Origin of the sequence: Agrobacterium sp. OT33 (assembly GCF_017313365.1) — a bacterium.
GTDB lineage: Bacteria > Pseudomonadota > Alphaproteobacteria > Rhizobiales > Rhizobiaceae > Agrobacterium > Agrobacterium rhizogenes_A.
In genome coordinates, this window is record NZ_JAFLMZ010000012.1 from 1 (window position 1) to 56715 (window position 56715).

Annotated in this window: 53 protein-coding genes (1 of these 53 only partly in view); 34 read left to right on the top strand and 19 right to left on the bottom strand. The window is 60.4% G+C overall.

Translation table 11 applies throughout. The annotated features are described in order from the left end of the window. Positions 1 to 198: 198 nt before the first annotated feature. On the bottom strand, positions 199 to 1476 hold the full coding sequence (locus tag JZX88_RS23825) for a D-tagatose-bisphosphate aldolase, class II, non-catalytic subunit (RefSeq protein ID WP_206914949.1): 1278 nt from the start codon (positions 1474 to 1476) through the stop codon (positions 199 to 201). Next, complete coding sequence (locus JZX88_RS23830; RefSeq protein ID WP_206914950.1) at positions 1473 to 2480, bottom strand: sugar kinase; 1008 nt, start codon at positions 2478 to 2480, stop codon at positions 1473 to 1475. The genes JZX88_RS23825 and JZX88_RS23830 overlap by 4 nt, the downstream gene beginning before the upstream one ends. Positions 2481 to 2782: 302 nt before the next feature. On the opposite strand from JZX88_RS23830, the gene JZX88_RS23835 reads away from it, so the two are divergent. The 10 genes from JZX88_RS23835 to JZX88_RS23880 all read left to right on the top strand — a co-directional run bounded on the left by JZX88_RS23835 (position 2783) and on the right by JZX88_RS23880 (position 13201). Continuing rightward, positions 2783 to 4096, top strand: a complete 1314-nt coding sequence (locus JZX88_RS23835; RefSeq protein ID WP_046800382.1) for a sugar ABC transporter substrate-binding protein — start codon at positions 2783 to 2785, stop codon at positions 4094 to 4096. Positions 4097 to 4418: 322 nt separating this feature from the next. Beyond that, a complete protein-coding gene (locus tag JZX88_RS23840; protein ID WP_065116549.1) occupies positions 4419 to 5189 on the top strand; it encodes a galactitol 2-dehydrogenase in 771 nt (256 codons plus the stop codon). A 16-nt stretch (positions 5190 to 5205) separates the two neighbouring features. Beyond that, a complete protein-coding gene (locus JZX88_RS23845; protein WP_206914951.1) occupies positions 5206 to 6216 on the top strand; it encodes a zinc-dependent alcohol dehydrogenase family protein in 1011 nt (336 codons plus the stop codon). A 114-nt stretch (positions 6217 to 6330) separates the two neighbouring features. Next, positions 6331 to 7344, top strand: a complete 1014-nt coding sequence (locus tag JZX88_RS23850) for a LacI family DNA-binding transcriptional regulator (protein ID WP_127757551.1) — start codon at positions 6331 to 6333, stop codon at positions 7342 to 7344. Between the two features lie 262 nt (positions 7345 to 7606). Beyond that, positions 7607 to 8965, top strand: a complete 1359-nt coding sequence (locus tag JZX88_RS23855) for an NAD(P)H-dependent oxidoreductase (RefSeq protein WP_065116564.1) — start codon at positions 7607 to 7609, stop codon at positions 8963 to 8965. A gap of 17 nt (positions 8966 to 8982) precedes the next feature. Continuing rightward, a complete protein-coding gene (locus JZX88_RS23860) occupies positions 8983 to 9285 on the top strand; it encodes a putative quinol monooxygenase (protein ID WP_065116547.1) in 303 nt (100 codons plus the stop codon). 12 nt (positions 9286 to 9297) lie between these two features. Then, positions 9298 to 10224, top strand: coding sequence for an NAD(P)-dependent oxidoreductase (locus tag JZX88_RS23865; protein WP_206914952.1), 927 nt, complete (start codon positions 9298 to 9300; stop codon positions 10222 to 10224). 100 nt (positions 10225 to 10324) lie between these two features. Then, the gene (locus JZX88_RS23870; RefSeq protein ID WP_065116546.1) at positions 10325 to 11320 is read left to right on the top strand and encodes a DctP family TRAP transporter solute-binding subunit; all 996 of its coding nucleotides are present in this window, start codon (positions 10325 to 10327) and stop codon (positions 11318 to 11320) included. Between the two features lie 55 nt (positions 11321 to 11375). Next, positions 11376 to 11924: a TRAP transporter small permease gene (locus JZX88_RS23875; protein WP_065116545.1), complete on the top strand. Its 549-nt coding sequence runs from the start codon at positions 11376 to 11378 to the stop codon at positions 11922 to 11924. Continuing rightward, positions 11921 to 13201, top strand: coding sequence for a TRAP transporter large permease (locus tag JZX88_RS23880; RefSeq protein WP_110760035.1), 1281 nt, complete (start codon positions 11921 to 11923; stop codon positions 13199 to 13201). Before JZX88_RS23875 ends, JZX88_RS23880 begins: the two co-directional genes overlap by 4 nt. A gap of 24 nt (positions 13202 to 13225) precedes the next feature. Here the strand turns inward: JZX88_RS23880 and JZX88_RS23885 are convergent, their stop codons facing one another. Both JZX88_RS23885 and JZX88_RS23890 read right to left on the bottom strand, forming a co-directional pair. After that, the gene (locus tag JZX88_RS23885; RefSeq protein ID WP_065116543.1) at positions 13226 to 14122 is read right to left on the bottom strand and encodes a LysR substrate-binding domain-containing protein; all 897 of its coding nucleotides are present in this window, start codon (positions 14120 to 14122) and stop codon (positions 13226 to 13228) included. Between the two features lie 85 nt (positions 14123 to 14207). Next, positions 14208 to 15410 carry an MFS transporter gene (locus tag JZX88_RS23890; protein WP_003522697.1) on the bottom strand — a complete coding sequence of 401 codons (1203 nt, stop codon included), beginning with the start codon at positions 15408 to 15410 and terminating at the stop codon, positions 14208 to 14210. Positions 15411 to 15533: 123 nt separating this feature from the next. Between JZX88_RS23890 and JZX88_RS23895 the strand changes: the two genes are divergently transcribed. Further along, on the top strand, positions 15534 to 16388 hold the full coding sequence (locus JZX88_RS23895; RefSeq protein WP_174031001.1) for a helix-turn-helix domain-containing protein: 855 nt from the start codon (positions 15534 to 15536) through the stop codon (positions 16386 to 16388). 208 nt (positions 16389 to 16596) lie between these two features. Here JZX88_RS23895 and JZX88_RS23900 read toward each other — a convergent pair whose 3' ends face one another. Beyond that, entirely contained in the window at positions 16597 to 17487 is an 891-nt protein-coding gene (locus JZX88_RS23900; protein WP_142859412.1) for a helix-turn-helix domain-containing protein, read from the bottom strand. Positions 17488 to 17579: 92 nt separating this feature from the next. Here JZX88_RS23900 and JZX88_RS23905 point away from each other — a divergent pair, with 92 nt between their 5' ends. The 6 genes from JZX88_RS23905 to JZX88_RS23930 all read left to right on the top strand — a co-directional run bounded on the left by JZX88_RS23905 (position 17580) and on the right by JZX88_RS23930 (position 25410). Further along, positions 17580 to 18851 (top strand): ABC transporter substrate-binding protein, encoded by a 1272-nt coding sequence (locus JZX88_RS23905; RefSeq protein ID WP_206914953.1) that lies wholly within the window; start codon positions 17580 to 17582, stop codon positions 18849 to 18851. A gap of 255 nt (positions 18852 to 19106) precedes the next feature. Next, entirely contained in the window at positions 19107 to 19967 is an 861-nt protein-coding gene (locus JZX88_RS23910; RefSeq protein WP_003523586.1) for a carbohydrate ABC transporter permease, read from the top strand. Continuing rightward, a complete protein-coding gene (locus JZX88_RS23915) occupies positions 19964 to 20800 on the top strand; it encodes a carbohydrate ABC transporter permease (protein WP_020812264.1) in 837 nt (278 codons plus the stop codon). The genes JZX88_RS23910 and JZX88_RS23915 overlap by 4 nt, the downstream gene beginning before the upstream one ends. Positions 20801 to 20809: 9 nt before the next feature. Continuing rightward, complete coding sequence (locus tag JZX88_RS23920) at positions 20810 to 21895, top strand: ABC transporter ATP-binding protein (protein WP_206914954.1); 1086 nt, start codon at positions 20810 to 20812, stop codon at positions 21893 to 21895. A gap of 45 nt (positions 21896 to 21940) precedes the next feature. Beyond that, positions 21941 to 23944 carry an aldo/keto reductase gene (locus tag JZX88_RS23925; RefSeq protein WP_065116562.1) on the top strand — a complete coding sequence of 668 codons (2004 nt, stop codon included), beginning with the start codon at positions 21941 to 21943 and terminating at the stop codon, positions 23942 to 23944. 233 nt (positions 23945 to 24177) lie between these two features. After that, complete coding sequence (locus tag JZX88_RS23930) at positions 24178 to 25410, top strand: Xaa-Pro peptidase family protein (protein WP_065116538.1); 1233 nt, start codon at positions 24178 to 24180, stop codon at positions 25408 to 25410. Positions 25411 to 25432: 22 nt separating this feature from the next. On the opposite strand, the gene JZX88_RS23935 is transcribed toward JZX88_RS23930, so the two are convergent. From JZX88_RS23935 to JZX88_RS23945, 3 genes are all read right to left on the bottom strand, one after another. Continuing rightward, positions 25433 to 25750: a cupin domain-containing protein gene (locus JZX88_RS23935; protein ID WP_065116537.1), complete on the bottom strand. Its 318-nt coding sequence runs from the start codon at positions 25748 to 25750 to the stop codon at positions 25433 to 25435. Between the two features lie 31 nt (positions 25751 to 25781). Continuing rightward, positions 25782 to 26519 (bottom strand): FadR/GntR family transcriptional regulator, encoded by a 738-nt coding sequence (locus tag JZX88_RS23940; protein WP_110760040.1) that lies wholly within the window; start codon positions 26517 to 26519, stop codon positions 25782 to 25784. 89 nt (positions 26520 to 26608) lie between these two features. After that, positions 26609 to 27406: an NAD(P)-dependent oxidoreductase gene (locus JZX88_RS23945; protein ID WP_206914955.1), complete on the bottom strand. Its 798-nt coding sequence runs from the start codon at positions 27404 to 27406 to the stop codon at positions 26609 to 26611. Positions 27407 to 27545: 139 nt separating this feature from the next. Here JZX88_RS23945 and kduI point away from each other — a divergent pair, with 139 nt between their 5' ends. From kduI to JZX88_RS23970, 5 genes are all read left to right on the top strand, one after another. Then, on the top strand, positions 27546 to 28370 hold the full coding sequence (gene kduI, locus JZX88_RS23950; RefSeq protein ID WP_065116534.1) for a 5-dehydro-4-deoxy-D-glucuronate isomerase: 825 nt from the start codon (positions 27546 to 27548) through the stop codon (positions 28368 to 28370). Then, positions 28367 to 29110, top strand: a complete 744-nt coding sequence (gene kduD / locus JZX88_RS23955) for a 2-dehydro-3-deoxy-D-gluconate 5-dehydrogenase KduD (RefSeq protein WP_206914956.1) — start codon at positions 28367 to 28369, stop codon at positions 29108 to 29110. Before kduI ends, kduD begins: the two co-directional genes overlap by 4 nt. A 114-nt stretch (positions 29111 to 29224) precedes the next feature. Then, a complete protein-coding gene (gene kdgD / locus JZX88_RS23960) occupies positions 29225 to 30136 on the top strand; it encodes a 5-dehydro-4-deoxyglucarate dehydratase (protein WP_046800501.1) in 912 nt (303 codons plus the stop codon). A gap of 24 nt (positions 30137 to 30160) precedes the next feature. Further along, a complete protein-coding gene (locus JZX88_RS23965; protein WP_206914957.1) occupies positions 30161 to 31297 on the top strand; it encodes a mandelate racemase/muconate lactonizing enzyme family protein in 1137 nt (378 codons plus the stop codon). Further along, entirely contained in the window at positions 31294 to 32172 is an 879-nt protein-coding gene (locus JZX88_RS23970; protein ID WP_206914958.1) for an amidohydrolase family protein, read from the top strand. Before JZX88_RS23965 ends, JZX88_RS23970 begins: the two co-directional genes overlap by 4 nt. 52 nt (positions 32173 to 32224) lie before the next feature. Here the strand turns inward: JZX88_RS23970 and JZX88_RS23975 are convergent, their stop codons facing one another. After that, the gene (locus JZX88_RS23975) at positions 32225 to 33151 is read right to left on the bottom strand and encodes an AraC family transcriptional regulator (RefSeq protein ID WP_206914959.1); all 927 of its coding nucleotides are present in this window, start codon (positions 33149 to 33151) and stop codon (positions 32225 to 32227) included. A 212-nt stretch (positions 33152 to 33363) separates the two neighbouring features. On the opposite strand from JZX88_RS23975, the gene JZX88_RS23980 reads away from it, so the two are divergent. The 6 genes from JZX88_RS23980 to JZX88_RS24005 all read left to right on the top strand — a co-directional run bounded on the left by JZX88_RS23980 (position 33364) and on the right by JZX88_RS24005 (position 40322). After that, on the top strand, positions 33364 to 34245 hold the full coding sequence (locus JZX88_RS23980) for a carbohydrate ABC transporter permease (RefSeq protein ID WP_206914960.1): 882 nt from the start codon (positions 33364 to 33366) through the stop codon (positions 34243 to 34245). 4 nt (positions 34246 to 34249) lie between these two features. Then, the gene (locus JZX88_RS23985) at positions 34250 to 35134 is read left to right on the top strand and encodes a carbohydrate ABC transporter permease (RefSeq protein WP_125146381.1); all 885 of its coding nucleotides are present in this window, start codon (positions 34250 to 34252) and stop codon (positions 35132 to 35134) included. A gap of 2 nt (positions 35135 to 35136) precedes the next feature. Then, positions 35137 to 36237: an ABC transporter ATP-binding protein gene (locus JZX88_RS23990; protein ID WP_206914961.1), complete on the top strand. Its 1101-nt coding sequence runs from the start codon at positions 35137 to 35139 to the stop codon at positions 36235 to 36237. 43 nt (positions 36238 to 36280) lie between these two features. Beyond that, positions 36281 to 37549: an ABC transporter substrate-binding protein gene (locus JZX88_RS23995; protein ID WP_142859433.1), complete on the top strand. Its 1269-nt coding sequence runs from the start codon at positions 36281 to 36283 to the stop codon at positions 37547 to 37549. Positions 37550 to 37665: 116 nt separating this feature from the next. Beyond that, entirely contained in the window at positions 37666 to 39219 is a 1554-nt protein-coding gene (locus JZX88_RS24000; protein WP_206914962.1) for a glycoside hydrolase family 28 protein, read from the top strand. Positions 39220 to 39227: 8 nt separating this feature from the next. Beyond that, positions 39228 to 40322 (top strand): glycoside hydrolase family 105 protein, encoded by a 1095-nt coding sequence (locus JZX88_RS24005; protein WP_206914963.1) that lies wholly within the window; start codon positions 39228 to 39230, stop codon positions 40320 to 40322. Positions 40323 to 40364: 42 nt separating this feature from the next. Here the strand turns inward: JZX88_RS24005 and JZX88_RS24010 are convergent, their stop codons facing one another. Both JZX88_RS24010 and JZX88_RS24015 read right to left on the bottom strand, forming a co-directional pair. Next, a complete protein-coding gene (locus JZX88_RS24010) occupies positions 40365 to 41627 on the bottom strand; it encodes an ATP-binding protein (protein WP_206914964.1) in 1263 nt (420 codons plus the stop codon). Further along, positions 41624 to 42355 (bottom strand): response regulator, encoded by a 732-nt coding sequence (locus JZX88_RS24015; protein ID WP_206914965.1) that lies wholly within the window; start codon positions 42353 to 42355, stop codon positions 41624 to 41626. The genes JZX88_RS24010 and JZX88_RS24015 overlap by 4 nt, the downstream gene beginning before the upstream one ends. Positions 42356 to 42557: 202 nt before the next feature. On the opposite strand from JZX88_RS24015, the gene JZX88_RS24020 reads away from it, so the two are divergent. From JZX88_RS24020 to JZX88_RS24040, 5 genes are all read left to right on the top strand, one after another. After that, a complete protein-coding gene (locus JZX88_RS24020; RefSeq protein WP_206914966.1) occupies positions 42558 to 43187 on the top strand; it encodes a hypothetical protein in 630 nt (209 codons plus the stop codon). 127 nt (positions 43188 to 43314) lie between these two features. Continuing rightward, positions 43315 to 43608 (top strand): hypothetical protein, encoded by a 294-nt coding sequence (locus tag JZX88_RS24025; RefSeq protein WP_206914967.1) that lies wholly within the window; start codon positions 43315 to 43317, stop codon positions 43606 to 43608. Between the two features lie 21 nt (positions 43609 to 43629). Then, positions 43630 to 44853 carry an efflux RND transporter periplasmic adaptor subunit gene (locus tag JZX88_RS24030; protein WP_206914968.1) on the top strand — a complete coding sequence of 408 codons (1224 nt, stop codon included), beginning with the start codon at positions 43630 to 43632 and terminating at the stop codon, positions 44851 to 44853. Positions 44854 to 44856: 3 nt separating this feature from the next. Continuing rightward, positions 44857 to 46815 carry a MacB family efflux pump subunit gene (locus JZX88_RS24035; RefSeq protein WP_206914969.1) on the top strand — a complete coding sequence of 653 codons (1959 nt, stop codon included), beginning with the start codon at positions 44857 to 44859 and terminating at the stop codon, positions 46813 to 46815. A 155-nt stretch (positions 46816 to 46970) separates the two neighbouring features. After that, positions 46971 to 48068: an acyltransferase gene (locus tag JZX88_RS24040; RefSeq protein WP_206914970.1), complete on the top strand. Its 1098-nt coding sequence runs from the start codon at positions 46971 to 46973 to the stop codon at positions 48066 to 48068. A 341-nt stretch (positions 48069 to 48409) separates the two neighbouring features. Here JZX88_RS24040 and JZX88_RS24045 read toward each other — a convergent pair whose 3' ends face one another. The 8 genes from JZX88_RS24045 to JZX88_RS24080 form a co-directional block, all read right to left on the bottom strand. After that, a complete protein-coding gene (locus JZX88_RS24045) occupies positions 48410 to 48697 on the bottom strand; it encodes a hypothetical protein (protein WP_110760133.1) in 288 nt (95 codons plus the stop codon). Positions 48698 to 49438: 741 nt separating this feature from the next. After that, on the bottom strand, positions 49439 to 49648 hold the full coding sequence (locus tag JZX88_RS24050) for a cold-shock protein (protein WP_003508146.1): 210 nt from the start codon (positions 49646 to 49648) through the stop codon (positions 49439 to 49441). Between the two features lie 262 nt (positions 49649 to 49910). Continuing rightward, complete coding sequence (locus JZX88_RS24055) at positions 49911 to 50081, bottom strand: hypothetical protein (protein ID WP_206914971.1); 171 nt, start codon at positions 50079 to 50081, stop codon at positions 49911 to 49913. 333 nt (positions 50082 to 50414) lie between these two features. Then, complete coding sequence (locus JZX88_RS24060) at positions 50415 to 51650, bottom strand: Gfo/Idh/MocA family protein (RefSeq protein WP_206914972.1); 1236 nt, start codon at positions 51648 to 51650, stop codon at positions 50415 to 50417. A gap of 19 nt (positions 51651 to 51669) precedes the next feature. Beyond that, positions 51670 to 52491: a sugar phosphate isomerase/epimerase gene (locus JZX88_RS24065; protein ID WP_206914973.1), complete on the bottom strand. Its 822-nt coding sequence runs from the start codon at positions 52489 to 52491 to the stop codon at positions 51670 to 51672. A gap of 27 nt (positions 52492 to 52518) precedes the next feature. Beyond that, positions 52519 to 53682: a DUF993 family protein gene (locus JZX88_RS24070; protein WP_206914974.1), complete on the bottom strand. Its 1164-nt coding sequence runs from the start codon at positions 53680 to 53682 to the stop codon at positions 52519 to 52521. A 10-nt stretch (positions 53683 to 53692) separates the two neighbouring features. Next, on the bottom strand, positions 53693 to 54835 hold the full coding sequence (locus JZX88_RS24075; RefSeq protein WP_206914975.1) for a Gfo/Idh/MocA family protein: 1143 nt from the start codon (positions 54833 to 54835) through the stop codon (positions 53693 to 53695). 244 nt (positions 54836 to 55079) lie between these two features. Further along, entirely contained in the window at positions 55080 to 55778 is a 699-nt protein-coding gene (locus JZX88_RS24080; RefSeq protein ID WP_110760058.1) for a TetR/AcrR family transcriptional regulator, read from the bottom strand. 117 nt (positions 55779 to 55895) lie between these two features. On the opposite strand from JZX88_RS24080, the gene JZX88_RS24085 reads away from it, so the two are divergent. After that, on the top strand, positions 55896 to 56715 hold the 5' portion of the coding sequence (locus JZX88_RS24085; protein ID WP_206914976.1) for an ABC transporter substrate-binding protein. The gene runs 470 nt beyond the window's last position; the window shows 820 of its 1290 coding nt (coding positions 1-820); its start codon is at positions 55896 to 55898; the stop codon falls past the right edge of the window.

Sequence of the window (56715 nt, forward strand, 5' to 3'; positions counted from 1 at the left end):
TCATCCACACCAGCAATAACAGCACCGATGGCGCAAGCATCACCCGCGCCAGACCGCTCGTGTTTCGAGTTGCCATTAGTCGTCCTCCCTCACGGATACAGTTATAAGTTTGAGCGGGACTTCAGATGAAACCGCTCACACTTCCCCATTTCGCTCCGGCGGCCTCTGCCGCAGGGGCATCCGGATTTATGATTGCCGTCAGTGGCGGCCTTCGCCCGTCGCCGCGTGATAGGTCGCCAGAACCTGATCCACAGCCGCGATCAAAATCTCTTCCGCGTCCTCGCCCGCAACTGTGGCGAGCGGTAATTCGCCGAGATACTGGCGCAGCAGGGTTTCGGGAATTGTCTTCCCATCCAGCGCCTTATGCAAGGCGGAAACGGCCTGCAACGCTTCCGGCCGCGTCCAGTAATAACGGATGCGGTCGCTGTAACTATAGTGGCGCTGCAATCGCAGCGTGATGTCGTCGCCATGGTAATGGCCCTGCCAGTCGCCCGGCGCGCTCAACATCAGTTTTTCCATGGTCCGCGCCAGCGGCCGGTCGCCATAGGTGCCGACCATTTCGGATGCGATCATATCAAGCGCATAAAGCGCTTCCCGGTAAGCGAAGGTGAGGCCCGGGCCGACTTTGAGGATCGGATACCCGTCGCGCACCAGTGCGGCAAGGGCAGGCTCGGTCTGGTAATCGGTGGAATGGGCCTCGAACACCAACTGCGGTTCGCCGTCCAGAACGGCGCTCAGCGCTTCTGCGGCCTGCGGATCATAAGCGACGACATTGTCGCTGCCGAATTCCACGCCCGGCTGCACAACGAAAGCGATGACCCGTTCGAAGGCTTGCGAAAGACCGTGCTGCGCGAATATCTCGCGGTGAAGGTCGATGGTGTTGCGCGCCGCCTGCGGCTGCGTCGGCGCAACCGTGTCGAGCACATGGTCGGCGCCGCCAGGCACCGGCACTTCGGTGCCGAGAATATAAAGCGGTTTGGGCAGGCCGGCATCGGTGGCCGCCTTTTCGGCAACGGCCGCAAGTTTGGCGGCGCGGTTGGCGATGGTGACGTCATCCAGCGCTGCCGGCTCACCGGCACAGCCCATCGAAGCATCGAGGTGAATCTTGCGAAAGCCCGATGCCACATAGGCTTCGACCATGGCGGCGGCTTTTGTCAGCGCCTCTTCGGCCTTCTCCTTGCGCCAGGGGTTGGGTCCGAGATGATCGCCGCCGAAAATCAGGAGTTCGCCGGGCAGTCCTTCTTCCGCCGCGATGCCGTTGACGAAGGCAACAAAATCACGGGGCGTCATGCCGGTATAACCGCCGAGATGGTTGACCTGATTGCAGGTCGCCTCGATCAGCACGGCTGTCTTGCTGGCGGCGGCGCGGCGGATCGCGGCGCGCAGGACGACGGGGTGGGCCGAACAGACGGACGTGATGCCCGCGGGTTTGCCGGCGCGGCGGGCGGCGGCGAGATTTTCCAGAATGGCGGTCATAGGACTTCCTCCGACAATTGCGCGGCCATGAAGGCATCGAGTTCGGCAAGGCTGGCAGCGCCCTCCATCGGCCCGCGCCTGATGACGTTGTGGGCACCCGATGCATTGGCGTAAGCGAGCGCTTTTGCCGGGTGCATGCCGAGGCGGCGGCAGGTGAGGTAGGTTGCGCCGAAACAGTCGCCGGCACCGGTCGGGTCGATTTCCGCCACCTTCAGGCCGGGGGCGTCGATGCGCCCATGGGTGCGGCTGAAATGGCTTGCGCCCTTCGCACCGCGTTTCAGCACGATTTCGCCGACACCGGAGGCAAGCAGCTTTTCTATCGCCGCTTCCTCATCGTCCAGACCGGAGGCGGCCTGAAGTTCTTCGCCTGATGGTAGCAGGAGATCGGTGACGGCAAGCAGATCGTTGATCAGCCTGCGGCCTTCGTCACCCTGCGCCAGTTCCTTGCGGATGTTCGGATCGAAAGACACCGAACCGCCACGTGCCCTGACATGTCTGATCGCCGCCAGAATGATGTCGCCAATGCCGGCAATCGCGAAGGCCGATCCCATGACGTGCACATGGCCGGCTTTTTCGATGAGCGCCTGCGCTTCATCGGTCATCTGCGTTTCGCTGGCCGCCGAATGGGCGATGTTGAAAACGAAGTCGCGCGCGCCGTTCTCACGGTAGCGCACGAAGGCGCTGCCGGTCGGGCGATCTGGAATGGTGGCGATGGCCGAGACATCGACGCCGTCGCGGCGCAGTCTTTCGACATTGAGGCGGCCGAAATCGTCGTCACCGACTGCGGCGATGATGCCGGCGGTTCCGCCGCACCGCGCCACCTGATCGATGAAGATGGCCGGTGCGCCGCTCGGGAAAGGGCCGATCAGCGTTTGCGGCTCGAGAAAGCCGTTTCCCACCGTCGTCGCCATGATCTCCACGAGGATTTCGCCGGCCGTGATGGTCGGGCCCTGGGTCTGCGGCGCCAGTGTAGATGCCTGCCTCATCGTCTCCTCCATAAGCATGTGCTGCCGTCCTGCGGGGCAGGTGCATTTCCGGTCTGTTATTTTCTCGGATATCAGTTAAAGTTTACGCGCGTCAAGATATTAATGGATGAAATATCTGCTGCAATGCAGCAAGAGAAATGTGCGAAATAATAAATTATGAAGTGAATATACTGGTGTAAACAAGGATTTATGCGGGTTTCGGGCAGTTTGGTTGCGCGATGATTTATTTTTGGATGTTGACAATGGATGCAATTTCGCGAGATAAAAAATTTACGCATGTATTGTTATGCGTGGACATCCGTAAAGGAGGAGCGGGTATCATGAGTAAATTCATTGGAATTCTGTCGTCGTCTGTGGTTGGAGCCGGGCTTCTGGCCGGGCTGGCGCAGGCGGAAGAGATCAACATCGCCACCGTCAACAATGGCGACATGATCATCATGCAGAAGCTTTCCAGCGCCTGGGAGAAGGAAACAGGCAACAAGATCAACTGGATCGTGCTGGAAGAGAATGTCCTGCGCGAACGCGTCACCACCGACATCGCCACCAATGGCGGCCAGTTCGACATCATGACCATTGGCGGTTACGAAGCGCCGATCTGGGGCAAGCAGGGCTGGCTGGCGCCGGTCGACGATCTCGGCGACGATTATGATTACGCCGATCTGCTCGACCCGATCAAAAAGGGCCTGACGGTGGATGGCAAGCTTTACGCCGTGCCGTTCTACACCGAAAGCTCGTTCACGCTTTACCGCAAGGATCTGTTCGACGCCGCCGGCCTGAAGATGCCTGACAATCCGACGTACGATCAGATCAAGGATTTCGCCGCCAAGCTGACCGACAAGTCGAAACAGCAATATGGCATATGCCTGCGCGGCAAGCCGGGCTGGGGCGAAAACATGGCCTTCCTCGGCACCATGATCAATACCTATGGCGGCCGCTGGTTCGACATGGACTGGAAACCGCAGCTGACGAGCGAGCCGTGGAAAAAGGCGATTGCGGATTATGTGGCGCTGATGACCTCCTACGGCCCGCCCGGTGCGGCCGCCAACGGCTTCAACGAAAACCAGACGCTGTTTTCATCCGGCCGTTGCGCCATGTGGATCGACGCCACCTCGGCGGCGGGCCGCGTTTATGACCCCAAGCAGAGCCAGGTTGCCGACAAGACCGCATTTACGCGTGCTCCGGTCGAGGTAACGCCGAACGGTTCGAGCTGGTCGTGGTCCTGGAACCTTGCAATCCCAAACAGCACGAAGAAGCTTGAAACCGCCAAGTCCTTCGTCAAATGGGCGACTTCGAAGTCCTATGTGAAGACGGTTGGTGAAAGCGAGGGCTGGGTGGCCGTGCCGCCGGGTACGCGCAAATCCACCTATGAGCTGCCGGAATACAAGAAGGCTGCGCCTTTCGCGGATACGGTGCTGAAGGCGATCATGTCTGCCGATCCGTCCAAGCCGACCAAGGATCCGGTGCCCTATACCGGTGTGCAGTTCGTCGCCATACCGGAATTCCAGTCCATCGGTACGGTTGTCGGCCAGCAGATCGCGGCAGCCCTTTCCGGCCAGCAGACCGTCGATGCGGCGCTCGAAGGCGCGCAGAAACAGGTCGAACGTGACATGACCCGCGCGGGCTACATCAAGTAGCCGCGTCCTCCCGGCGTGCCGCCCGTTCGCCTTCTGGTGGCGGGCGGCATGGGTGGGGCTGCCGCACGCACACTCCCTCATTCCTGTGCTTGTCACAGGAATCCAGCCAGCCCAAGTCCTTGGGCTGGAGGGACTCTCTCGCCGCGCGGACGCGCGTCGGCTGGATTCCTGTGACAAGCACAGGAATGAGGGAGTGTGGGGTGCGCTGGCATATCAAATCTTTACCCGGTGTACCGCGTTCAGGTTTGCCGGAAAAAATGCATCTAACAACAAACGCATGACCGGGTTCATCCAGTGTCCGCCATGCATCACGGAGATCGACATGAGATTGAACAACAAGGTTGCGCTGATCACCGGCGCTGCCCGCGGTATCGGCCTTGGTTTTGCGCAGGCTTTCGCCGATGAGGGCGCAAAGGTCATCATCGCCGATATCGATATTGCCCGCGCCACGGCGTCTGCCGCCGCCATCGGCCCTTCGGCAAAGGCGGTGCGGCTGGATGTTACCGACCTCGCTCAGATCGATGCGGTGGTGAAGGCGGTTGATGAGGAGTTCGGCGGCATCGATATTCTCGTCAACAATGCCGCGATCTTCGATATGGCGCCGATCAACGGCATTACCGAAGAGAGCTATGAGCGGGTGTTCGACATCAATCTCAAGGGACCGCTGTTCATGATGAAGGCCGTCTCCAATGTCATGATCGAACGCGCGCGCGGCGGCAAGATCATCAATATGGCAAGCCAGGCCGGCCGGCGCGGCGAGGCGCTGGTGACGCTTTATTGCGCCTCCAAGGCGGCGATCATTTCCGCCACGCAGTCGGCGGCGCTGGCGCTCGTCAAGCACGGCATCAATGTCAACGCCATTGCGCCCGGCGTCGTGGATGGCGAGCATTGGGAAGTGGTCGATGCGCATTTCGCCAAATGGGAAGGCTTGAAGCCCGGCGAGAAGAAGGCGGCGGTGGCCAAATCCGTGCCGATCGGCCGTTTCGCCACGCCTGACGATATCAAGGGGCTGGCGGTGTTCCTCGCCTCCGCCGACAGCGATTATATTCTCGCCCAGACATACAATGTCGACGGCGGCAACTGGATGAGCTGAAAAGCCGGAGATGACCATGCATGCCATTCAATTCGTCGAGAAGGGACGCGCCGTGCTGGCGGAACTCCCCGTCGCCGATCTGCCGCCGGGTCACGCGCTCGTGCGGGTCAAGGCTTCGGGGCTTTGCCACACCGATATAGACGTGCTGCATGCGCGTTATGGTGACGGCGCGTTTCCCGTTATCCCCGGCCATGAATATGCCGGTGAAGTTGCAGCCGTGGCTTCCGATGTGACAGGCTTCAGGGCCGGTGACCGTGTGGCCGTCGATCCCAATCTGCCCTGCGGCACCTGCGCCAGCTGCAGGAAGGGGCTGACCAACCTTTGCAGCACGCTGAAGGCCTATGGCGTTTCCCACAATGGCGGCTTTGCCGAATTCAGTGTGGTGCGCGCGGATCATCTGCACGGCATCGGTTCGATGCCCTATCATGTCGCGGCACTTGCCGAACCACTCGCCTGCGTCGTCAACGGCATGCAGAGCGCTGGCATTGGTGAGAGTGGCGTGGTGCCGGAAAGTGCGCTGGTGTTCGGCGCCGGTCCCATCGGCCTGCTGCTTGCCCTGTCGCTGAAAGCACGCGGCATTGCAACGGTGACGATGGCCGATATCAATGAAAGTCGGCTGGCCTTTGCCGAAAGTCTTGGGCTCAAGGTGGGCGTTTCCGGCTCGGAAGCGCTCTTGCGGCAACAAAAATCTTTTGACTTTGTGGCCGATGCGACGGGTATTGCCGCCGTTGCCGAAGCGATGATCCCGCTGGTTGCGGATGGCGGCACCGCGCTGTTTTTCGGCGTCTGCGCGCCGGATGCCCGCATTTCGGTGGCGCCTTTCGAAATCTTCCGGCGTCAGCTGAAGCTTGTCGGCTCCCATTCGCTGAACCGCAACATACCGCAGGCGCTTGCCATTCTGGAGACGGATGGCGATCTCATGGCGCGGCTGGTGTCGCATCGGCTGCCGCTTTCGGAAATGCTGCCGTTTTTTACGAAAAAACCGTCTGATCCGGCGACGATGAAAGTGCAGTTTGCGGCCGAATGATCGTTTGGCCGTTGATAACCATTCGACCGGCTTTTCGTGCGAAGGCCGGTCGATGTAGAGTACCACATGTAATATTTCATGGGGGCAAGCACTTTGGCCAAATCTATCAGGACGATGGAAGAATTTTCGGAATTCGTCGGCCTTTCCCGCCCGACTGTTTCGAAATACTTCAATGATCCGGCCTCGGTCCGCAAGAAGACGCGGGACACCATCGAGGATGCGCTGAAGAAATCGGGCTTCCGGCCGAATATCTTCGCCGTCAACCTCAACCGCCGCCGTTCCAATATCATCGGCATCATCATTCCGAACTCCACCGATCCGTTCTACATGGCGCTGACGAGCCGCATCGAACTCATCGCCAACGAGGCGGGGTTCCTTGCCTTCGTGCTGTCTTCGGATGGCAAGGCGGAAATCGAGGACCGGGCGATCCGCACCTTCAAGTCGATGAATGTTGCGGGCGCCATCATCGCGCCACTCGGCGTCAAATCCCATCGCGCCACGCTGGAGCAGCTCGCGGCCAGCATTCCGATCGTTTATGTCGATTCGCCGCTGGATGAGACTTCGGCCTTTGTCGGCACGGACAACCGCCAGAGTGTCGGGCTGATGGTGGATTATCTCTGCCGTTCGGGCGAACCGCCCTGTTTCTTCGATATGCCGCAGGTCAATACCAACGCGGCGACACGCCGCACGGCCTATGAGGAGGCGATGCAGCGTCTCGGTTTCGAGCCGCATGTCATCGATGTTCCCGGCATCGTCACCTGGGATTTTGAGCGTTTCGCCTTTGATGAGGCGAGCCGGCTGCTGGATGGGGCAGGGCATTTGCCATCCCGCACCATTTTATGCGCCAATGACCGCATCGCCTTCGGCGTCATCGCCGCCGCCTTCCAGAAGGGCATCAAGGTTGGCCATGGCGCTGATTACGATCTCAGGGTTGCCGGCCATGACGATCATCCGCTGTCGCGTTATGCCTGCCCGCCGATTACCACGGTGGCGCAGAATTATAACGAGATCGGCAGGCTGTCGATCGAGCTTCTGCTGCAGAAGCTGGATGATGAGACGGATGACACGACGCGGATGCGTGAACGAATCCTGCTCAGCGCCGATCTGATGCTGCGCAAATCGGCCTGATAGTTTGTTAGATAAACTAAACGAAAAATCTGATTTTCTAAATAGAACTAATATCTGAACGCTCCTACTCTGGTCTCAAGGTTGCTTTGGGAGGCGACCGCGAGAGCCGGCGCAAGTGTGTGCCGGGATCCGGGAGGAACGCAGAAACGTCATGTGGCCAGCGCCGCGAGGGGTGAACCTTCGCAGCCTCGGTATCGCATGGCCTTCGCCGGGCAGTCTGGACATTCTCGCCAGCAATTTCCCCAGCGAAGGATGTCAAAACATGAATCTCTATTCTCTTCTGTCAGCGCGTGCAGCCGGCGGCAAACCTGTCCGGGTCGGTCTCATCGGCGCCGGCAAGTTCGGCTCCATGGTGCTGGCGCAGGCGCAGCGCATCGCCGGTTTCCACATGGTCGCCGTAGCAGACCTCAATGTCGGCAAGGCAAGGGAATCGTTTGACCGCGTCGGCTGGCCGAAGGAGCGTTACGATGCGACGAGCTGCGCTGATGCGCTGAAGAGCGGCAAGACCTATGTGACCGACGATGTGAACGAGCTTTTCGCCTGCGGCGAGATCGAATGCGTGATCGAAGCGACCGGCCATCCGCTGGCTGGTGCACGCCATGCACTGGGCGCCATCGAGCACAACAAGCACGTCGTCATGGTCAATGTCGAAGCCGATGTCATGGTCGGGCCGATCCTTGCTGAAAAGGCGCGGGCCAAGGGCCTGATCTATTCCATGGCTTACGGCGACCAGCCGGCGCTGATCTGCGAGCTGGTGGACTGGGCGCGAGCCACCGGCTTCGAGGTCGTTTCCGCCGGCAAGGGCATGAATTTCGAGCCGCGTTACCGTTATTCGACGCCGGACACGGTCTGGGGTTATTTCGGCTGGACGGACGAGGAAGTGGCCAAGGGCGACTTCAATCCAAAAATGTACAATTCCTTCACCGACGGCACCAAGGCGGCCATTGAAATGGCGGCCGTCGCCAACGGCACGGGGCTGGATTGCCCGGATGACGGTCTGGCCTTCCCGCCCGCCGGCCTGCACGATCTCGCCCGCGTCTTCCGCCCCGCTGCCGATGGTGGCCGCATGTCGCGCTCCGGTCTGGTCGATATTGCCGCAAGCCAGGAGCCGGACGGACGCGAGGTGTTCAACAACATTCGCTACGGCGTTTTCGTCACCTTCAAGGCGCATAATGAATATGCCCGGGCCTGCTTCAAGCAATATGGCCTGCTGACCGATCCCTCCGGCTGGTACGCCTCCATGTGGCGCCCCTTCCACATCATCGGGCTGGAGACCTCGATCAGCGTGCTTTCCGCCGTGCTGCGCAATGAAGCGACCGGTTGCTCCAGGGAGTTTCGTGGCGATGCGGTGGCGACCGCGAAGAAGGATATGCAGCCCGGCGAGATGCTCGACGGCGAGGGCGGTTACGCGGTCTGGGCGAACGCCATTCCGGCCACCCGCAGCCTTGACATCAAGGCGCTGCCGATCGGCCTTGCCCATAATGTCAAGCTGAAGCGCGCCATCAAGAAAGACCAGATCGTCAGCTTCGACGATGTGGAGCTGGTCAATGATCTCGATGTGGTGAAGCTGCGCCAGGACATGGAAAACCAGTTCCGTCCGCAAAAGGACGCCGCGGCGTGATGGACGGGAGAGAGCACATGTCGAAGGGAGCTTTCGTGGTGATCGCAGAATTCCGGGTGAAGCCCGACGCGATGGACGCCTTTCTCGATGCGGCGCGCGATGACGCCAGGCACTCGGTTCAGGATGAACCGGGCTGCCGGCAATTCGATGTGGTGCGGCCGGAAACCGGAAACAACGTGGTGTTCTACGAGGTCTATGACGACAGACAGGCTTTCGACCACCATCTGAAGACACCACACCTCGACCGGTTTCGGGAAGCATTTCCCGCCCTCATCGAAGAAGAACTGCCGGTGCGTTTCCTGAATCGGCAATGGCTCTGAAGGATGGAAACGATGGCTGACATTCGCCGGATCGCCGTTATCGGAACGGGTATCATGGGCGCCCCCATGGCGGGGCGTCTGGCGGAGGCCGGGTTTTCCGTCAAGGCCTGGAACCGCAGCGCTGAAAAAGCTGCGGCTCTGGCGGCAAAGGGTGTGCAACCGACGTCCACGGCTGCAGAAGCTGCGGCCGAAGCCGATGTCGTCATCTGCATGCTGAGTTCCGGGCCGGTCTGCAACGAGGTTCTGTTCGGTGCCTCGGGTGTCGTTTCCACCATGAAGCCCGGTGCTATTCTGCTGGTGATGAGTTCCATCCCGGTCGACAGCGCACGGGAACAGGCGGAGGCGGCAAAGGCTTATGGCGTCGCTTATGTCGACGCACCGGTTTCCGGCGGTGAAAAAGGGGCGATCGAGGGAATGCTCGCCATCATGGCCGGCGGTGAACAGCGGGATGTGGATGCATTGCGGCCACTCCTCAATTGCCTTGGCCGCGTCACCCATGTCGGGCCGGTGGGCTGCGGCTCACTGGCCAAGCTTGCCAACCAGCTGATCGTCGCCTCGACAATCTGCGCCGTTGCCGAAGCGTTGACGCTGGTTGAAGCGGGGGGAGCCGACCCGGCTCAGGTGCGCCAGGCTTTGCTGGGCGGTTTTGCCGAATCCACCGTTTTCCGCCAACACGGAAAACGCATGGTGGAGGGCGATTTCCGCCCCGGTGGCCCGGCGAAATATCAGGTGAAGGATACGTCCACGGCGCTGGCTTTCGCCGAAAGCCGTGGCCTGAAATTACCGGTCGGCGAGGAGGTTGACCGGCTGTTCCGCTCCATGGTCGAGCATGGCGCGGGCGAGCTTGATCACAGCGGTGTGATCCTTGAGATTAAGCGCCTGAATGCGTTCGGAGGAACGCTCGAAACTGTCCAGAGCATTTCCAGTAAAGGCGCGTAGCGGTTTTACGTCCGGATAATGCGCTAAAACAAAGAGATAGAGCACGTCCAAAGATTCCGTTTTAACCGGACGTGCTTCATAGATAACAAGGGAGGAACACATGAAAATTTCGAAACTTTACGGGCTGGCTCTCGCCGCCACCATGCTGGTCGCATCCATCGCGCAGGCCGAGACACTGACGCTTTCGACGCCGGATCCGGACAATTCCGAAATTACGCTGGCTGCCAACAAGTTCGCGGAGCTGGTGTCGGCAAAAACGAATGGCGAAGTTACCGTGAAGGTTTTCCCGAACGGCTCGCTTTATGGCGGCGATCCGTCGGGCGCCGTCAAACAGCTGGCTGGTGGATCGCTCGACATGTTGCTTCTGGCGACATCGCTTTACGCGAATTTCGATCCGCGTTTTTCGGCGATCTCCATTCCCTATCTTTTTGACGATGAAGAACAGCTTCGCACCTATCTGGAAGGTGAGCAGGGCAAGGAACTGAGTGCCGGGCTGGAAAAGATCGGCATCAAGGCGGTCGACCTCTGGCCGCGCCCCTTCCGCCAGATGACCAATTCCAAGCGCCCCATAACCTCTCCAGATGATCTGCGCGGTTTGAAGTTTCGGGTACCGAACAATCCACTCTGGGTGGAATTCTTCAAGAAGATGGGGGCCGCACCAACTCCGCTCGCTTTTGCCGAGGTCTATAATGCCCTGCAGCTGAAAGTTGTCGATGGCCAGGAAAACCCGATCAATGTGCCGCTATCTGCAAAATTCTACGAGGTTCAGAAATACGTCTCGATCACCAACCACATGGGTGACGGCTGGGTTCTGGGCATCAGCCCCGCCAAGTTCAACGCCCTGAGCGACGCGCACAAGGCAGCCGTCGAGGCGGCGGCCAAGGAAGCGGAAGTGTGGAAGGTGCAAAACGACGCCTCGACCGCGGAAACGACGATCGCCGAACTGCAGAAACATGGCATGGAGGTCAATCGCCTGACGCCCGAGCAGCAGAAGGCGTTTGTGGAGGTGTCCAAGGGTCTCTATCCCGTCTTTGCTGGGCTGGTGAAGGATCAGGCTTTCTTCGACAAGACGATTGCCGCTGTCGGCAAGAAATAAGGCAATCAGGTCTTCCGGATCGGCGCGCAGCCGGTCCGGTCGGGAGGACAGGTTTATGGACGAAACGTCATCATTTTTCGGCAGGGTCATCAGATTGGCGACCGACGTGCTGGCCGGTCTGGCCGCTGTCGGGGTTCTGGCCGTCGTGCTTTTGCAGGTATCGACCCGTATGTGGGGAACTCCGGTTTCCTGGACCGAGGAAGCGACACGGTATCTTTTCATATGGATGGTATTTCTGGGGGTGGCGGGCAGTTTCCGCACAGCCGACATGGCGCGGGTAACGGTGTTCATCGCGCTGATGCCAGCCTTCGTGCGGCGCCTCGCGCTGCCCATTTACGTTCTGTCGTCGGTCGTCTTTTTCGGCCTGATGATCTGGACGGGCTGGACGCTGGTGCGCCAGCAATATGTAATGAATGAAGCCGCCGCGACACTTGCCACGCCCATGTGGATGATCGGCGTCATCATTCCGCTCAGCGCGGCTCTCGGCATTGCCGCCATCGTGGAATCCCTGCGTCAACATCGCGACCGCATCGAGCTGCCGGAAGGCCTGCAGCCTCTCGCGGACGCCGATCTGGTTGTTGGAAATATGGAGAAACGGCCATGAGCCTGACGCTGCTTGGACTTTTCCTTCTTATGAGCGCCTTCGGGGTTCCGCTCGCCGTCGCACTTGGTCTGGCCAGCCTGGCCTCCATCGCGCTTTATACATCGATGCCGATGGACCTTCTGGCGCAGACCATGTTTTCGGGCATGAACTCCTTTCTTCTCGTCGCGGTGCCGCTTTTCATTCTGGTCGGTGTCCTGATGGAACGGGGCAGGGTTGCCGAACGGCTGTTTGACTTTGCCGAGGCGATTGTCGGCTGGCTTCCCGGCGGTCTCGGCCACGTCAACGTCGCCTCGTCGGTAATTTTCGGCGGTGTCTCCGGTTCGTCCGTTGCCGATATCGCCTCGATCGGCGCCATCGAGATCAAGGCCATGGAGCGTCACGGTTTTCCGAAGGGCTATGCTGTCGGCCTGACGCTCTGCACCTCCACGCTTTCGTCCATCATCCCGCCGTCGATCCTCATCGTCATCGCCGGCTCGGTGGCGAATGCCTCCATCGGAACCCTGCTCGTGGCCGGGCTGGTGCCGGGATTGTTCCTCGCCTTCGTCTTCATGGTGTTCAACCACATCTATGCGGTGCGTAACGGGTTTAATCCACCCACGCCGTTCAATGTCCGGCGCGTGGTAACGACGGGTCTTGCGGCCATCCTGCCGATGCTGACACCGGTGATCCTGCTGATCGGTATTGTCGACGGTTATTTCACGCCGACGGAAGCGGCCGGCATCGCCGTTGTCTACACGCTGTTTCTGGCCGTCATACTTTACCGCACGATCCCGGTTTCGGCGCTGCTCGGAATATTCATGGAAACGGCGAGGACCTCCGGCTCGATCCTGTTCATCGCCGCGACGGCGAAACTGGCGGCCTGGGTCTTCACCTTTGACGGCCTGCCGGCGCAGGTTGCGGTTTTCCTTGGCCATATCAGCACCGGGCCGACCATGGCGATGGTTCTGATCTTCCTGTTCCTCATCGTCGTCGGCATGTTCATGGATGCGATTGCCGCCATGTTCATTCTGATCCCCGTGCTTATGCCTCCGGCCGTCTCGCTCGGGGTCGATCCGATCCACTTCCTGATCGTCATGGTCATCACCCTCACGCTCGGGCTTGTCACACCTCCGGTCGGTGTATGCCTGTTTGCGGTGGCGCAGGTGGCGAAAATGTCGATCGAGGATGTGATCAAGGGATCGCTTGCGCCTATGTCCATCCTTGTCGCCGCGATTTTCGCTCTGGTGTTGTTGCCGGACCTGACACTGGCGCCAATCAGGCTGATGGGGCTTTATTGACGCGAAAACGGATTGCCTGAAACCTCAGACAACGCGGCGGGCTTGCCACTCGTCGCGTTGTTTTCGCATCCACTCCAGAAACAGCATGACTTTTCTCTGCCGCAGATGGGAATGCGGGCAGACGATCCATTGGGTGACGAGCTTGATGCGCGGCGCGTCCGTCACGGCCGGCACCAGCATTTTGTCCTGCAGCTCCCGCTCCATCATCAAGGTGCTTTCCAGCGCCACACCGATGCCGAGAACGGCGGCATCGATGGCCATGTGGCTGCGGTCGAACAGGACCCGCCGCCAGCGCTTCTCAGCCGTGACACCGGCCAGAGGGAACCAGTGGTTCCATTGCGCCTGCGCCTTGACCGAATGGATCAGCCGCTGGTTCTGCAATTCCTCGGGCAGAAATTTACCGGCACCCTGATAATTCGGCGAACAGACCGGCAGGAATTCCTCCTCCACCAGCCCTTCCACGAAGAGGCCCGGCCAGCGGCCATCGCCATGGCGCAGCTCTATATCGACGAGTTCCTGCGAAAAATCGGTGGGCTCGTTGGTGCCGTCGAGGCGCACTTCCAGTTCGGGATGCTCCTCCAGAAAGGAGCCGAGACGCGGCAGCAGCCATTTGTTGGAGATGGTCGGCGTCGCCCGGATCGTCAGCGTGGTGACTGAACGGAAGCCGCGAATACTGTCGGTGGCGTCTGATATCTGCTCGATCTGGGCGGTGATCATCGAGAAATAGCGCTCGCCCGCTTCGGTCAATGTCACCTTGCGGCCGGTTCGCGCCATCAGGGTCGTGCCGAGCTGGCCTTCCAGCAACTGGATCTGCTGGGAGACGGCCGATGGTGTGACGCTCAGTTCCTCCGCCGCTCGGGAAATGCTGCCCGCCCTTGCCGCGGCGTGGAAAACGAGGATCGATTTTATCGGGATTTGCATGGGCAGGGCTTTGCTCAACGGAATACGGCGGTCACCTGAGTATCACAGGTGACCGCCGTGTTGAAAAGCGTTGAACGCGAGGCTTTTAGCGGTGGCTCGGCAGTTTCGGCAGGAACACTGTGAGCAGGCCGAGCAGCGGCATGTAGGAGCAGATACGGTAGACGAATTCGATGCCTTCCTTATCCGCATAAACACCCAGAACCGCAGCGCCGATGCCGCCGAAACCGAAGGCGAAACCGAAGAACATGCCGGCGATGAGGCCGACGCGGCCCGGCACCAGTTCCTGCGCGAACACGACGATGGCCGAGAAAGCGGAGGAGAACACGAAGCCGATGACGACGACGAGAATGGCCGTCCAGAACAGGTTCGCATAGGGCAGCAGCAGCGCGAAGGGAATGACGCCGAGGATCGAGAACCAGATGACGACGCGCGAGCCGAAACGGTCGCCGATAGGGCCGCCGAAGAACACGCCCAGTGCCGAAGCGCCGAGGAAGAGGAACAGCAGAACCTGCGCATCCTGAACACCAAGACCGAACTTGTCGATGGTGTAGAAGGTGAAGTAGCTGGACAGGCTGGCGAGATAGGCATTCTTGGTGGCGGTCAGAACCACCAGCACCAGAAGCGTCATCATGACAGTGCCACGCGCAAGGGGAAGCGTGCGGCTGGCCGGCGCCTTGCCGACCGTTGCACGGCGGTGGCGGGTGTACCAGACGCCAACCCAGGAAAGCACACCAAAACCGACGAGCGCGATCAGCGAGAACCAGCTGAGGCTCGTCTGGCCGAGCGGGATGACGATGAAGGCGGCGAGCAGCGGGCCGATGGCCGTGCCGGTATTGCCGCCCACCTGGAAGAAGGATTGCGCCAGACCATGACGGCCGCCAGATGCGAGACGCGCAACGCGCGAGGCTTCCGGATGGAAGATCGCCGAACCGATGCCGATGAGGCAGGCGCCGATCACCAGAACCTCGAAACTATGGGCAAAAGCAAGCGTGATGAGGCCGGCGCAGGTGGACAGCATGGCGACGGGCAGGGAGAACGGCATGGGCCAGCGGTCTGTCACCATGCCGACAACCGGCTGTAGCAGCGAGGCGGTGACCTGAAAGGCGAAGGTAAGCAGGCCGATCTGCATGAAATCGAGCGCGTAATTCGCCTTCAGCAGCGGATAAAGCGACGTCAGCAGCGATTGCATGATGTCGTTCAGCATGTGGCAGAAGCTGGCGGCTGCGATGATCGAAAACGCCGTGCGTTGCGGATTGAAGCTGTTGCCGGCGCTGGTAACAGTGGCCATGATGAAGTCCTCTCGGGTTCCCGGCGGAAGACGGGAAACATGTCTTTATTTCTTCCCGCTTTTATTCATATTGTTTCTGGCCTGCATTTGTGTTCTGGACGATTTTCTTTGTGAGTGGGCCAAATGGCAAAAATCAAATCGCGGCAGCCTTCAGGACTGACGCATGACGAGCATGAACGCAGTCTGAAATTGATCGACGGCACCAATGAGCCGGTGCTGGCGCTTTGCCGCGTTTACCCCACCGGGCACCGGACGCCGCCCCACAGCCATAGCCGCGTGCAGATCTGGTGCGCCCGTCAGGGCGTCGTGCTTGTCAGCACTGCGGATGGTCGCTGGATGATACCGCCCGGTCATGGATTGCTCATTCCCGCCGGGCTGCAACATGAGGCGGAAACCATCTCGACGGTGGAGATGCATTCGATCTACGTCCATCCGGACCTGTTTCATGCGGGCGCACCGCGCGTGGTGGAAATAACCGATCTCGCCTCCAGCCTGATTTCGGAATTGCTGGGTGAAGAACACCAGCCGACGGCTTTTCACCGGCAGGGCCTTGTGCGGGCGCTGTTGCTGGACGAGGTCAACCGCCTGCCGGAAAGGCCGCTCGGACTGCCTTTTCCAGATAATCAGCGTCTGGCGGCGCTGTGCCGCGATTTCCTGAAAAAGCCGGTGGCGCGGGTGGAGATCGATGACTGGGCGGCGGCCATGGGCATCAGCCGGCGTTCTTTTACGCGGCTGTTCCGCAAGGAACTGGGGTTGAGTTTCGTCACCTGGCGCCAGCAGGCCTGTATCTTTGCCTCCCTGCCGAGACTGGCCGCCGGCGAAGCGGTGACGAATGTGGCGCTGGATGCCGGTTATGAAAACATCCCGGCTTTCACCACCATGTTCCGGCGAATGCTGGGCAGTTCACCAAGGGCCTATCGGCAGGCGGCGCGGCAGCGCAGCGCTGCTTTTTCCGACACGGAAGATATAGGGGACTAGGCTTAACGCTCCTCATCCCTGTGCTTGTCACAGGGATCCAGCCAGCCCAAGTCCTTGGACTGGAAGGACTCTTTTCGCCGCGCAGACGCGCGTCGGCTGGATTCCTGTGACATCCTCGGGCTTGTTCCGGGGAACAGGAATGAGGGGTGGAGATGGGACGCGTCGGCACCATGTAGGTTGCTTACGGTACGGCTGCATTGGAAATACCCTAAGCCGCAGTCGCTCGCATGTCGCGGCGGAAATCGGAGGGCGACATGCCGGCGATTTGGCGGAACGCCTTGTTGAAGGCGCTGACGGAGCCGAAGCCGCTTTCCATGGCGATCTGCAGGATATTGTCCTTGCCGGTCATCAGCATCGCCTGCGCGCGCGAAAGCCGCAGCAGGGTCAGATATTTGATCAGCGTCATGCCGGTGGATTTGCGGAACAGGTTCATCGCATATTTCGGATGCAGCGAGGCGGCGCGGGCAATCTCCGTCGCGTCGATATCGTCGAGAAAATTGGCGGCGATGAAGTCGCACATGCGCACCACGCCGATGGAGGGCGCCATGCCCTCGTCATCCTCCCTGCGTTTGCCATTGGCGGCGGATGATATGACGGAGTAGGGTTCAAGGAACATCCGCTCGACCCTGAGCAGCAATTCCTCCACCGCGTGCTGGGCTTTCGCCTGTTCGCCCGAAGTGACGTAACGGAACCAGCGGCCGAAGTTTTCCGCATCTGCCCGGTCGGTCTCAGCGCTCACCATCGTAGCACCACCCATCAGCAGACTGGAGACGGTGGGGGGCAGCCGCATGCGGAAGAAGTGCACCAGCGGCAGATGTGCGCCGGCATAAAAGGAATCGTCGGAGGAGTGGTCCATCTGGTGCGGCTGGCCACCCCAGAAGATGCACATCTGGCCGGCATCGAGCGTCAGCTCGTGATCGCCCATGCGATAATGCACCGATCCCGACATCACGTAATTCACTTCCACCTGCGCGTGCCAGTGGGGCCTGAGCATGATGGGCGGATGATTGTGAAAAAGCTGAAGCGTTGTCGGCATGCCTTCGATGCTGCTTGCACCCGGCTGGTAGAAGGCTCTTTCAGCAATCTTACTTTCCGCCAAATCGATGTTCCCTTTTTACGAGACAGATTTCCTGCCGCCGGTAATGTGCCCATGTTCGCTGAAGAACGGCAATTGAAAAAGGGAGGTTTTCAATGTGCTTGAAATTTCTTGGCGCGTCTACGGCCACGCTGCTTCTCGCAGCCCCGGCTTTCGCGCAAACAGAAACCGTCACCATCTGGAGCTGGGATGTCGCTGCGTCGGCACTACGATCTGCGGTGGAGGGGTTCAACAAGCAGAATCCGGATATCAAGATCGTCGTTGAAGACCTTGGAAACAATCAGGTTTTTGACAAGACTTTGGCTGGTTGCGCAGCCGGAGGCGATGGTCTTCCTGATATCGTCACCATTGAGAATTTCGAGGCGGAAGTCTTCTGGAACCGGTTTCCAGATTGTTTCGCCAATCTGACCGAGCTTGGCTATACGCCTGAGAAACAGGCGCTTTTCGCTGATTTCAAGCGCACGGAACTGGAGGTTGACGGTGTCGCCTATGCGGTTCCGTGGGATTCCGGTCCGGTAGCGGTATTTTATCGCCGCGACTTCTATGAGAAGGCAGGCGTCGATCCGGCCACCATCAAAAGCTGGGATGATTTCATCGCCGCAGGCAAAAAGGTCATGGCCGCCAATCCCGGCATTGTCATGACGCAGTCCGACTTCAATGGTGGCAGCGAATGGTTCCGCATGATCGCCAATGAGCAGGGATGCGGTTACTTTTCGACCGACGGTCAAAACATCACCATCAACCAGCCCGCCTGTGTCGCCACGCTCGCAAAGATCAAGGAAATGAAGGACGCCGGCGTCATCACTGCGGCCAGTTGGGATGAGAAGATCCAGTCCAATACGGCCGGCAAGGTGGCAAGCCAGGTGTTTGGCGCCTGGTATGAAGGCACGATCCGCTCCGGTTCTCCCGATCTTTCGGGCAAGTGGGGTGTCTATTTGATGCCGAGCCTGACGGCTGACGGCCCGCATGCCGCCAATATCGGCGGTTCGTCGCTCGCGATCAGTTCGACATCCAAGAACAAGGAAGCTGCTTGGAAATATATCGACTACGCGCTGACCACCAATGAAGGTCAGGTGACGATGCTGAAATCCTTCGGCCTCGTTCCCTCATTGCTGTCCGCCATCGACGATCCTTTCGTCAAGGAAAAGCAGACCTATTGGGGTGGGCAGGCGGTGTGGACCGATATTTTGGCCACCCTGCCGAAGATCGTGCCGAGCCGCGGCACGGCGTTCCAGTCGGATGCGGATGCGATCTACAAGGCGACGCAGACGAAATATTTCGCCGGCGGCTATCCCGATGCGAAAGCAGCGCTTGATGATGCGGCCAAGCAGATCGAAACGGCGACGGGGCTCCCCCTCGCGCAGTAAGCCGACGGTTAGGACCGGGCGGGTGCCACAAGTTTCTTCTCCCCGTGGGGGAGAAGTCCGCGGCAGCGGGATGAGGGGGCGAGGGTAGCGATATTCGGAGAGCCAGCCCCCTCATCCGACCCTTCGGGCCACCTTCTCCCCCTCGGGGAGAAGAAATAGGCCGCACCGTTTTGCAAAGGCATTCCCCACATAGGGGCGCGCTCTTTCTGAAGCTTTTCCATTTATCCGGCCATCGTCCGGCATATGGAGGTCGTCATGCCGTCCAGGAACAGGATCGCTTATGCGTTCCTTGCGCCCTATCTCCTGATTTTCGCCACCTTCTGGGTCTGGCCGATCATCAGCTCGTTCATGCTGTCGTTCCAGAATACGCGGATCAATCCGTGGCGGTTTGCGCCTTCCATGAACTGGGGGCGGCTGGTTTCCGATCCGGCCTTTTATAATGCGCTTTATAATACGCTGATCATTCTGGTCATTCAGGTGCCCGTGATGATCGCGCTCGCCACCGTCATGGCGGTGCTGTTGAATTCGCCGCTCCTGAAGGCGCGGCCGCTTTATCGTTTTGCCTTTTTTGCGCCTGTCGTCGTTGGCGAGGTGGCCTATGCGGCTGTCTTCCGGCTGATGTTCAGCGCCGATTTCGGCATCATCAACAAGCTCATCACCTCCGTCGGCCTTTCGCCCATCTCGTGGTTCGACAATGCCAATGCGGCCATGGCGCTGGTCATCATCGCGGTGACCTGGCGCTGGGCGGGGTATAACGCCATCATCATTCTGGCCGGGCTGCAATCCATCCCCGGCGACGTCTATGAAGCGGCGACGCTGGACAAGGTGAGCAAGCGGCAGCAGTTTTTTTATATCACCCTGCCGCTCCTCAAACCCATCATCCTGTTCTGTGTTGTGCTCTCGGTCATCGGCACCATGCAGCTGTTTGCCGAACCCTTCCTCATCACCAACAGGGGCGGGCCGGGCGGCGGCACGGAGACGCTGGGGCTGTTCCTTTATCGCCAGGGCTTCACCTCGCTCAATTTCGGTTATGCCTCGGCCATTGCCTACACCATGGCGGCGCTCGCCATCGCCATTTCACTCCTCAATCTCTGGGTCGGGAGGGAGCCGAAATGAGATCGAAATCGAGATCGCTTTTCTGGCAGAAGATCGCATTGCATGCGGCGCTGACACCGCTTGCCATCATCTGGCTGTTTCCGCTGTGGATGATGTTCGTGTTCTCGACCATGCCGGATTACGGCATTTTCAGCCCGGACATTGTTCTGGTGCCATCCACCAATTTCGTCGAGAATTTCAACAATCTGCAGGCGGATACCAATTTCCTCAGGGCCATGTTCATCTCGATCACCGTCGCCGTCATTTACACCGTGCTTTCGGTGTTGCTGACGTCGATGGCCGGCTGGGCGCTGGCGCGTTACCGTTTTGCCGGACGCGGGGTGGTGATCGCCATCATTCTCGGCACCATCACTTTGCCTTTTGCCGTCGTTGTCATTCCGCAATTCATCATGGTGGCGCGGGAGTTCAAGCTCGCCAACACCTGGGTGGCGCTGATCGTGCCGCCGCTGTTCAACTCGCTTGGCGTGCTGTTCATGCGGCAATCCTTCTCGATGATGCCGACCGAGCTTTTCGATGCGGCACGGGTGGAGGGCGTCAAGGAATGGCAGATCTTCCTGCGCATCGCCCTGCCGCTGGCGCGACCCACCATGGCGGCGCTGTCGATCATTCTCTTCCTGGCCTCGTGGAACAATTACCTCTGGCCGCTTCTCATCAATTCCCGCCCAGGAATGATGACCGCACCCGTGGCGCTTGGCACCCTCATCGGGCTGACCAAAGTGTCATGGGGCGGCATCATGGCCGGCGCGGTGCTGCTCACCGCACCCATTCTCGTGGTTTTCGTGGCTTTGCAGCGTCACTTCATCGCCGGCATTTCCGCCGGGGCAGTCAAGTAAGGGGGCCGCATGGCGGAACTTTCGCTCAACAACGTGGTCAAGCGTTACGGCGCGCTGGAAGTGATCCATGGCGCAAATCTGGAGGTAAAGGACGGGGAGTTCGTCGTTTTCGTCGGCCCCTCCGGCTGCGGCAAGTCCACGCTTCTCAGAATGATCGCCGGGCTGGAAGATATTTCCGGTGGCGATATCGTGATCGGCGGCAGAACGGTCAGCGACGCCGATCCGGCAGATCGCGGCATTGCAATGGTGTTCCAGTCCTATGCGCTTTATCCGCATATGACGGTGGCCGAAAACCTCTCCTTTGGCCTTAGAATGAACGGTAACCCCAAGGCCGATACGCAAAAGCGGGTCAACCGCGCCGCCGAAATTCTGCAGATCAACGAGTTGATGCAGCGCCGTCCGAAGCAGCTGTCCGGCGGCCAGCGCCAGCGCGTCGCCATCGGCCGCGCCATCGTGCGCGAACCGCAGGTATTCCTGTTCGACGAGCCGCTGTCCAATCTCGATGCGGAGTTGCGGGTGCAGATGCGCGTGGAAATCTCCCGCCTGCACAAGCAGCTCGGCACCACGATGATCTATGTGACGCATGACCAGACCGAGGCGATGACGCTCGCCGACAAGATCGTCGTGCTGCGGGCGGGCAATATCGAGCAGGTCGGCGCGCCGCTCGATCTCTATGACGATCCCGCCAACCGCTTCGTTGCCGGTTTCGTCGGTTCGCCGAAGATGAATTTTCTCGACGCCACCATCATCGGCAGCGGCGCCGACAGCGTCACGCTCGCTCTCGACAGCGATCCTGCGGTGCGGCTGACTTTGCCGATAAAGGAACGCGTCAACGAGGGGGCCAAGGTCTCGCTTGGCATCCGGCCGGAGCATTTTGCCGATGCGGGCGGGGGCGATGCCGATCTCACCGTGCATGTCGATGTCGCCGAACATCTCGGCAATACCAGCTATGTCTATGCCCGAACCGAAGGCGGCGAGCAGCTGATCATCGAACGGCCGGAATCGCGCGATGTCGGCAATCGCGACCGGCTGACGGTCGGCCTTTCCGCCCGCCGGGCTTTCCTTTTCGACGGCAAGGGCGAACGCCTGCGCTGAACCCTTTCCCAAGCACCCAAGACTGATATGAAAGACGAGGATTTCATGACGACCGTACAACCGATCCGCTGGGGCATCATCGGCCCGGGCACCATCGCCAGAACCTTTGCTGACGGTATTGCCCATTCCCGCACCGGCAGGTTAGAGGCCATCGCCACCCGCAATCCGGACAAGCCCGGCCTTGCAGAAGCTTTTGCCGGCGCGCGCATTATCAAGGGTTACGATGCCCTGCTTGCCGATCCCGCTATCGATGCCGTCTATATCGCCACGCCCCATACCGGCCATGCCGAATGGGCGATCAAGGCGATCCGGGCCGGCAAAAACGTGCTGGTGGAAAAACCCATCGCGCTCTCGGCCTATGATGCCGACGCCATTTTCCACGAGGCGAAAAAGGCAGGCGTTTTCGCCGGCGAGGCCTATATGTACCGCCTGCATCCGCAGACGGCGAAATTGCTGGAACTGGTGAAAGCCCGGGCGGTGGGCGATATCCGCATCATCCGCTCCAGCTTCGGTTTCAACATGGGTTCGTTCCGGGCCGATCACCGGCTGTTCGCCAATGAAACGGCGGGCGGCGGCATTCTCGATGTCGGCGGTTATCCGGTTTCCATGGTGCGGATGATCGCCGGTGCCGTGGACGGAAAACCCTTTGCCGAGCCGGAAAAGGTTGCGGGTGCGGCGCATCTCGGCCAGTCGGGCGTTGATGAATGGGCCTCGGCCGTGCTGAAATTCGCAAACGGCATCGTCGCCGAGGTCTCGTGCTCGATCATGGCGGCGCAGGACAATGTGCTGCGCATCATCGGCTCGGAAGGGCGCATCGAGGTCAAGGATTTCTGGTTCGCCGCCGGCCACAAGGGCGGCACCGGCCGGATCGATATCATCAGGGGCGACAAGGTCAAAACCATGGAATTGCCGGAGGATCGCTGGCTTTATTCCTTCGAGGTCGATGCAGCGGGTGAGGCAATCCGCCAGGGCAGACATGAATTCGCGGCACCTGGCATGGCCTGGGCCGACAGCCTCGGCAATCTGCGTGTCATGGACCAGTGGCGGGCTTCCGTCGGGCTGGAATACAGCATCGAAAAGGCGACATCGCGCATCGGAAATATCGCCGGTGGCAAGGTCGTCGCCGGAAATTCGGTTCCCAAGCGGCAGATACCGGGCCTTGCCAAGCCCGCTTCCGTGGTCGCGCTCGGTTTCGAATTCTTCCCCAACTTTGCCTCCGCATCCCTGACGCTCGATGCCTTTTACGAGGCCGGCGGCAATCTCTTCGATACGGCCTATGTCTACGGCGCTGGCAGGACCGAGGCGATTTTCGGCGACTGGCACACCAGCCGCAATGTGCCGCGTGAAGAGATCGTGCTGATCGGCAAGGGTGCGCATTCGCCGCTCTGCTATCCCGATATGATTACCAAACAGCTCGATCAGTCGCTGGAGCGGCTGAAGACGGATTATGTCGATGCCTATTTCATGCATCGCGATAATCCCGACGTGCCGGTCGGTGAATTTGTCGATGCCATGGATGCCGAAGTCCGGCGCGGCCGCATTCGCGGCATTTTCGGCGGCTCGAACTGGACGCGCGAGCGCATGGACGAAGCCGCGGCTTATGCGCAGAAGAACGGCAAGCAGGCGCCCGGCGCGCTTTCCAACAATTTCTCGCTTGCCGAAATGCTCGATCCCATCTGGGCAGGCTGCGTGGCGGCATCAGACGACGAGTGGAAGGCCTGGCTGCGATCGCGCCAGATCCCCAATTTCGCCTGGTCCAGCCAGGGGCGCGGTTTCTTCACCGACCGGGCAGGGCGCGACAAGCATGACGATGAGGAAATCGTCCGCGTCTGGTATTCCGACCGCAACTTCGTCCGCCGCGACCGGGCGATCGAGCTTGCGCAGAAACTCGGCCGCCACCCGATCCACATTGCGCTCGCTTATGTCATCGCCCAGCCTTTCCCGGTCATCCCGCTGATCGGGCCGCGCACGATTGCGGAGCTGGAGGATAGTCTTTCGGCGCTGGATATCGCGCTGACGCCCGAACAGGTGAAGTGGCTGGAGGCGTGAAAGGCAATGAGACGGCGGATTTATCCGCCGTCTCAACGACATTGGGCAAGAGGTTGCGGCTTGTTTCTTCTCCCCGCCAGGGAGAAGAAACAAGCGGTAATCGCTCGCTCGAACTGACGATCTTCGGGGTGGAGATGTCATCTTCCACCTTCATTCATCTCCCGGCGACTGCTAAAGCGTAGGTCCATAAACGTGTCGCGAAACACGGCAGCCAAACAATCACCGGGGTTCCCATGAGCGATATCGACCGAAGCCGTGCCCAGCAGCTGATGCGGGAAGCGGGCATGGATGCGCTGGTGCTGTTCCAGCCCGAAGCCTTCCGCTATGCCGTCGGCGCCCATGCCGGTGTCGCGACCATGTGGGGCAGGGCAGGTTCGGCAATTGCGCTGGTGCCGGGCGATGCCGATGGGCCGCTTGCCGCTGTCGTCAGCGATCATGCCGCCCCGCTCATCAGGAAGGCGGCACCTGATGTCGATCTGCGCTGCCATCGCATCTGGATCGATTTGGTCGATCTTTCGGGTGTGGAAACCGTCGCGCAGGTGGACAACGCCTATCGCCGCAACAATTCCGGTGGACCGCGGCCGGAAACATTCGATCGCACCGCCTGTTTCGGCTTGCTCTCCGATCTTTTGCGGGATCGCGGGCTGGCTGCTGCGCGCATTGGTGTCGATCTTGAATTCATGCCAGCCGCCGATTTTTCAGCGCTTCAGCAGGCGCTGCCCGAGGTGAACTGGATTGATGGTTCGACGGTGCTGAAACGTTTGAGGGCGGTGAAGTCAGAAGGCGAGATCAAACTTCTCAGGCAGGCGGCAGCCGCCGCCGAGGCAGGGTTGGTCGAGATGGCGGCCGCCGTCCGACCGGGAGCAGCCCTTGGTCAGCTCTCCGCCGCCTGGAAATCCGGCGCGCAGGCATATGCCGCGACATCCGGTTTTTCGCTGAGCGGGCATTGGGACTATATTTCCGTCGGTCCGGCCCTGTCGGATATGACGGCAGTGGTCACACAGGGCGCGCTGATCAAGGCCGATGTCGGCACGCTGGTCGACGGTTACTCGTCCGATGGCGCAAGAACTTTTTCGTGGGGGCCGGTCTCGGCTCTTGCTGCCGATATTTTCAGGGCGCTGGAGGCAGCCTTCGCCTGCGGGCTGGAAGCGCTCCGCCCCGGCAACGGCTTTAGCGCGGTGCACGCGGCCATGCTGGCCTCGATGCGCAGGCAAGGTTTCGGCGAATATTATCGCGGCCATTTCGGCCATTCCGTCGGCGGCGGCGTGGGTATCGAGGAATGGCCGTTCTTTTCCCATGACAATCCGGAAATCATCCTTCCCGGCATGGTGGTCGCACTCGAAGCGCCCTTCTATGGCGAAGGGCTGGGCGCGCTGATGATCGAGGATCAGTTCCTCGTCACATCGTCAGGTGCGGAGTGCATGAACAGCCTGCCACGCACTCTGCGGGATCTGTCACGGCAGTGACGGCCTGCCGCCGTTCCTGCCTTTAGAGAAAGTCGTCGCGACGCGGGGTGAAGCAGTCGATCAGCTCACCCTCTTCCAGACACAGGCAGCCATGCTCGATATGGCCGGGAATGACGAGGCTATCGCCTTTTTGAAGATCGTAGGCTTCGCCGTCGCGATAAAAGCGGAAGCTGCCGCTGGCGACATAGGTGGACTGCACATGCGGATGGCTGTGCAGCTTGCCTTCTGCGCCGGTCTTGAACCGGAAGGACACGACCATCAGCTCCGGCGCTTCGGAAAGCACGGTGCGTTCCACACCGTCATCGGGTGAAACGGTGGGGAATTTGGGAAGCTGCTGCATGTCGTTCTCCTCTGTCTTGCAATATTGATTTTCAGCGCGGCGCACGCAGCATGGCGCGATAACGTGTCTGGCTGCTTTTCAGGTGGTTGCGCATGGCGCTGCGCGCCGCATCCTCGTTGCCATCCTGTATGGCGATCAGGATCGCTTCATGCTCGCCGACGAGGCGGCTGAGATCGGCGGGTGAAAGCACGGTTTCTGCGCCATTATCAGCCACGGCGCGGCGCGGAATGACGGTTGGGCCAAGCACCTGCAGAAACTCGCTGAAGCGGGGATTGTTGGTCGCTTCGGCCACGGCGAGATGAAAGGCAAAATCGGCCTCGGCCGTCGGAATGCCCCTGGCGGCGCTGGCGCGGAAGGCGTCGAAGGCCTCGATGATCTTTTCTTCCTGCGCCGGTGAGCGGCGAATGGCGGCAAGGCCGGCGGCATCGCCTTCCACGGCGGTGCGCAATTCCAGCATCTCGATCAGCGACGAGACGCGGGCGAGATCGACATTGTGGAAAGGCCGCCGCTCGGTGGGGGCTGGCTCCAGCACGAAGACGCCGGCGCCCTGACGCGGCTCCACCAGACCGTCAGAGCGTAGCGAGGCAATCGCCTCGCGCACCACGGTACGGCTCACGCCGAATTCCTGCGTCAGCTGCGCTTCCGATGGCAGGCGGTCGCCCGTCTTGTAGCGGCCCTTGGCGATCTGGCTGCGGAGTTCCTCCGAAACCTTCACCACAAGCGTTCTGCCCTGTGGAGCTGCCGGTTCGGAGGTTGTCGCTTTTGTCATCTGTGTCGCCGTTCTAAAAAGGGTGCGGGGTTGCGTCCGGATGTCCTCGATACGTTATTCGCGGCCCGGCTTGCAATCCCGCTGATCACTCAGCTTTGCTTGAAGATCGGGTTGTCGACAAACGTGCCGCCCTGGAACCGCACCAACGCATCCTTCGGGTCCGGCATCGGTGTGGTCTCGGCTATATGCTGTCGGAAGGCCTCGGCATTGTCCTTCGGTTTCCATCCCAGGAAGCCGAGATGCGAATTGTCCCACCAGCCGGCTTCATTGGCCGACGCCCCCCAGACGACCGGGCAGCCGAGCACTGGTGCCCGAAACACCGCCTCGATCAGCGACACGAAATCATCATATGAAAACCAGGTGGACAACATGCGGTAATTATTGGGCACCGGCGTGCAGGAGCCGATGCGCACCAGCGCCGTCTCCTGTCCGAATTTATCGAAATACATGCGGGCGAGGTTCTCGCCGAAACATTTGGAGACGCCGTAAAGCCCGTCCGGACGCACCGGAACGTCGGGGCCGAGCCGCTCGATCTGGGGATAATAACCAATCGTATGGTTGGAGCTGGCAAAGACTATCCGCGGCTGGCCATGGGCGCGGGCGGCCTCGTAAAGATTGTAAAGCCCGATGATATTGCCCTGAAGGATCTGCTCGAAGGGCTTCTCCACCGATATGCCGCCCAGATGAACGATACCGTCGCAATCGGCAACCATGGCATTCACGGCATCCGCATCGGCAAGGTCGCATTGCACGCATTCTTCGTTCGGACCGGCCGCATCGAGCGGGGAGAGATCGGCAAGACGCAATATCTCGGCCATCGGTGCCAGACGTTCACGCATGACGCGGCCAAGCTGGCCCGCCGCACCGGTAACAAGAAGCCGTTTCATTGCCATTCTCCCTCAGCGTTTGCACGTCTCCGATACGGTCGAGATATGGCGGCACCTCTTGACCTTGTCATACAGATCGTACAAAAAGCGGATAACATATATTATGTGCCATACGCAACAATCATGAAGGATGAGTTTGATGTTGACCGTCGAAACAAGGCAGGCCGTGAACCCGGAATATGCGAAGACGCTGGATACCGAAGGGCTCCGCCGGCATTTCCTCGCCAACGACATGTTCCGTTCCGGTGAAATCAGGCTGATCTACACCCATTATGACCGGTTCGTCATGGGGGGCGCGGTGCCTGATGGTGCGCCGCTGACGCTGGACAAGGTGGAAGAAACCAAGACGCCGTCCTTCCTCGATCGTCGCGAAATGGGCATCGTCAATATCGGCGAGAGCGGCACCGTCAGCGCCGGCGGGCAGACCTACACGCTCAATCGCGGTGATGTGCTTTATCTCGGTGCCGGCAGCGGCGCGGTGACCTTTGACGGGGCGGGCCGGTTCTACATCACTTCCTGCCCGGCGCATCGCAGCCTGCCAGCCAAGCTGGTGACGCTCGCCAACAGCAAGGAAGTCAAGCTCGGCGCGACGGAGACCTCCAACAAGCGCACCATCAACCAGTTCATCCATCCGCTGGTCATGGAAAGCTGCCAGCTGGTGCTAGGTTATACCATGCTGGAGGACGGCTCGGTCTGGAACACGATTCCCTCGCATATTCATGACCGCCGCATGGAGGCCTATCTCTATTTCGGCATGGATGAGAAGTCGCGCGTGCTGCATCTGATGGGCGAGCCACAGGAGACCCGCCATCTGTTCATTTCCAACGAAGAAGGCGCCATTTCGCCGCCTTGGTCCATCCATTCCGGCGCCGGCATCGGCTCTTACACCTTCATCTGGGCAATGGCTGGCGACAATGTCGATTACACCGACATGGACTTCATCCAGCCGGGGGATCTGAAATGAGAACCCCCTTTTCGCTTGAAGGGCGCAAGGCGCTTGTGACGGGCGCAAATACCGGTCTTGGTCAGGCGATAGCGGTGGGTCTTGCCGCCGCTGGGGCGGAGGTAGTTTGCGCCGCGCGCCGTGCGCCGGATGAAACGCTTGATATCATCGCAAAAGAAGGCGGCAAGGCGAGCGCGCTGCTGATCGATTTTGCCGATCCGCTGGCGGCGAAGGACAGCTTCGCCGACGCCGGTTTCGATATCCTCGTCAACAATGCCGGCATCATCCGCCGCGCCGATTCCGTCGAGTTTTCCGAACTCGACTGGGATGAGGTGATGGACGTCAATCTCAAGGCGCTGTTTTTCACCACGCAGGCTTTCGCGAAAGAGCTGCTGGCGAAAGGCCGCTCCGGCAAGGTGGTCAATATCGCCTCGCTTCTGTCGTTTCAGGGTGGCATCCGCGTGCCGTCCTACACGGCGGCGAAACATGGCGTTGCCGGTCTCACCAAACTTCTGGCCAATGAGTGGGCAGCCAAGGGCATCAATGTGAATGCCATTGCCCCCGGTTATATCGAAACCAACAATACCGAGGCGCTGCGTGCGGATGCCGCCCGCAACAAGGCCATTCTCGAGCGCATTCCGGCAGGTCGCTGGGGGCACTCGCAGGATATTGCCGGCGCGGCGGTATTTCTGGCGTCGCCGGCGGCGGATTACGTGCATGGCGCCATTCTCAATGTCGATGGCGGCTGGCTGGCGCGTTAATCTGTCACAGATTTTCGAAATTCATCATACAAGATGTATGATGAGTTGTTGACAAAGATGCGGCAAGCGGCTTAGGTGGCTTTCAGTCAGTGAACTTGCAGAGGAATTTCGATGATGAACCCTGAACAAATCAAGACGGCGCTCGGCTCCGGTCTGTTGTCCTTCCCGGTCACCCATTTCGATGCCGAGGGTCGTTTTGCGGCCGATAGCTACAGGGCGCATGTCGAATGGCTCGCCGGTTATAAAGCCCCGGTGCTGTTTGCCGCCGGCGGTACTGGCGAGTTCTTCTCGCTGAAGCCGGATGAAATCCCCACCATCGTTTCCGCCGCCAAGGAAGTGGCCGGTGAAACCGCCATCGTGTCCGGCTGCGGTTACGGCACCGAGATTGCCGTCGACATTGCCCGCTCGGTCGAAAAGGTCGGTGCCGATGGCATTCTGCTTCTGCCGCATTACCTTATCGATGCGCCGCAGGAAGGCCTTTACGCGCATATCAAGAAGGTGTGTCAGTCGGTCGGCATCGGCGTCATGGTTTATAACCGCGACAATTCCGTGCTGCAGGCCGATACGCTGGCGCGTCTTTGCGACGAGTGCCCGAACCTTGTCGGTTTCAAGGATGGTACCGGTGATATCGGCCTCGTGCGCCAGATCACCGCCAAGATGGGCGACCGCCTGATGTATCTCGGCGGCATGCCGACGGCGGAACTGTTTGCCGAAGCCTATCTCGGCGCCGGTTTCACCACCTATTCCTCGGCCGTCTTCAACTTCGTACCCGGCCTTGCCAACGAGTTCTATGCGGCGCTGCGTGCCGGCGAGCGCGCCACCTGCGAACGCATCCTGACGGATTTCTTCTATCCGTTCATGGCGATCCGCAACCGCGCCAAGGGTTATGCCGTCTCCGCCGTCAAGGCCGGTGTGCGCCTGCAGGGCTTCAACGCCGGGCCGGTGCGTGCGCCGCTGAAGGACCTGACCAATGAGGAAATCGGCATGCTCGAAGCCCTGATCGGCACGCATAAGCGTAAAGCCTGATCACGGCATAACGGGAGGGGAGCCATGAAAATCACTGCGGTGCGCACGCATCTGCTCGAACACCGGCTGGACACGCCGTTTGAAAGCGCTTCCATGCGCTTTGATCGTCGCGCCCATATTCTGGTGGAGATTGAATGCGATGACGGAACGGTCGGCTGGGGCGAATGCCTCGGCCCGGCAAGACCGAACGCCGCCGTGGTTCAGGCTTACGCCGGCTGGCTTATCGGCCAGGACCCGCGCCAGACCGAAAAGCTGTGGGCCGTGCTTTATAATGCCCTGCGCGATCAGGGCCAGCGCGGCCTCAGTCTTACTGCCTTGTCTGGTATCGATATCGCGCTCTGGGATATCAAGGGCAAGCATTACGGTGCTTCAATCTCCTTGCTGCTTGGCGGGCGCTGGCGCGAAAGCGTGCGCGCCTATGCCACCGGCAGCTTCAAGCGCGATGGTGTCGACCGCGTGTCCGATAATGCATCCGAGATGGCGGAGCGGCGGGCGGAAGGCTTTCACGCCTGCAAGATCAAGATCGGTTTCGGCATTGAGGAAGACCTCAGGGTCATCGCCGCCGTGCGCGATGCCATCGGGCCGGATATGCGGCTGATGATCGACGCCAATCACGGTTATACCATCACCGAAGCCATCATGCTCGGCAACCGCGCTGCCGACTATGGCATCGACTGGTTCGAAGAGCCTGTTGTTCCCGAACAGCTGGATGCCTATGCCCGCGTGCGGGCCGGCCAGCCGATCCCGGTCGCGGGCGGTGAGACCTGGCATGGACGTTACGGCATGTGGCAGGCGCTTTCCGCCGGAGCCGTGGATATTCTCCAGCCCGATCTCTGCGGCTGCGGCGGTTTTTCCGAAACGCAGAAGATCGCCGCGCTTGCCACCTTACATGGCGTGCGCGTCGTGCCGCATGTCTGGGGCACCGGTGTGCAGATTGCCGCCGCCCTGCAATTCATGGCGGCGATGACGCCCGATCCGGTTCGCGTCAATCCGATAGAGCCGATCATGGAATTCGACCGCACCTATAATCCGTTCCGGCAGGCGGTTCTGAGCAAGCCGATCGAGGCGGTCAATGGCGTTGTCGCCATTCCCGATGGTCCGGGTCTCGGCATCGAAATCAACCGGGATGCGCTTGTCGAATTCAGGATGCCGGATGCATGAGTGAACTTGTCAGAAAACTATCAGGCGTTGCGCCGAATCCTGCTTTTCCGAAAGGCGCCGTCGATACGCAGATGCATCTTTATCTGCCCGGCTACCCCGCCTTGCCGGGCGGACCCGGCCTGCCGCCGGGCTCGCTTCCCGGTCCCGCCGACTACCGGAAGCTGATGCAATGGCTCGGTATCGACCGGGTCATCATCACCCAGGGCAATGCCCATCAGCGTGACAATGCCAATACGCTTGCCTGCGTTGCTGAAATCGGCGAGGCGGCCCGCGCGGTTGTCATCATCGATGCGAACACCACCGAAAAGGACATGGAAAGCCTCACCGCTGCCGGTACCGTCGGGGCGCGCATCATGGACCTGCCGGGCGGTGCGGTGAACCTGTCCGAGCTGGAAGCGGTGGATGAGCGGGCGCACGCCGCCGACTGGATGGTGGCGGTGCAGTTTGATGGCAATACGTTGCTCGATCACCTGCCGCGCCTTCAGAAAATCCGCTCGCGCTGGGTGTTCGATCACCACGGCAAGTTCTTCAAGGGCATCAAGACCGATGGCCCGGAGATGGCGGCACTTCTGAAGCTCATCGACCGTGGCAATCTCTGGTTCAAGTTCGCCGGTGTCTATGAAAGTTCGCGTGACAGTTGGCCCTATGAAGACGTCGCCGCCTTTTCGCGGGTGATTGCGGCCCATGCGCCGGAACGCATCGTCTGGGGCACTAACTGGCCGCATAATTCCATCCGCGAGACGGCGGCCTATCCCGACGATGCCCGCCTTGCAGAACTGGTGCTTGGCTGGCTGCCGGATGAGGCGGCGCGCCATCGTGCACTGGTGGAAAACCCCGAGGCCCTGTTCAGGCTGCCGCCATTTACAACGGCATAGTTCAATTGCGGGATAACCGGTAACCTCCAGACTCCGCCGTAATAAGGCCCCGCTATGCCGGGGTCTTTTCCGTTTTAGCGGCAAGCAGCCTCTGCTGTTCATGCTCGTCAAAGGCCATCAGGTTGCCGTGTCGGCTGCGGCGTATGCGGTTCATATGGTCGCGCGGGCTTAAGCCCAGCGTGCGTTTGAACATGCGTGAGAAATAATAGGGGTCGCCATAACCGACTTCGGTGGCCGCTGCCGAGACCGAAAGCCCCGCCTCGAGAAAATGCATGGCGCGCTCCATGCGTTTGAACTCCTGATATTTACGCGGCGTCCGTCCCACCCGTTTCTGGAATTCGCGCAGAAAATAATCGCGATTATAGGGCGCCGCCTCGGTCGCCCGGCTGGCAATGTCGGGGTCGAGCGGATTGGCCGAAATCATGGTGATCGCCTTCATCACCGCAAGGTCGAGGCCTTCCGTGCCCTCCGGCTGGAAACTCGGGCGATCCACCCATCCGAGGAAGGCATCGTCGATGAAGGCGATGAGAAGCACCATGAAAAGATGGTGCTGGCCAAGCGTGACGGAGGAGGGCGGGGCGCTCTGGCGATAGTGGCGCACCAGCGGTTCCAGCAGCGGCCAGCGGCTCAGCCGCAGTTTCGGCTTCAGGTCCATCTGCGCGATCAGGTTGTGGCGGCCGTAAATATCCAGCGTGAAATGCTGCGCCACGCCGCGATAGGTGATGGCCTGTTCGTTCCAGCCGACAAAGTGCTGGCCGCGGAAAATCAGCATGGCGTCGCCGGGTTCCAGCACCCGAGCGTCGCCATCGACGAGATAATGCCCGCGCCCTTCCAGACAGATGATGAGGTCGTCCACCTGGTTGGATTTGTCGATCTGCCAGGTGCGCGAATGCTCCATCTTGATCGTCGCGCGCGTGAGGTTGAGGTTGAGCGCCGCAGGCGGAACGGATGACAGAATACCACCTTCGATTTCGTCCATCTTTTTCCTCATCTTTGTTAATTCACCTTGGCGCGGAAATTTGGTTTTGTCACCGCATAAATAGCTTTTACGCGCCGTATCAATGAGGGAGGAGATCGGTCGCGGTGAGAAATTGCGCCGTCATGCGCCCGCCGCCGGCCGTTCCGGGAGAATCACTTGTACGAAATTGTATTCTGTCATTCGCGTTCCGCCGGGGCGCGGGGGGGAGCGTCATGAAATCTCAACGCTTCCTCGGGCTGGGATATCTGACGCCTTATATCGTCGGGCTGCTGGTCTTTACGGCCATCCCGTTCCTCGGCTCGCTCTATCTCAGCTTCACCCGTTACGATCTGATGAGCGATCCCAGCTGGGCGGGGCTGGCCAATTACGAGCGGCTCTTCACCCGCGACCGCACCTTCATGAAATCGCTGAACGTCACCCTGTTCTACGTGTTTCTGACGGTGCCGCTGAAGCTTGCCTTCGCGCTGTTCATTGCGGTCATACTCAATTATAAGCTGCAATTCATCAACTTCTTCCGCACCGCCTTTTACGTGCCGTCCATCCTCGGCGGCTCGATCGCGATTGCGGTTCTGTGGCGTTATATCTTCGCAAGCGAGGGGCTTGCCAATATGGCGCTTGCCGCCATCGGCCTGTCGCCGGTGGATTGGTTCGGCGATCCGGGCAATGCGCTTTTCACCATCACGCTGCTGCGCTGCTGGCAGTTCGGTTCGGCCATGGTGATATTCCTCGCCGCGCTGCAATCCATCGACAAGTCGCTTTACGAGGCGGCCGCCATCGATGGTGCGGGCAAGGTGAGGACCTTCTTCTTCATTACGCTGCCGCTTCTGACGCCGGTGATCTTCTTCAATCTCATCATGCAGATGGTGCAGGCGTTCCAGGAGTTTAACGGCCCTTACATTATCACCCAGGGCGGGCCGCTGAAGTCCACTTACCTCTTGCCTCTCTACATCTATGACGAGGCCTTCAAGAAGTTCAACATGGGCTATGCCTCCGCCATCGCCTGGGTGCTCTTCACCATCATCACCGTGCTGACCCTCGTGGCCTTCTGGTCCTCGAAGAAGTGGGTCTATTACGCCGGCGACAAGCGGAACTGATGCCATGACCGATATCGCAACCCTGAACGACATGCAGGCGGCCCGCCGGGCGCGGCTGAGGCTCGTCTCCACCTCTGTCCGTTATGTGCTTCTCTTCGCAGTCGGCCTCGTCATGCTCTACCCGCTGATCTGGCTGGTGGGCGCGAGCTTCAAGACCAATTCGGAGATATTCTCCGGCGCCGGCTTCATTCCTGAAAACCCGACGCTGGACGGTTATATACGCGGCTGGGAAACCTCGACGCCCTATACGTTCGGCCGGTTCTTCTGGAATTCGTTCCTGATCATCCTGCCAAAAGTCATCGGCACGGCGATTTCCTGCACCATGGCGGCCTATGCCTTCGCTCGCTTCGATTTTCCGCTGAAGAAGATCCTGTTCGGCTCGGTCATCGCCATCCTGCTGCTGCCGAATGTCGTTACCCGCATTCCGCAATATATCCTGTTTCGCGATCTCGGTTGGCTGGACAGTTTCCTGCCGCTCTGGGTGCCCTCGGCGCTCGCCGGCGATGCCTTCTTCGTCTTCATGCTGGTGCAGTTCCTGCGCTCACTGCCATCGGATATGGAAGAGGCCGCCCGGGTGGATGGCGCCAACAGCCTGCAGACCCTCATCTACATCGTGGTGCCGATGCTGGCGCCGGCACTGATCTCGGTCTGCCTGTTCCAGTTCATGTGGACGATGAACGACTTTCTCGGGCCGCTGATCTACCTGTCCTCGGTCGACAAATATCCGGTGAGCCTTGCGCTCAAACTCTCCATCGACACCACCGAAGCCTTTGAATGGAACCGCATCCTGGCGATGTCGGTGCTGACGATCGCGCCTGCGCTGATCGTGTTCTTCGCTGCGCAACGGTATTTCATTGAAGGGATCTCGTCTGGCGGGGTCAAGGGCTGAAAATGGCAAGCGTTCAACTTAAAAATCTCGAAAAAGTCTATGGCGGCAGCTTCAAGGCCGTGCATGGCATCAATCTCGACGTCGAGGATGGCGAGTTCATGGTGTTCGTCGGCCCTTCCGGCTGCGCCAAATCCACGACGCTGCGCATGGTGGCGGGGCTGGAGGAAATCACCGGCGGTGAAATCCTGATCGGAGACCAGCGCGTCAACGACCTGCCGCCCGGCAAGCGCTCCATCGCCATGGTCTTCCAGAATTACGCGCTTTATCCGCATATGAAGGTGCGCGGCAATCTCGCCTTCGGTCTGAAGATCGCCGGTGTCGCCAAGCCCGAGATCGAGAAGGCAATCGACAATGTCGCGCGCATTCTCGAAATCGAGCCGCTGCTCGACCGTCTGCCGAAGCAGCTCTCGGGCGGGCAGGCGCAGCGCGTGGCGCTTGGCCGTGCGCTTATCAAGAAGCCCGGCGTGTTCCTGTTCGATGAGCCGCTGTCCAATCTCGACGCCAAGCTGCGCGCCTCCATGCGGGTGCGCATCACCGATCTGCATCGCCAGTTGAAAGCGGAAGGCCTGTCTTCGACGGTCATTTATGTCACCCACGACCAGACGGAGGCCATGACCATGGGCGACCGTATCTGCGTCATGCAGGCGGGCCGCATCATGCAGGTCGCGACACCCAAGGAGCTTTACAACCATCCCGCCAATCTCTTCGTTGCCGGTTTCATCGGCACGCCGGAAATGAACCTGGTGGATGTGGCAATCGACGGTGCGGAATTTGTGATCGCCGGCCAGCGCCTGCCGATCGGTGCGCATCTGGAGCAGCGGCTATCGGCCAGACCCGCAGATGCCGTCATCGGCATCCGCCCGCAGCATCTTGCACTGGCAGGGGAAGCCGATGGTCCGGCGCTGCGGGCGAAACTCACCAATGCGGAGTTCATGGGCCACGAGGTCTATCTGCACGCCGATCTCGGTGGGCAGAAGATCGTCAGCGTGGTTGGTGCGGCGGAATTCGAGGCGCTCGGGCGCGACGGTATCCTGCGGCTGAAACCGGACCCGGAGAAGCTGCATATTTTCGACAAGGCCGATGGCCGCAACGTCTCGCTGTGAGGAGGGGACGGGCGTGCCTGATTTTTCGAGGAGGAGAAGAACAATGAAGACGATGACAGGAATGATGACGATGCTTGCCGGTGCCGCTTATGTGGCGATGGCGACGGCCCCGGCGGCAGGTGCTGCGGAACTGCGCATGTCGTGGTGGGGCGGCGAAAGCCGTCACGTGGCGACCCAGAAGGCCATTGCCGCCTGTGGTGAGAAATATGGCCACACCATCAAGGGCGAGTTTACCGGTTTCGATGGTTATCTGGAAAAACTCACGACGCAGATGGCGGGCAAGACGGAAGCCGATATCGTTCAGGTCAACTGGCCGTGGCTGCCGCTGTTTTCCAGGAATGGCGAAGGTTTTGCCGATCTACGCCAGCTGAAACCGCTCGATCTTTCGCAATGGGCCGAGAGCGATCTGGACGCGGGCTCTATGAACGGCGTGTTGCAGGGGCTTTCCGTCTCCACCACCGGTCGCGTCTTCTTCTTCAACGCCACCACCTTCGAAAAGGCGGGTGTTGAGATTCCGAAAACGTGGGATGAATTCTTCGCGGCAACGAAAACCATCAAGGAAAAGCTCGGCAAGGACTATTACACCTTCAATGCGGTGAAGGAGACTGCCCAGCTGCTGGCGACGCTGGCTGTCGTGCAGAAGACCGGCAAGGATCTGGTCGATCCCAAGACCAACCGCGTGGCCTGGACGCCGGAGGATCTGGCCGAGGGTATCTCTTTTGTCGGCAAGCTGGTCGAAACCGGCTCCATCCGCTCCCAGAAAGAGGAAGCGGCCGATGGCAACGTCAACCTCTATGAAAAACCGTCCTGGTCGGAAGGCCGCATCGCCGGCTCCTATGAATGGGACTCGACCTATTCGAAATATGCCGATCCCCTGAAGGAGGGGCAGGTTCTGAAACCCGTGCCGATGCTGAAGCGTGCCGATGCCGTGACCGAAGGTGTCTATCGCAAACCTTCCATGGTGTTTTCGATCTCGAAAAACTCAAAGAACCCGGAAGCGGCTGCACAGATACTGAACTGCCTTTTGAACGAGCCGGAAGGCGTCGATGCGCTCGGCACCTCACGCGGCCTGCCCGCCTCGAAGGCCGCGGCGGCCCGTCTGGGCGACAAGGGCGAGCCGGAAGTGCGGGCCGCCAACGCCATCGTCATGGCGGCATCGGGACCGGTGGTTTCACCCTTCAACGAACATCCGGAAATCCGCTCGGCCTTTATCGATACGCTGGAGGAATATGCCTATGGCCAGCTGACGGCGGAAGAGGCGGCCGAGCAGATCATCGATTCCACCAATGACGTTCTGGCCAAATTCGATTGACGACAATGGCCCGCCGCCGCTTCTGCATCGCGGCGGGCTCTCTATCCGGCTGCCGGATGATATGAAACATGTCGGCCGGGCGTTTGGCGGATATGCGCAAAAGACGAGAAAAGAGCATGAACAAACCCCTTATCATCGCGTCTTCGGCGCGAACGGCGGCGCTTTGCCTTGCCGCGCCCGGCGCGCGTTATCATCTGCCGACACAAACGGCATGGCGTCTGACATCGCAGGACGGCGCTGAGCAGCGCGGTGAAACGGCAACCGTTGTGACGTTGCTGCACGAGTTGCTTCCGGATACGCGGTATGTCTTCGACGCGGAGGGGTTCGGCAGCGTGGAATTCAGGACCGCACCCTGCGCCGGGCTTGTCGAAGCCGCGGCATATTCCCTGCGGCCGGATATTGGGCTCGATGATGAGGAGGGTGCGCGCGCCAATACGCAGGCGCTCGAAAATGCCGTTGCCGCCGTGCCCGCGGGCGGCACCTTGCGGCTTGGTCCCGGTGTCTGGACCGCCTTTCCGGTGCGGCTGAAAAGCGACATGACGTTGCATCTTGCAGAAGGCGCCGTGCTGCGCGCGCCTTCCATCCGCAGCGGATGGCCGATATTGCCCGCCCGCGATGAGGCGGGCCGCATGCTGGGCAGCTGGGAAGGCTTGCCGGATGCCTGTTTTACCGCGCCGCTCCACGCCATCGGGGCAGATAATCTCGTGATCGAGGGCAGGGGTGTTCTGGATGGCTCCGGCGACAGGGGTGATTGGTGGAGCTGGCCGAAAGGAACCCGTGACGGCGCGCGGCGTCCGCGCGGCCTGCATCTCGTTTCCTGCCGCAAAACACAGCTTCTCGGTTTCACCATTCGGAATGCAGCCTCCTGGACGATCCATCCGCAGGGCTGCGAGGAGCTGGTCGCTGCGGGTCTCACCATCGTTGCGCCGCACGACAGTCCGAATACCGATGGCTTCAATCCCGAAAGCTGCCGTAACGTGACGATTGCCGGCGTGCGCTTTTCCGTCGGCGATGATTGTATCGCGGTGAAGGCCGGGAAACGTGGTCCCGATGGCGAGGACGATCATCTGGCGGAAACGCGCGGCGTCCGTGTGCGCCATTGCCTGATGCAGCGCGGCCATGGCGGGCTGGTGATCGGTTCGGAAATGTCGGGCGGTGTGCATGACGTGGCGGTGGAGGATTGCGATATGGTCGGTACGGATCGCGGCCTGCGTCTCAAGACGCGGCGCGGTCGCGGTGGTACGGTCAGCAATATCGCCATGCGCCGGGTGCTGCTGGACGGCGTGGAGACCGCGCTCTCCGTCAATGGCCATTATCATTGCGATGCCGACGGCCATGATGAATGGGTCCAGTCGCGAAACCGAGCGCCGGTCAATGACGGCACGCCCTTTATCGATGGCATTACCGTGGAGGATGTCGAAATCCGCAATCTCGCCCATGCCGCCGGCGCCTTTCTCGGCCTGCCGGAAGCCCCCATCCGAAATATCGTCATTCGCAATCTCGCCATCGTCTCCCATGATCCGTCGGCGATAGCGACGCCGCCGATCATGGCCGACCGGGTGCGCCCCATGCGCCATGAGGCGATCGTTTTCGAACAGGCGGACGTCATCTGCGATGATCCGGCTCTTTTGAGTGGCGCCTCCGTCTCCATTTCATCAGATTTCGATTGAGAAAATCCATGAAACATACTGATTATTTTGATCAATTTTCCGAACGATACAGGCACTACAAGGGCGGCAGCTGGTGTTATGAGGATGGTTGCGTCTATCGTGGTCTGCTGCAGTTGTTCGAGGCCACCGGTGAGGTTCGCTGGAAGGAACATCTGCACCGTTTGTCCGACGCCCAGGTGGCGAAGGATGGAACGCTGGCCGGTTACGATCCGCAGGAATACAATATCGACCATATCCTCGCCGGGCGTATCCTTTTTCCCCTTGCGGCACAAACCGGCGATGCACGTTATCTTGCCGCTGCGGAACATCTGGCGGGCCAGCTCCGCAGCCATCCACGCATCACGTCGGGCAATTATTGGCACAAGAAGCGGTATCCGCATCAGGTCTGGCTGGATGGGCTTTACATGGGGCTTCCCTTCCAGATCGAATATGCGCAGGCGACGGATCGCACGGAACTGATCGGCGATGCGCTTCGGCAGTTCTCAGCCGCGCTTGCGCTGACGGCCGATGCCGGCGGGCTTTACGTCCACGGTTATGACGAGAGCCGCAACCAGCGCTGGGCCGACCCCGTGAGCGGCAAGTCGCCGGCCATCTGGGCACGGGCGGTCGGCTGGCTCGCCATGGCGCTGGTGGATGCACTGGTCATTTTGCCGGATGATGGCGCAACGGCTGAGCTTCGGGAAAGCGCGCGTCTGCTTCTGGCCGGTATTGTTGAGCGGCAGAGTGACGCCGGCCTGTGGATGCAGGTGCTCGACAATCCGGGTCTTGCCGGAAATTACGAGGAAACCTCGGCCTCGGCCATGTTCGCCTATGCGCTGCTGCGTGCGGTCCGGCTCGGGCTGGTGCAGGGCAAGGAGGCGCAGACCGCCCTTTCGGCGGGCCGCCGGGCGCTTGCGGCACTTCTGGAAACGCGCCTCAAGGCGGATGACGGGGGCGTAACCCGCCTTGTCGGCATTGTGCATGTCGCAGGGCTGGGCGGCTTTGAAGGCAATTATCGTGATGGAACGCCTGAGTATTATCTGAGGGAGCCGGTCGTTTCCGATGACGCGAAGGGTGTCGGGCCGCTGATGATGGCTTACGCCGAAAGCCTGCTTCTGGAGTGACTGGCGAACCGCTCGCCGGACAGAGAGTGTCGCGGCGTGGGATCACGCCGCTCTGTTGAAGATCACAGTCTGGATCAGTCCCTGTTTCTTGTGGTTCGCGATGGTGATCCTGCCGCCGAAGCGTTCGATGATTTCCCGGGCGATGGCAAGGCCCAGCCCGACCCCGGGGATCGATTTGCGCCGCGCGAGATCGACGCGGAAGAAGGGTTCGAAAACCCGCCCGATCAGTTCCTGCGGAATGCCGGGGCCTTCGTCCCGGATTGTCACGACGATCTCGCTGTCGTCCTCGGTCAGATTGATATGCGCCTTCTTGCCATGGGTGACGGCGTTGAGCATGAGGTTGCGCAGGGCCCGTTTGAGAGCCAGCGGTGCCGCCCTTATGGTCATGGCCGTATCCGGCTCGGTAAAATCGAGTGCGCCGGCATGGCCGAGATCGGAGAGCTCAACGACGATTTCGCCAAGAAGCGCGGCAAGATCGATCGTCTGGACGCTGTCCTGGCTCACTTCCTCGCGCACCAGCAGAATGGCGCTGTCGGCAATGGCGTCCAGTTCCTCGAGGTCAGCAAGCCATTTGGCCCTTTCCTCGTCATTTTCGATGAATTCCGCCCTCAGGCGCATACGGGTCATCGGTGTTCTAAGATCGTGGCCGGCGGCGGCGACGAGGCGCATGCGGCTTTCCATAGCCGCTTTCAGGCGGCTGGCGAGTTCGTTCAGCGCCCGCGCCGTGGCGCGAATTTCACCCGGACCCGTTTCCGGCAGGTGCGGCAGGGAACCATCGGGCCCGATGCTGGCGGCGGCATTTTCCAGCATGTCGAGCGGGCGGGTGATCTTGCTGGCGGCAAAGACCGAGACTGCGGCACTGCCGAGGATGATCAGCCCGATCCACATGCCGAAAATCTTCCAGCCGCCCGGCGGCGGACCCATATGCGGAATTTCCGCCACCAGCCATCCGTCTTTTTCCAGCGCGATAGCCGCCACGGGAGCGGGATTTCCCGGTGAACGGATGACCATTGCGGTGCGTGGCTCTCCAATCCGGGCCAGCGCCGTTTCCAGAAACTCCGACAACATGCCGTCGAGATCGCCTTCCGGCGGCTTCTGTTCGATGCGGAAATAACCGGGCTGCTGCAGGGAGGGGTCGCGTTCGGCCATGGTGACGGCAAAAGCGAGACTGCGGGCCAGCGGCTCTATCGTGGCGCCGGGCGGCGGCGGCTGCAATGTCCGGTCGGCCACAACGGTGGCAAGCGCGATGACCGCAATGATGGAGGCGATCAGCAGGGCCGCGATGCGGTTTCTCAGCGAATTCATCGCTGCACCGGCAGGGTTCTCACCTGAACCGTCATCTGGTAGCCGCCATTGCGCACGGTCTTGAAGATCGGGGTTTGGGTGTCGGCGTCGAGCTTCTTGCGCAGCCGGCTCATCAGCACGTCGATAGAGCGGTCGAACGGTCCCCTGTCCTTGCCCTGTGTCAGGTCAAGAAGCTGGTCGCGGGAAAGAAGCCGGCCGGGCCTGTCGAGGAACACTTTCAGCAGATCGAATTCCGCTCCGGTCAGTTCGATCTTCTCGCCGCTGACGCGTATGACCGAACGCTGTTCGGGATCGGCAGTGAAATCCGCAAAACCATAGGCGGCGGATGAGGGGCGCGGCGCTTCCTGCGGTGTCGCGCGGCGCAGCACGGCCTTGATGCGCGCCGTCAGTTCGCGCGGATTGAAGGGTTTGCCGAGATAATCGTCGGCGCCGATCTCCAGCCCGACGATGCGGTCCACATCCTCCTTCAGCGCGGTGAGGAGAATGACCGGCGTGCGTGGCCGGCGGCCCTGCAGATCGCGGCAGATATCGAGGCCGGAACCGTCAGGCAGCATCACGTCGAGCACGATGAGATCGGGATCGGAGCTTGAGATGCGCTCCTCGAACTCGCGCCTGTCGGCCGCCATCGAGACCCGAAACCCCTGCGAACCGAGATATTTCGCGAGCAATGTACGTATTTCCGGATCGTCATCAACGATCAATATATGTGTCACCGAAACCGTCGTCATATCGTCCAACCTTTTGATGCCACTATACATAAGCGGCGAAAAGAAACGGCGGATTTTTGCAACGAAAGCTTTCCGGGGCGGCTCTGGCAACATTCGGTTACAAATCGGCCCATTGCGGAGGAGGACCGGAAACATTCGGACCAAGGCCGGAAACGTAACGCTCCTATCGTCCTTTCATGTTGGAAAACGGAAGGAAGGTAAGATGAGACACTCGCTACTGGCCACCGCCGTCATCGCGACAGCAATTATTGGCGCTTCGGCCGCCACGCAGGCGGCGGAAGACAATGCGCCCGCACCCCAGCCGACGGAACAGGCCGCGCCGCCCTCCGCCAACCCTGACTTCGGTCCCGATCGTGGCCCGGATACGGGGCCGCGGCCGCCACATATGCGCAGGATGCCCGGGCCGGATGTCCTGGCGCTGGCGACGAAGCTTTCCGCGGCCGAAATCTATCTCGGCGTCACGCCGGAACAGCTTGGCCCGTGGCGTGCCTATACCACGGCGCTGATCGATCTCGTCTCGCCCGGCCCGGAGCGCAACCCGTTGCCGCCGATGCCGGGTGAAGGCAAGGCCAAACCCGAGCCGCGTCTTGTCGGCGAGGAGCTGGCAGGCATCATCGCGCAGAAGGCGGAAAAGGCGAAAGCCCTTCAGGATGCCGTCGCGGCGCTGAAACCGAAGCTTTCGCCGCAGCAGGTGCTGAAGCTTGCCGAGCTCGAGCGCGCCCTGATGCCGCCTCCGCCTCCCGGCCCGCGCCATGGGCCGTCCGAGGAGGGCCGCCTGCCGCCCCGGCACGGCGATGTGCGGCCGCCGGTTCCCGAAATGGACCGGGGCTGACACAGGTTTTCGAAGCTTCCTCCTTTAATCTGCCCCCCAGTAAAGGAGGAAACCAGCCGGCAACGGCTGCAGCCGGGGGATCGCTCGCCTGCGATCCCCCGCATGATTCTAAAGCAGGACGATGATGATGAGATATTTCTATCTGATGCTGGCAACGGCCTTTGGTTTGAGCTTTGCCTGGTCGGTCGCGGCGAGAGAAAAGGCGGTTGACGTGCCGGCCGCGAAATCGCGGCAGGAAGGCAAACAGCGCCAGCCCGTCTGCGCCAGGGATCAACGTGAAAAGGCGGACTCCGGGCGTCTTCGCAGCGCATGCCGCAAGGCAGCTGCGGGAAAATCCGCCGCTGCTTACGAATGGATCGAGGCTGAGAGAGGTTTCGTCCTCGTGAAACACGACATGACGCCGGTTTCCTCCTTTGAATAACCGGCCGGACAGGACATCAAGATGAAAACGGCACGCAAGGCAGGTGCATTGCTGGCGGTCGTCGCGCTCGCGGCGGGTGGTTACTGGCTATCCTCGCAATATACGCGGGCTGCCACGCCCTCCTACATCACGTCGCAGGTCACGCGCGGCGATATTGAGCAGACGGTGCTGGCGACGGGAACGCTGAAGCCCGTTCGCCTTGTCGCCGTCGGCGCGCAGGCCTCCGGCCGCATCACCGCCGTCAAGGTGGCGCTTGGCGATACCGTCGAGGCGGGTGATCTCATTGCCGAGATCGATTCCGTGACCCAGACAAACAGCCTGCGCACGGCGCAGGCTGCGCTTGCCAATGTGAAGGCGCAGCGGGTGGAAAAACAGGCGACACTGGTTCTCAATCGCCAGAGCCTTGCCCGCCAGCAGGAGATGGTGTCGAAAAACGCCGCCTCCCGCGCCGATTTCGAAAGTGCCACCGCGGCGCTCGCCGTCACCGAGGCGCAGATCAAGGCCATCGATGCGCAGATCGAGGAAGCGCAGGTTGCTGTCGAAACAGCCGAGGCCAATCTTGGCTATACGAAGATCACCGCTCCCATCGAAGGCACGGTTCTGTCGATCGTCAGCCAGGAGGGGCAGACCGTTAATGCCACGCAATCGGCACCGACCATCGTCATTCTCGGCCAACTGGACCGCATGACGGTGCGCACGGAAATATCCGAGGCGGATGTAACGCGGGTAAAACCGGACCTGCCGGTCTATTTCACGGTGCTGGGCGAACCGCAGCAGCGTTACGATGCGACGCTTGCCTCGATAGAGCCGGCGCCAGAATCGGTGCGCAGCGATTCCAGCTTCAGTTCCTCGACGTCCTCGTCATCCACTTCGTCCTCTTCCAGTACGTCGTCGTCGGAGGCGATCTATTATAATGGCGTGTTCGAGGTGCCGAACCCGAACGGCAAGCTGCGCACCTATATGACGGCCGAGGTTCATATCGTTCTCGGTGAAGCGAAGGACGTGCTGACCATTCCGGCTTCGGCCCTCGGCAGTATGGATGGAAACGGCGGCTACGCCGTGCGCGTTGTTGATGCCAACGGAAAAATTTCCGACCGCAAGGTCGAAATCGGCCTGAACAACAAGGTCACGGCGGAAGTGCGATCCGGTCTTGCCGAGAACGAACGCGTGGTGACCGGCGAGCGCTCCGCTGAAACCGCCACCAACGCCATGCCGGGGCCGGGTGGCCCGCCGATGGGGTTTTAAATCATGACCGAACCCCTGATTTCGCTTAAATCCGTGCGGCGGGATTATCCCTCCGGCGAAGGCACGATCAGCGTGCTGAAGGATATCGACCTTGCCATCGAGGCGGGTGAGATGGTGGCAATCGTCGGTGCGTCGGGATCGGGCAAATCGACGCTGATGAATATTCTCGGCTGCCTCGACCGGCCGACTTCGGGAAGCTACAGCATCCGGGGTCGGGAAACGGGAGGGCTCGATGCCGATGCGCTTTCGGCGCTGCGGCGTGAAAATCTCGGTTTCATCTTCCAGCGCTATCATCTGCTTTCAGAGCTTTCCGCGCTCGGCAACGTCGAAATTCCGGCGATCTATGCCGGAAAGGCGCAGGGAGATCGCAGGCACAATGCCGCAAGACTGCTGGGCCGCCTCGGCATGGCCGAACGCCTCGGTCACCGTCCCGGCCAGCTTTCCGGCGGCCAGCAGCAGCGTGTCTCCATCGCCCGCGCCCTGATGAACGACGCCGAGATCATTCTCGCCGATGAGCCGACCGGCGCGCTCGACAGCGCCAGCGGTGACGAGGTGCTGCGCATTCTCGATGAGCTGCATGCCGAAGGCCGCACCGTCATCATTGTCACCCATGACATGTCGATTGCCAGGCGTGCCGGACGGGTCATCGAAATCAGCGACGGGACGATCGTCTCCGACCGCAAGTCGGATAGGGTTGCCGCGCCGCGGGAGGAAACCCGGGCCGCTGCCGTTTCCGGCGGGATGTCCGGTATCGCCGGTCTTTTTTCCTCGCTGCGCGAAGCCCTGCACATGGCGCTTCTGTCGATGCGGGCGCACAAGCTGCGCACCTTCCTGACCATGCTCGGCATCATCATCGGCATCGCATCGGTCATCAGCGTCGTGGCCCTGGGGCAGGGGTCGCAGCAGCGCGTGCTGCAAAATATCTCCAGCCTCGGCACCAATACGCTGGAAATCTTCGCCGGCAAGGATTTTGGCGACATAAGATCGGGCAAGATCACCACGCTGGTCGTTTCCGACGCCGAGGCACTGGCCAAGCAATCCTATGTCGCGGCGGTGACGCCCACGGTCTCGACCTCCAGCACCGTGCGTTTCGGCGCAAAGGAGGCGAATGCGCTGGTGAATGGCGTCAGCGAGCGTTATTTCGTCGCCAAGGGCACCAAGCTGTCGCAGGGGCGCTTTTTCGACGCCGCAAGTGTCACGCAGAAGGCGCAGGAAGTTGTGATCGACGAGAACACCCGAAAATCGCTGTTTGCGGATTTCGACGGCAGTCCGGTCGGTCAGGTCATTCTCATCGGCAAGGTGCCGGCCCGTATCGTCGGCATAACGCAGGCGCAGCAGGGTGGTTTTGGCTCAAGCCAGAATCTCTCGCTTTACCTGCCCTATACTGCCGTCCAGTCGCGCTTTCTCGGCAGCCTGTCGCTGCGCAGCATCACGGTGCAGGTGGCTGATGATGTCGATGCCGCCATTGCCGAGCAGGCGGTGACGACACTTCTCACCCAGCGTCATGGCACGCGGGACTTTTACATTCTCAACACTGACGATATCCGCCAGACCATCACCAGCACCACGCAGACCATGACGCTTCTGGTCGCGGCGATTGCCGTGATTTCGCTTCTGGTGGGCGGTATCGGCGTGATGAACATCATGCTCGTTTCCGTTTCCGAACGCGTCTCGGAAATTGGCGTGCGCATGGCGGTGGGTGCGCGGCGCACCGACATTCTGCGTCAGTTTCTGATCGAGGCGGTGCTTGTCTGCATCATCGGCGGCACGCTCGGGGTCCTGGGCAGCCTCGGCTTCGGCGCGCTTTTTTCCGCCTTCAGCAGCAATTTTGCGATGGTCTATTCCACGACGTCGATCATCGCCGCTTTTGTCTGCTCGACGCTGATCGGCGTGGTCTTCGGTTACCTGCCGGCCCGCAACGCGTCGAAACTCGATCCCGTCGCGGCGCTCTCGGCGGGGTAGATCACGGATATCATGCCGGGTCTGGCGACCTGCGGGCGATGCGGATAAAATTCGGACAGCGTTGAACGGTTTGTGACTGGAAGAGATCAGCCGCGGCGCGATAAACCTCGTTTTCGCGGTATAATCCGAATCCAGTGTCACCGAGCCCCAACGCCATGATCCCATCGCCCCCGGAACGCTTCATCTTGCTTGACGGCATAAGGGGTGTGGCTGCGCTCTTTATCGTTCACCGCCATGCGGAGCAGTTTTTCGGCAGGGATCCGGCGTCGAGCTATCTTGCCGTGGATCTGTTTTTTGCTCTCAGCGGCTTCGTGCTGGCCCATGCCTACAGCCGGAAATTATACGAGGGCGCGATTACACCCGGCTTTTTCATGAAGGCACGGTTTGCGCGTCTTTATCCGCTCTACGTTCTGGCGCTGGTGCTGATGGCGGCCTATTTCATCTGCCTTTATGTGCTGGGCCTGCCGACGCCGATCGACGATCTGCATCGTCTCATCGATCCCGGCGAACTGGCTTTTGCCCTGGTGACCGGGCTGCTGTTCTTGCCCGCGCCCTTCACGCTGACCCTGAATGGCGCGCTGTTTCTCGTTAGCCCGGCATGGTCGCTTTTCAACGAGCTGGTGGTGAATGCGGTTTATGCCCGCTGGGGTGTCCGTGCGACGACAAGACAGACGGCGGTGGTGCTCTTCATAAGTGCCGTTATGCTCATGGTGGCGGCCGCGGAATTCGGCAAGCTGCATGCCGGTTTCCGCTGGCATGAAATGTATGCCGGCATGGGCCGTGTGTTCTTCTCGTTCTTCGCCGGTGTGCTGATCTACCGTTTTCGCAATCGCGTGCCGGAATTAAAGCCGGTTCAGGCCGCTCTCTGTCTCGTGCTGGTCTGCTTCATCCTCGCCGTGCCCATGTCCGGCGGGCTTCGGCCGTATTTCGATCTCGTCGTGGTGCTGCTCGTCTGGCCGCTGCTGCTGTTCGTGGCCAGCAGGACGGTTCCGGGGCCGAAGGTCGGTGCTGTCTCGGCGTTCCTGGGCACGGCGTCCTATGCGGTCTATGTGCTGCACATTCCGCTTCTGGCCTGGGCGGAGTTTCTGATCCCGGCGGCCACGCGGCAGGGCGTCGCCCTGCCGGCCGGCATCGCCTTCCTCGTCGCCACGACGTGCCTGTCATGGTGGCTGACGGTTTATTATGACCAGCCGGTTCAGACATGGCTGAAAAACCGCCTGAGAAAACACGCGCAAATCCGCCAGCCGGTCTAGTTCAGCGGGCCGGTGTGCGGATTTCAGTAATGGGCGAAAATCGGTGCCGTCAGCACGAAAGCTGCGACGAGGCTGATGATCGTCAGTTTCGCCGCTCGCATGCGGCGCATTCTGCGGCCGCTCCAGTCATACGTCATACTCACCCTCCACGCAGACGCAAAACGCATCGGATGGCGCCCGTCCGCACTTCTTCAGGCCGGGCACGGCAGTGCCGCACATCCCATCCGCAAACCGCGTGCCACGCCTGATCCGTGCACGGCAGTTCCAATTTCAGTTTTGCCTGATATACGGCATTTGCCAAGCCGTTATTTTCATCGGTGATTTTGAAGGTCTCGGCCGCCTTACCGATAAAGCGGCGGCAGGCCCTGGATCGCATAACGCGGCAGGGGCTTCCAGGGCTTGACGCGCTCATGTTTGTGAACGCCGAAGAGAAAGAGCATTTCCTCCGAAAGATCGACAGGGTCGGTCAAGCCGTCCTGAAACAGCTGGATCACCTTGCGGGCTGCATTGGTGTAGAGAATGGCCTCATCATCGATGAGATCGTGGTCATAACCCAGACCTTCGAGTACCGACTGGAGCATTTTGAGGTCCTGCGACGAGATGATGCAATTGTCACATGCGGAAGACATGATGTCCTCCTTTCCTGTGGAGTGCGCAAAGCCGGAGCGCCAGACGTCCGCCCGGACGCCATGCGAGGGCGCTTCAACGTCTTGAATGACGGGCAACGCCAGAAACCGTATCCGGTGTCCCGGCCGATGCCGCCATGCATGTCGTGTAAAATCGCGAAACGGTCCTGTCGGTCAACGACATGCGCAGGACGGGCAGGGACGGCATGAAGCCTGGCGGCGATACGCCCTTTCATTACCGATGCCGGAGCGTGCGCCCTTTAAGGGGGATAGGCAAGTTAATTCCGTTGCAGGCGCCTGTGCGATGAAATTTGTGATCGCGGATATGACAGGCAACAAAAAAGGCCGGGGCAATATTGCACCGACCTTCCTCATATCGCTCTCAACACCAGTGCCAGTACATCCGTGGTCAAAAGTCTGAAGCGACTAGAGCAACTGCGAACGACGATTTCATTCGCGCTCACCAGCAGTTGCCATGATGGTCATATAAGTGGGCATTGTGGCCAAAACAAGTCCGGCATCCCTGACAATGCTTCTGGTGTCGTGACTTTCCGCCTCACGCCCTGCATTGTTTCTTTGCCATCCGTGACGCTGGCCAGCGAAACGGCATCGCCGCAAGGGGGCGATTTTTTTGCAGGAGGGCTCAAAAGCCCAAAACAAAAGGCCGGGCTTTAACCCGACCTCTCACAATCACTCGAACCTGCAGCCAGTACATCCGTGGTCTGCGGGGTCAAATGATGAATATCAAGCTGCCTGAAGGTTGTCGGCAGAGCTTTTTCCGGACCGGCGGTCCTGAACGATCTCGTAGCTGATCTTCTGGCCGTCGTTCAGCGAACGCATGCCTGCGCGCTCGACAGCGGAAATGTGAACGAAAACGTCCGTGCCGCCATTGTCAGGCTGAATGAAGCCGAAGCCCTTGGTGGCGTTGAACCATTTTACAGTACCAGTGTTCATAACGATTTTCTTTCCTGGAATCGTTGTGGTTCCCGCGATACCTTGCGGGATTGGATCGATTATTTGAGAGGAAATCCGACGGGGAACATGGTGTTCCGGAAACGACGTCACAAGCAATGGTCGATGGAGCTAATATAGGCACAATTTTTGATTTTGCAATGATCGCTTCGGGAAAATGGGTATTCCACGCCTCTTGATCGGTTAAGCTTCTGTTTCTAATCCAGAATATAATTCCTGCACGAGGCTGCAGCGCAATCGGCGGTCAGCCGGCCCCGGGGGTCACATCCTTAGCGTCGTCGTCCGGCAGGCTGCCTGCGCCCGGCGTCTTGTCACGGTCGGTCAGAGAGGGTTTGGCGTGCGGGCCGGCGGGCGGGATATCACTTGCCTTGGAGGCTTTTCTGTCTTCCGTTTTCGGCTTCTGGGGCTGTGTCATCGGCGTTCTCCTTTGGAAAGGAAAACGCGGGGAAGAGGGTGAGGTTCCGCAGCCGCGCAAGGCGGAAACGGCTTTGAAACGTCAGCGGCGGGACCGCGGTTTCTTTTCTTCCCGGTTCATGTCGCGCCCCACCCATTTGAAGAAAATGAACAGGCTGACGCCGATGATGATGAGCGGAACGAAGGATTCAAAACTGGACATGATTCACTCTTTCTTCCCCCGGTCATCATCTTACCGGCATGGAAGAAACGCGTAATGTGCGGAATGTCGTCCGTTCTTTTTTGGCAATTGCGGCGCGCGGCCCGGCGCTCGAAAGGGCCGCGCGCCGAAGTTCTAGAGCGGCAGTGATTTCACGGCTTCGGAGCCGCCCTCGCGGGCGCTCTTCAATGCCGCCACGCCACAGAGAACCGACATGGCGCCGGCGCGTGAACCCGCCCGCTGGCGCAGCCGGTCGTTGGAGCCCGGTTTGAAGATCATGTCGCGCATGCGGTTATCGCCACCGTAATGGCCGCCCGGCTCATGCGGCACCCAGATGCGCTCGACACCGCCGCCGAAGCTTTTGACCAGCAGGATTTCGTCTGCCGGCGGCTCCGTCCAGGGCTGCTTTTCATATTGGCGCATCTCGATGCGGCCCTTATGGCCGTTGAAGGCGATGTGATGACCTTCGATCGGCATGTAGGTGTTGAGCGAATAGGATACCTGTACGCCGCTCGCATAACGGATCGAGGCGCTCATCGTATCGGGGATGTCGATTTCCTCGCGGAAAACGCAGGCATCGCGCATATAGCCGTCAATACTCGACGGGTCTTCATAGAGCGCATCGAGGAAGGGATCGGCACCGAGATCCATGAAATAATCGCACTCGCCCTTGTGTGGACAGGTGCGACAGCGCGTTCCCCTGAACGGGCCATTCTTGCCATAATGCAGCAGCTGTCCGAAACCCTTCACTTCCACAGGGTCGGAATCGAGATACCAGTTCAAGAGATCGAAATGGTGGGTGGCCTTGTGCACGAACAGGCTGCCGGAATGTTCGGTGAAGGCGTGCCAGCGGCGGAAATAGTCCGCACCGTGCTGGTTGTCGAGATACCAGTGAAAATCGACTGACGTGACCGTGCCGATGGCCCCGTCGTCGATCAGTTCCTTGATCCGCGCGGCGGTGGGGGAGAAACGGTAATTGAAGGACACATCGACCCGGCGGCCGCTTTTGGCCTCCGCCGCGCGAATGCGGTCGATCTTTTCCGGGGTGGTGGTCATCGGCTTTTCGCTGATGACATCCGCTCCGCCTTCCAGCGCGCGGATGATGATGTCGTCATGCGTATCGTCAGGCGTGCAGACGATCACCAGTTCCGGGCGTTGCTCCAGCATCATCCGGTCGAAATCGTCATAAAGCGGTGCGTTCGATCCCATCATGGCGCGGGCGCGTTCCGCGCGCATCAGGTTCAGGTCGCAAATGCCGACCAGCTCGACATAATCGCTCCAGCCGGCCAGAAGTTCGCGGCCCCACATGGTGGTGCCGCGATTGCCGGTGCCGACCAGCGCATAGCGTTTGCGTTTCACCCTTTCAGGCATTGTCTCTCTCCCGGATATCTCAACAAACAGTCTTGAAACGCTCGACCACCGTGGACAGAACCTCGTCCATTGGCCGTGCCTGCCAGCGATGCGAAAAGATTTCCACTTCCTGCGGGCCGTGGAAGCCGGCAGCCTCGATCATGGCGCGAAATGCCTTCAGGTCAATTACGCCGTCACCCATCATGCCGCGATCATTGAGCGGGTCGGTGGTCGGCACCAGCCAGTCGCAGATGTGGTGGGCAAGGATTTGCCCGTTCCTGCCGGCCCGCGCCACCTGTTCCTCCAGTTCCGGGTCCCACCAGACGTGATAGACGTCGATGGCGACGCCGGTGCCGGCCCCCAGCCGGTCGCAGAGATCAAGCGACTGTTTCAGTGTGTTGAAGCAGGCGCGCTCGGCGGCGTAAAAGGGATGCAGCGGTTCGATGGCAAGCGGCACGCCGGCGGCTCGGGCATAGGGCAGAAGTTCGGCCATGCCGTCTTCCACCATCTGCCGTGCGCCTTTCAGATCGCGGGAACCGGCGGGCAGGCCACCGACAACAAGTACGAGGCAATCGGCCTTCATGGCGGCCGCCTCATCGACGGCGCGTTTATTATCCTCGATGGCGCGGCGGCGGCCTTCCGCATCGGGCGCTGGGAAAAAACCGCCGCGGCAATGGCCGCTGAGCCGCAGGCCGTTCTGCTCAACGATGCGGGCGGCTTCGGCAAGGCCGATGCCGTGCACCTGTTCGCGCCAGGGCGAAATGGCGGTGATGCCATGGGCAAGGCAGGCATCAACGATGGCGCCAAAAGCACCGCCCTGGCGCACGGTGGCGAAATTGATGGAAAGGCCCTCAAGGCTCATATCGATATCTCCCCTGGTTCTACTGCCTCAGCCAATGCCCCGGACCGAAAGAAACGCCTTCATGCGGTGCGTTGCGAGATCCGGTTCGGCCAGCACATTGGCCTTGTCCGCCAGCCGGAAAAGCTCGGCGAAATGCTGCGTGGAGCGGGTGCTTTCCTGCCCGCCGACCATGGTGAAATGCTCCTGCAACCCGTTGAGATAGGCGAGGAACACCACGCCGGTCTTGTAGAAACGGGTGGGCGCCTTGAAGATATGGCGCGACAGCGCCACCGTCGGCTCCAGAATATCGAAGAACTCGTTGTCCGCGCCGCGCTTCAGACTGGCGAGAGCCTTGGAGGCGGCCGGCGCAATGGCGTCGAAAATGCCGAGCAGGGCGTCCGAATGCCCCTGTTCGTCACCGGCGATCAATTCGGCATAGTTGAAATCGTCGCCGGTATACATGCGAACACCAGCCGGCAGGCGGCGGCGCATGACGATTTCCTTTTCCTTGGAAAGAAGCGAAATCTTGATGCCGTCGATCTTGTCGGCATTTTCCTCGATCATGGCAAGGCAGGTTTCCATGGCCTGCATGTGGTCACCGGAGCCCCAGTAACCCTCGAGAGCGGGATCGAACATTTCACCCAGCCAGTGGATCACCACTTTCTGCTCGGCGCGGGAAAGCACCCTGGCATAAGCCTTGAGATAATCATCCGGCGAGCGGGCAGCAGCGGCCAGCGCGCGGCTTGCCATCAGGATAACGCGCCCGCCTTCTCCCTGAACAAAATCAAGCTGTTCCAGATAAGAGTCGATAATCTGGTTTAGATCATAACCGCCACTATCAAGATGGTCTGTGCCCACACCGCAGGCAATCAGCGCATCCTTGCGGCTGGCTGCTTCCTTCAGCGAACGGGAGATCAGTTCCTGCGCCTGCGGCCAGGCCAGCCCCATGCCGCGCTGCGCCGTATCCATGGCCTCGGCGACACCGAGGCCAAGGTCCCACAGACGGTGACGGAAGCGCAGCGTCGCGTCCCAGTCGATGGCGGGGGTCAACCACGGGTCATTATCGGCAAACGGATCGGCCACCACATGGGCGGCGGCGAAAGCGACGCGGTTGAAATCCGCAGCACTTCGCTTTTCAACCGTGACGGGCGTGCCGGACAATTTGTAGACCTCGATACTACGGTCGTCCTTCGGTAGCTTGAGTTCGCTCACGTCAGCCTCCTCAAGAGATTGCGGGAACGTCGAGCCAGCGGCGTTCCTTCCACGATCTCAGCCCCAGTTCGGCAAGCTGCACGCCCTTCACGCCTTCCATCAGCCCGTAGGGCCATGGGTCATTGTCCACCAGATGGCGCACGAACATTTCCCACTGCGCCTTGAAGCCGTTGTCATAGACGACATTGTCAGGCACTTCCTGCCAGGTCTTGTAGAAATCGATAGTCTGCGGCTGGTCGGGGTTCCACACCGGTTTCGGTGTATTGGTACGGTGCTGGGTGAAGCATTTGGTCAGGCCCGCCACCGCCGAACCATGGGTGCCATCCACCTGGAAGGTGACGAGATCGTCGCGGCGCACCCGCACCGCCCATGAGGAATTGATGTGGGCGATGGCGCCGCCTTCCAGCTCGAAAGTGGCATAGGCCGCGTCGTCCGCATCCGCCTTATAGGCTTTGCCCTGCTCATCAAAACGTTCCGGAATATGGGTGGCGCCAAGGCAGCTCACCGATTTTACCGGGCCGAACAGATTGTCGAGCACATACCGCCAGTGGCACAGCATATCGAGAATGATGCCGCCGCCATCCTTCAGGCGGTAGTTCCATGACGGGCGCTGCGCCGGCTGCCAGTCGCCCTCGAATACCCAGTAGCCGAACTCGCCGCGCACCGAGAGGATTTTGCCGAAAAAGCCGCTCTCGCGCAGCATGGCGAGCTTGCGCAGGCCGGGCAGGAACAGCTTGTCCTGAACCACGCCATGCTTGATGCCGGCGCTTTCGGCGAGCCGGGCAATCGCCAGCGCCTCTTCCATCGTGTCGGAAATCGGCTTTTCGCAATAAACGTTCTTGCCGGCCTTGATGGCTTTCTCCAGCAGGCTGCCGCGCATTTGCGTCGTGCCGGCATCGAAGAACAGCGTATCGTCAGGGTTTGCAAGCGCCGCATCGATATCGGTCGTCCAGCGGGCGACATTATGCTTTTTCGCGATTTCCTCGATCTTTGCGCCGTTACGGCCGACCAGAATGGGGTCAAGCATGACCCTTTCGCCGTTCTTCAAAAGCACGCCGCCCTGATCGCGAATAGCGAGAACGGAGCGAACGAGATGCTGGTTGTAACCCATGCGGCCGGTGATGCCGTGCATGATGATGCCGATACGTTTCATGAATTTCCTCCCAAGGCGGCCTTTTCCCGAAAGCCGCTTCCGTCAAACATGGCAATTTGTAACCATTTGGTTATTTGTGGTCGTGAAGGATGCGATCTGTCAAGGTGTTTTTGGCGGACAAAATTCAAATTTCGAGAGAGGTCGGAGTCTGGCTTCTTCACTGCGCCGCAAAAGAAAACGACGCGCTTCGCGGATGCGAAAGCGCGTCGTCGCTGTTGTTAAACGAGAATTCGGTTCTGCCGGCTCAGACTGGCCGCACTGCAGCAAGCAGAGTGTCGACGATGTGCTGGCCCCATCTTTCCAGTTCGGCAGGGTCGGTCAGGTCGCGCTGGAAGATCGTCGACAGCGTGAACCGGTTCGAAAGATAGAAAGCACCGAGTGAAGCGATGGTCAGATAGACGTCTATCGGATCGAGGCCGTCACGGAATTCGCCGGCGTCGCTGCCGCGCCGCAGCACCTCTTCCAGCTCCGAAATGAAATTCGAATGCATGGCGGCAATCGTCGGGGATTGCCTGAGATAGCGGGCTTTATTGAGGTTTTCGGTGGCGAGGATGCTCAGGAATTCGGGGTGATCGAGGAAATAATGCCAGGTGAAAAGCGCAAGCTCCCGCAAGCCCTCCGAAGGGGGCTTGCGGGTGAGGTCGAGCCGCCTTTCGGTATGGCGAATATGGCGATAGGCATCTTCCAGAACGGCGAGATAAAGCGCATCCTTGTCGCCGAAATAATGGTAGATCATCCGCTTGTTGGTGCCGGCGCGGCGGGCGACGACATCGATTCGAGCCCCCGCCAGCCCCTTGGCGGCCACCTCGCGGCGGGCGGCTTCAAGGATGGCGGCACGGGTTCTTTCAGGGTTTCGCACCTGTGCGGTGGCGCGTTTGCGCTTGGGGGCAGGCGCTTTTTCCGAAGCCGGATCGAGTGGCTGGTTTTTTGTCGTTTCTTCCATTTCAGCACCCGCTTGACAATGTTTGCGATCAGTGTTCCCATGTAACCAATTAGTTATAAAACGGCAAGTGTCGTTTACGTTCATCATCAATTGGCAGTCAATAGGGAGGAGTTGCCAATGCCCATGATGCTTCACAGGAGAGGTGTGCTTTCAGCAGGGCTTGCGGCCCTGTCGCTTGCAACATTGGGAGGAGGGTCGGCGCAGGCGCAGGCCGCGCGCCTTCGCATGTTGTGGTGGGGGTCGCAGGAACGCGCCGATCGCACCAACGAGGCGATAGCAGCTTATAAGCAGGTCAAGCCGGATCTCGATATTGCCGGTGAGTTTGCCGGCTGGAGTGATTACTGGCCGCGCCTTGCCACGCAGGTGGCGGGCCGTAACGCGCCTGACCTGATCCAGATGGATTATCGTTACATCTTCGAATATGGCCGTCGCGGCGCGCTGGCACCACTCGATGAATATATCGGCAAGGGCCTGAAGATCGAGGATTTCGGCAAGATGAACATCGATTCCGGCCGGGTGGATGGCAAGCTTTACGGCATTAATCTCGGCGTCAATTCCAGCGCCGTTTTCTTCGATCAGGCGGCCTGGGAAAAATCCGGCGCGACGCCGCCATCCATCGGCCAGACCTGGGAAGAGTTTGCCGAAAACGCCGCCAAGCTCAGCAAGAACAAGCCGAAACCCGGTTATTATGCCACGGCCGATGCCAGCGGCGTGGAGCCTAGCTTTGAGAACTGGCTGCGCCAGAACGGCAAATCGCTCTACACGCAGGATGGCGGCATCGGCTTTGATCCTGCTGATGCGACCAAGTGGTTCACCCTGTGGGCGGATCTGCGCAAGAGCGGCGCCTGTGTGCCGGCCGATGTGCAGGCGCTCGACCAGCTCAATATCGAAACCAACCCGCTGACGACGGGCAAGGCGGCAACCGCATTCGCCCATT

Bases quoted from the DNA above. Each gene is read 5' to 3' on its own strand.
- JZX88_RS23825 (WP_206914949.1), bottom strand. From the start codon at position 1,476: ATGACCGCCATTCTGGAAAATCTCGCCGCCGCCCGCCGCGCCGGCAAA.
- JZX88_RS23830 (WP_206914950.1), bottom strand. From the start codon at position 2,480: ATGCTTATGGAGGAGACGATGAGGCAGGCATCTACACTGGCGCCGCAG.
- JZX88_RS23835 (WP_046800382.1), top strand. From the start codon at position 2,783: ATGAGTAAATTCATTGGAATTCTGTCGTCGTCTGTGGTTGGAGCCGGG.
- JZX88_RS23840 (WP_065116549.1), top strand. From the start codon at position 4,419: ATGAGATTGAACAACAAGGTTGCGCTGATCACCGGCGCTGCCCGCGGT.
- JZX88_RS23845 (WP_206914951.1), top strand. From the start codon at position 5,206: ATGCATGCCATTCAATTCGTCGAGAAGGGACGCGCCGTGCTGGCGGAA.
- JZX88_RS23850 (WP_127757551.1), top strand. From the start codon at position 6,331: ATGGAAGAATTTTCGGAATTCGTCGGCCTTTCCCGCCCGACTGTTTCG.
- JZX88_RS23855 (WP_065116564.1), top strand. From the start codon at position 7,607: ATGAATCTCTATTCTCTTCTGTCAGCGCGTGCAGCCGGCGGCAAACCT.
- JZX88_RS23860 (WP_065116547.1), top strand. From the start codon at position 8,983: ATGTCGAAGGGAGCTTTCGTGGTGATCGCAGAATTCCGGGTGAAGCCC.
- JZX88_RS23865 (WP_206914952.1), top strand. From the start codon at position 9,298: ATGGCTGACATTCGCCGGATCGCCGTTATCGGAACGGGTATCATGGGC.
- JZX88_RS23870 (WP_065116546.1), top strand. From the start codon at position 10,325: ATGAAAATTTCGAAACTTTACGGGCTGGCTCTCGCCGCCACCATGCTG.
- JZX88_RS23875 (WP_065116545.1), top strand. From the start codon at position 11,376: ATGGACGAAACGTCATCATTTTTCGGCAGGGTCATCAGATTGGCGACC.
- JZX88_RS23880 (WP_110760035.1), top strand. From the start codon at position 11,921: ATGAGCCTGACGCTGCTTGGACTTTTCCTTCTTATGAGCGCCTTCGGG.
- JZX88_RS23885 (WP_065116543.1), bottom strand. From the start codon at position 14,122: ATGCAAATCCCGATAAAATCGATCCTCGTTTTCCACGCCGCGGCAAGG.
- JZX88_RS23890 (WP_003522697.1), bottom strand. From the start codon at position 15,410: ATGGCCACTGTTACCAGCGCCGGCAACAGCTTCAATCCGCAACGCACG.
- JZX88_RS23895 (WP_174031001.1), top strand. From the start codon at position 15,534: ATGGCAAAAATCAAATCGCGGCAGCCTTCAGGACTGACGCATGACGAG.
- JZX88_RS23905 (WP_206914953.1), top strand. From the start codon at position 17,580: ATGTGCTTGAAATTTCTTGGCGCGTCTACGGCCACGCTGCTTCTCGCA.
- JZX88_RS23910 (WP_003523586.1), top strand. From the start codon at position 19,107: ATGCCGTCCAGGAACAGGATCGCTTATGCGTTCCTTGCGCCCTATCTC.
- JZX88_RS23915 (WP_020812264.1), top strand. From the start codon at position 19,964: ATGAGATCGAAATCGAGATCGCTTTTCTGGCAGAAGATCGCATTGCAT.
- JZX88_RS23920 (WP_206914954.1), top strand. From the start codon at position 20,810: ATGGCGGAACTTTCGCTCAACAACGTGGTCAAGCGTTACGGCGCGCTG.
- JZX88_RS23925 (WP_065116562.1), top strand. From the start codon at position 21,941: ATGACGACCGTACAACCGATCCGCTGGGGCATCATCGGCCCGGGCACC.
- JZX88_RS23930 (WP_065116538.1), top strand. From the start codon at position 24,178: ATGAGCGATATCGACCGAAGCCGTGCCCAGCAGCTGATGCGGGAAGCG.
- JZX88_RS23935 (WP_065116537.1), bottom strand. From the start codon at position 25,750: ATGCAGCAGCTTCCCAAATTCCCCACCGTTTCACCCGATGACGGTGTG.
- JZX88_RS23940 (WP_110760040.1), bottom strand. From the start codon at position 26,519: ATGACAAAAGCGACAACCTCCGAACCGGCAGCTCCACAGGGCAGAACG.
- JZX88_RS23945 (WP_206914955.1), bottom strand. From the start codon at position 27,406: ATGAAACGGCTTCTTGTTACCGGTGCGGCGGGCCAGCTTGGCCGCGTC.
- kduI (WP_065116534.1), top strand. From the start codon at position 27,546: ATGTTGACCGTCGAAACAAGGCAGGCCGTGAACCCGGAATATGCGAAG.
- kduD (WP_206914956.1), top strand. From the start codon at position 28,367: ATGAGAACCCCCTTTTCGCTTGAAGGGCGCAAGGCGCTTGTGACGGGC.
- kdgD (WP_046800501.1), top strand. From the start codon at position 29,225: ATGAACCCTGAACAAATCAAGACGGCGCTCGGCTCCGGTCTGTTGTCC.
- JZX88_RS23965 (WP_206914957.1), top strand. From the start codon at position 30,161: ATGAAAATCACTGCGGTGCGCACGCATCTGCTCGAACACCGGCTGGAC.
- JZX88_RS23970 (WP_206914958.1), top strand. From the start codon at position 31,294: ATGAGTGAACTTGTCAGAAAACTATCAGGCGTTGCGCCGAATCCTGCT.
- JZX88_RS23975 (WP_206914959.1), bottom strand. From the start codon at position 33,151: ATGGACGAAATCGAAGGTGGTATTCTGTCATCCGTTCCGCCTGCGGCG.
- JZX88_RS23980 (WP_206914960.1), top strand. From the start codon at position 33,364: ATGAAATCTCAACGCTTCCTCGGGCTGGGATATCTGACGCCTTATATC.
- JZX88_RS23985 (WP_125146381.1), top strand. From the start codon at position 34,250: ATGACCGATATCGCAACCCTGAACGACATGCAGGCGGCCCGCCGGGCG.
- JZX88_RS23990 (WP_206914961.1), top strand. From the start codon at position 35,137: ATGGCAAGCGTTCAACTTAAAAATCTCGAAAAAGTCTATGGCGGCAGC.
- JZX88_RS23995 (WP_142859433.1), top strand. From the start codon at position 36,281: ATGAAGACGATGACAGGAATGATGACGATGCTTGCCGGTGCCGCTTAT.
- JZX88_RS24000 (WP_206914962.1), top strand. From the start codon at position 37,666: ATGAACAAACCCCTTATCATCGCGTCTTCGGCGCGAACGGCGGCGCTT.
- JZX88_RS24005 (WP_206914963.1), top strand. From the start codon at position 39,228: ATGAAACATACTGATTATTTTGATCAATTTTCCGAACGATACAGGCAC.
- JZX88_RS24010 (WP_206914964.1), bottom strand. From the start codon at position 41,627: ATGAATTCGCTGAGAAACCGCATCGCGGCCCTGCTGATCGCCTCCATC.
- JZX88_RS24015 (WP_206914965.1), bottom strand. From the start codon at position 42,355: ATGACGACGGTTTCGGTGACACATATATTGATCGTTGATGACGATCCG.
- JZX88_RS24020 (WP_206914966.1), top strand. From the start codon at position 42,558: ATGAGACACTCGCTACTGGCCACCGCCGTCATCGCGACAGCAATTATT.
- JZX88_RS24025 (WP_206914967.1), top strand. From the start codon at position 43,315: ATGAGATATTTCTATCTGATGCTGGCAACGGCCTTTGGTTTGAGCTTT.
- JZX88_RS24030 (WP_206914968.1), top strand. From the start codon at position 43,630: ATGAAAACGGCACGCAAGGCAGGTGCATTGCTGGCGGTCGTCGCGCTC.
- JZX88_RS24035 (WP_206914969.1), top strand. From the start codon at position 44,857: ATGACCGAACCCCTGATTTCGCTTAAATCCGTGCGGCGGGATTATCCC.
- JZX88_RS24040 (WP_206914970.1), top strand. From the start codon at position 46,971: ATGATCCCATCGCCCCCGGAACGCTTCATCTTGCTTGACGGCATAAGG.
- JZX88_RS24045 (WP_110760133.1), bottom strand. From the start codon at position 48,697: ATGTCTTCCGCATGTGACAATTGCATCATCTCGTCGCAGGACCTCAAA.
- JZX88_RS24050 (WP_003508146.1), bottom strand. From the start codon at position 49,648: ATGAACACTGGTACTGTAAAATGGTTCAACGCCACCAAGGGCTTCGGC.
- JZX88_RS24055 (WP_206914971.1), bottom strand. From the start codon at position 50,081: ATGACACAGCCCCAGAAGCCGAAAACGGAAGACAGAAAAGCCTCCAAG.
- JZX88_RS24060 (WP_206914972.1), bottom strand. From the start codon at position 51,650: ATGCCTGAAAGGGTGAAACGCAAACGCTATGCGCTGGTCGGCACCGGC.
- JZX88_RS24065 (WP_206914973.1), bottom strand. From the start codon at position 52,491: ATGAGCCTTGAGGGCCTTTCCATCAATTTCGCCACCGTGCGCCAGGGC.
- JZX88_RS24075 (WP_206914975.1), bottom strand. From the start codon at position 54,835: ATGAAACGTATCGGCATCATCATGCACGGCATCACCGGCCGCATGGGT.
- JZX88_RS24080 (WP_110760058.1), bottom strand. From the start codon at position 55,778: ATGGAAGAAACGACAAAAAACCAGCCACTCGATCCGGCTTCGGAAAAA.